Here is a 57,421-nt window from a genome sequence, read left to right as displayed (position 1 = left end):
GGCATGGAAAGGACAGGGAGGTGCGGCGGTACCCTGGCCGCAGGGCTCGCCTACAATTGGCGAGGTAACCGCCCAGGCGAACACCGACCTGCGGCGCACGCATCGACTAGTGGTGCAGCGCCGCGACGGGTATCTGCAGCTAGCGACTGTCCCCAGGTAGTAGCTGCGCGCTAGAATGCCAGGCAGGCATAAACGGCGGAGAAAACCGACGGAAACCACAGCGAAACAACACGACGAGACGAGGTCGATGATGCACAGCGAAAAGAACTTCAATGTCCCGGAAAACCCCTACGGCGACGACTTGGAAAGTGTCCTCATCGACGAGGAAACCCTGCACGCCCGTATTAAGGAGCTAGCGCAGGCGACCGCCGATCGTTTCCGTGACGAAGAAGACGACCTCATCCTGATCTGCGTGCTGAAGGGCGCGGTGTTCTTCATCACCGACTTCGCGCGAGCGCTGGACATTCCTACGCAACTCGAGTTCATGGCAGTGAGCTCCTACGGCAACTCCACCAGCTCTTCCGGTGTGGTGCGCATCCTGAAGGACCTGGACCGCGACATCGAGGGGCGCAACGTTGTGATTGTCGAGGACATCATCGACTCTGGCCTGACCCTGTCCTGGCTGCTGAAGAACTTGCGCAACCGCAACCCGAAGTCGCTGTCCGTCGTCACGCTGCTGCGCAAGCCCGACGCACAGAAGGTGCAGATCGACCTGGCCGACGTTGGTTTCGATATTCCCAACGAGTTCGTCGTCGGCTATGGTTTGGACTTTGCGGAGCGCTACCGCGACCTGCCCTACGTCGGCACCCTGCACCCGAGCGTCTACCAGTAAAAACCCAGCCCACAAGCCTCTGCCCATAGGTACGAGCCCATAGGCACGAACCGCTCGGCATTTGAGACCAACAACACTCTAGGAAATATGGACAAGAAGAAGGTACTGAGGATCGCGGGTATTGTCGCCGTGATCCTCATCGCGATCTATGCGTTCGGTGTTTTAACTGATGACGCCCGCGGCTACGACGAGGTCGAGACCTCGGTAGCCATGAAGCAGCTGGATGACAAGAACGTCAAGGAAGCTCAGATCAACGATCGTGAGCAACAAGTGCAGCTGAAGCTGAAGCGCTCGATCGAGGTCGATGGCAAGAAGGACATCGAGCAGGTCATCGCGAAGTACCCCGGCCGGGCGGCACCCGAGATCTTCGACGCGGTAAAGAAGTCCGAGGCGGAGAAGTTCAACACAAAGGTCACCGAGGATAGCTTCCTGGGCAGCCTGCTGGTGATGCTGCTGCCGATGCTGCTGATCTTCGGCCTGCTGATGTTCATGTTGTCCCGCATGCAGGGTGGCAGTGGCATGGGCGCCTTCGGCTTTGGCAAGTCCACCGCCAAGCAGCTGAACAAGGACAATCCGGATACCACCTTCGACGATGTCGCCGGTGCGGATGAGGCAGTGGAGGAGCTGGATGAGATCCGCGACTTCCTGACCGACCCCACCCGCTACGAGGCCCTGGGTGCGAAAATTCCGCGTGGCGTGCTGCTGTACGGTCCGCCCGGTACCGGTAAGACTCTGCTGGCTCGCGCCGTGGCGGGCGAGGCCGGAGTGCCGTTCTTCACGATCTCCGGTTCCGACTTCGTGGAGATGTTCGTCGGCGTGGGTGCCTCCCGTGTGCGCGACCTGTTCAAGCAGGCGAAGGAGAACTCGCCGTGCATCATCTTCGTGGACGAGATTGACGCGGTCGGCCGCCAGCGTGGCGCCGGCATGGGCGGCGGCCACGACGAGCGCGAGCAGACCCTGAACCAGTTGTTGGTGGAGATGGACGGTTTCGGTGACCGTGACGGTGTGATCCTCATGGCCGCCACCAACCGCCCGGACATTCTGGATCCGGCGCTGCTGCGCCCGGGTCGTTTCGACCGTCAGATCCCGGTGACTAACCCGGATCTGGCAGGCCGCGAGCAGATCCTGAACGTACACGCCAAGAACAAGCCACTGGCCAAGGATGTGGACCTGAAGTCACTGGCCAAGCGCACCGCGGGCATGTCCGGTGCGGACCTGGAGAACGTACTGAACGAGGCCGCACTGCTGACTGCCCGCGTGGAAGGCAACGTGATTACCGCCGACGCGCTGGAAGAGGCCACCGACCGCGTAGTGGGTGGTCCGCGCCGCAGCTCGAAGATCATCTCGGAGCACGAGAAGAAGGTCACCGCCTACCACGAGGGTGGCCACACGCTGGCTGCCTGGGCGATGAAGGACATCGACCGTGTGTACAAGGTGACGATCCTGGCGCGCGGCCGCACCGGCGGCCACGCCATGACCGCGCCCGAGGACGACAAGGGCATGTACAACCGCTCCGAGCTGTTCGCCCGACTGGTGTTCGCCATGGGTGGCCGTGCCGCCGAGGAGCTAGTGTTCGGCAATCCGACCACGGGTGCTTCGGCTGACATCGAGATGGCCACGAACATCGCGCGCGCGATGGTGGTGGAGTACGGCATGAGCCCCGTCGTGGGCGCCGTGAAGTACGGCCAAGACGAAGGCGACCCGTTCGTCGGCCGAGGTGGCCAGGGCGGAAACCAGCCTTCCCAGAACGTTGCGAACCAGATCGACGATCAGGTGCGCATGCTGATGAACAAGGCCCAGCAGGTGGCGTACGAGGTATTGCGTGAGAACCGCGATTACCTGGACACCCTGGCCTCGAAGCTGCTGGAGAAGGAGACTCTGCGGCGCCCGGATCTGGAGGCCATCTTCGAGGGCATCGAGACCCGCGAGGTATCGGATATCTTCCCGATGCAGGATCTGGATCGCCCATGTGATCACCGCGAGCCCGTGAAGACTCCCGTGGAGCTGGCCCGCGAGCGCGGCGAGGAGCCGCCGGAGAGGACCAACTTCTTTTCCGCCGCCCGCTGTGCGCGCATGGAAAAGCGCAAGGCACAGAACGAGCAGCGCCAGGCCGAGCGCCTGCAGCAGGGACAGCAGCAGTTCCCGCAGACCGGTCGACACAGCCAGCCGGATCCGCAGGCACAGCCGGGTCGCCCGGTGCCTCCGGGGGAGGAGCGTGGCTTCCAGCTGCCCGATCATGAGAAGCCGGATAACCAGCAGACCAAGCAGCAGGGGCCGGAGCCACAGGGGCAGCAGGAGCGGCGGGATCAGCAGGAGCAGCAGGCGCCGCAGGAGCAGGCACCGGTCCGCTACGAGCGTGGCGAGATGCCGAAGCAGTCCTTCCCCTGGGAGCAGGACTGGCAGCAAGATAAGGGCGGTCGTTCCGACAACGAGTCGGGCGGCCAGCACAGGCAGGAAGACTTTTAGTGAACAACCCGCAACAGCCGCTCGACCCCGGTTCCTTCGACCAGAAGCGGGCAGAGGCGGCCATTCGTGAACTGCTTCTCGCCATCGGGGAGGATCCCGACCGCGAGGGTCTGAAGGAAACTCCGGCTCGAGTAGCGCGTGCTTACCGCGAGACCTGCTCCGGGCTGTACGAGGATCCCACAGAAGTGCTGAACAAGACGTTTAGCGAGGATCACCGGGAGCTGGTGCTCGTCCGCGACATCACCTTCTACTCCATGTGCGAGCACCACCTGGTGCCCTTCTTCGGCAAGGCGCACATCGGCTACATCCCAGGCGAGTCCGGCAAGGTAACCGGCCTGTCCAAGCTGGCGCGCCTGATCGACGGGCTGGCGAAGCGCCCACAGGTTCAGGAGCGCCTGACCTCCCAGGTCGCCGACGCGCTGGTGGAGAAGCTGGATCCCTCTGCCGTGATTGTCGTGTTGGAAGCCGAGCACCTGTGCATGGCCATGCGGGGCATTCGCAAGCCCGGCGCCAACACGGTGACCTCAGCGGTACGCGGTGGCTTCCAGAAGAACTCGGCCTCTCGCGCAGAAGCGATGGCGCTGATCCGGCCGTGACGGACTCACAGCTCACCGGGCCGCAGCGGACGCTGGTCATGGGCATCCTCAACGTCACCGAGGATTCCTTCTCTGACGGCGGAGCCTACCCCAGCACCGAAGCCGCACTGGCCCACGCGGAGGCCATGATCGCCGACGGTGCGGACATCATCGACGTTGGCGGGGAATCCACCCGCCCGGGTGCGACCCGCGTGGATCCGGCCGTGGAAGCCGCCCGCGTTACCCCCGTCATCGAGGAGCTTTCCCGGCGGGGAATCTCCACCAGCATCGACACAATGCGGGCATCAACGGCACGGGCGGCCTGGAAAGCGGGCGTCACTTATATCAACGACGTCTCCGGCGGCCTGGCGGATCCAGGGATGCTGCCGTTGGCCGCGGAATCCGGTCTGCCGATCATCCTCATGCACTGGAACAAGGGAAACGCAGCCGATTTCGCCGGTGCCGAGGGCTATCACGACCACGGCGAGGATATCGTCGGCCACGTCATACGCTGGCTAGAGCAGCGGATCGAGGCGGCGGAGGCGGTAGGCGTCCAGAAGAAACAGATCTACCTAGACCCCGGCATCGGTTTTGCGAAGACCCCGCAGGAAAACTGGCAGCTACTTGGTGCGACCGAACGGCTGGTGCAGATGGGGTATCCGGTGCTGATCGGCACGTCGCGCAAACGCTTTCTGACTGCGCTGCGTCCGGCCAGCGACGGCCAGCCCGGAACCCCGGAATCGGCGGACGATGCGACGGCCGCTACCTCCGCGCTGGCAGCGGCAGTTGGCGCCTGGGCGGTGCGGGTGCATAAGGTAGCTCCGACACGGGTTGCCGTCGACGTGGCATACGCAATGGCCACCGGACGAGGCCCCGACATCGACGAGCATTGGAGGGCACGACGTGGCTGACCGCATCGAGCTCATCGGCGTGGAGGCATTCGGCCACCACGGCGTGTTTTCGCAGGAGAAAGACGCAGGCCAGAAGTTCATCGTAGACATGGTGGTGTGGACGGATTTCCGGGCCGCCGCCGATTCCGATGCGCTGGAAGACACGATTAACTACGTGCAGTTGGCCGACATTGCGGTCAACGCCGTCGAAGGCAAGGGTGCACAGGGCACACAGGGTGCGCAGAGCCTGCAGAGCCAGCCACAGAGCCACGACCTGATCGAAACGCTGGCCTCCCGCATCGCCGACGAGATCGCAGAGCTCGGCGGGGTCTACGCCGTCGAGGTGACAGTGCACAAGCCGGAAGCGCCGATCGCCCACCCGTTCGCCGACGTGCGCGTGGTGGCTAGGAGGTCCAAGCGATGATCACCGTATTCCTCGGGATTGGATCGAACATGCCGGGCGACGTCGGCAGCCCCACCGCGCAGATCGAGCGCGCCTACGAGCTGCTGGCCATGCACCCGGCCATCGAGATCGTGGAGAAGTCGCGGATCTTCGCGACCCCGCCGTGGGGTGGGGTCGAGCAGCAGGAGTTCCGCAATTCCGTCGTGGCTGTGCGCACGTCGCTGGACCCACTGGCGCTGCTGCACCACTGCCAATTTGCCGAGGCCGTGGCTGGTCGGGTGCGCGAGGTCCGGTGGGGCCCGCGGACGGTCGATGTCGATATTCTTTTTGGTTTTGACGCCCAGTCCCAGCCCCTCCAATCCCAGGGCAAGTGGGGGTTTGAGCTGGTCATTCCGCATCCCTACGCCCACGAGCGGGCATTTGTGTTGGTGCCCCTGAGCGACCTGCAGTTGGCTCGCGAACCCTGGTGTACCTTGGGCGGGCGAGGCATCATGGAATGGCTGGACGAGGTCGATCCGGCGGAGCGGAAAGCCATCGTCCCGGCTGGCGAAGGATAGGGACGAAGGATAGGAAGGCAACCAATGGGCCCGCTGAAGCGCACGAAGATTTCGGCGATCGCTGCGGTAGCGGTTGTGTGCGCCCTCATCGGGTGGGTGAGTGTGCTGAGTTTCTACGGCAGCATGCCCCCGATCAAGACCACCGGTTCCGTCCTGCTGTGGCTGTTCGCCATCGTGTGCGCGGTAGCCGGATGGGTGATTCGCAAGCGGATTGGCGACAACGGGGTAGGGATGGATCGCTCGCAGATTCAACCGACGACGGTAACCCAGTGGCTGGCGTTGGGGCAGGCCACTGCGTGGGCTGGTGCGGTGTTTCTCGGGCTGTTCGCCGGGGCGGGGTTGTACATCGTGCCGAACGCGGGGCGCCTTATGGCCGCAGAGGCTGATCTGCCGGGCGTGATCTCTGGCGTTTTAGGGTCTTTGGCCGCCGTGGTGGCGGGAATCTGGCTGGAGCGCAGTTGCGAAGCGCCACCGCCGGATGCGCCATTCACAGCTAATGGCCTTGACGTTGGGTAGTGTGTTGATCATGAGCTTCCAGCAGTCTCCTAAGCCACAGCAGTCTCACCAGCCGCAGTCGCAGCCTTTCGATGGGCATCAGGACATGGATGCCCAGGGTTATGAGGATCGATACGAAGGCCAGGGGGCGGACTTTAACGGCTCGCCGGTTGCTGCGAACGAACCCTCCGGTTTCTCCCGCTTCCTGATGTTTGGCCTGGTGGTGCTGGCCCTTTCGGCTAGCGTGCTGATGCTTTTCATGGATTCCGATGGCTGGCTGAAGGTCGCGCTGATCGCTGCACTGTGGGCGGCGTTCTTCGGCGTAGTGCTGGTTCTGCGTTACTCGGGTGCGCTGAAGCTCGCACGCGAGCAGGCGGAGAACCAGGAGAGCTACTACCAGTCCCAACTGGAGCACGAGCGCGCACAGCTGGACAAGCGCGAGGCAGATGCAAAGGCGAAGTACGCTGCCGAGGCGAAGCAGGCGCAGGATCAGCGTGATAAGCACCTGGACGAGCTACGTGCGGAGTTGGCGCACATGCGCCAGCAGCTGGCGGCGCTGACCGGCCAGAGCTTCGACGAAGGCGAGCAGCGCGCCGTGCGCGCAACCGCCGAGCGCGTGCACGAGTTGGGGCAGGGCAGTGGCCACGGTAGCCAGCAGGGTGTGCGCACTCAGGAGGCAGCGCGCGCCGGGCAGAACGCTCGCGCGCAGCAGGCTCAACAGGCTCAGCAGGCGCAGTCGCGCCAGGGGCAGCACCGCAGCAAGCCGAAGTTCAACACCGGCACTTTCGCCGCGGTGAAGTGGGGTGGCCAGGATTCCGAGGAAACCTCCCAGCTGCCGCTGGTTGTGGATACCACGGCCATGAACGAGGCTAAACACTCTGGAACTAAGCACGCTGAAACCAAGGGCGCAGAAGCTCAGAGCCCCCAGCCTGCCCCCGCCCAGAAGCGCCGCGCGCAGATGCCCAGCGCCGAGGCTGTGCGCTCCGGCCGCACCCACACCGCCAACCCGGCTTCCCAAGCGGCGGGCCAGGATCCGCAGGCCGGGGAGCCGGAGGCGCCCCACGGTCGCCGTCGCGCCGATGAAAAGGAAGACGGCCTCACCGTCGCCGAGCTGATGAAGCGTTTCCAGAAGTAACTCTCCTCCTAGATAACTCTTTTAACGCGACTACCCAGAGGCACCTACGCATGATGGGAATGGATATCCAACAACCGCGCCTGTCCGTCGGCATTATCTCTGCCGGGGCAGTGGGGGTGGCCCTTGCAGAGGCCTTCGGACGCGCCGGCCATCACGTACATGGCGTGTACGTGCATTCGGCACGTTCGGAAAAGTTGGCGTCAAGAAGAATCCCGAACATCCCACAGACCAGCCTGAGCAGCACCGCACAGGCCGCGCTGGTGGTGCTGGCGGTGCCGGATCCGAAGCTGCCCGATGTGATCGAGAAGGTGGCGCAGCACACGCGCGACGGGCAGATCGTCGCGCACGTGTCCGGTGCGTTCGGCTGCGATATTCTGCAGCCGATTACCGATACCGGTGCGCTACCACTGGCGCTGCACCCGGCGATGACCTTCACAGGAACGCCGGCCGACAGCGAACGGCTGGATGGATGCGCATGGGGTGTGACCAGCGATTCCGAGGTCGGTGATGTGGTGGCACAGACGCTGGTGGCCAGCCTGGGCGGAGTGCCCGTGGCCATCCCGGAACACCACCGGGCGGCCTATCACGCAGCCATGGCGCATGCGGCGAACCACCTGGTGACTTTGCTGACGGATGCGCAGGAGATCCTGGACCGCGTGGTCGACGCGCCGGGGGAAAGCCCCGACAGTGCCCTGCTGTTGCGCCGCATCGCCCACGCCGCGGTGGATAATGCGCTGGACAAGCGTATGGATGGGCTCACCGGACCCGTAGCTCGGGACGATGCGCCCGCAGTGATGCGCCACCTGGCCGCGCTGCGGGAGCTAGGAGACTCGGCCGAAGAAGCAACTGGCCACGGCCAGTCCAGCGAGGCCGCCTACACGGCGATGGCCCGCCGCACCGCGCTAAAGGCAGGGGCTATTGAGGTCGAAAGGCTGCTAGATCTAGAGTAAGAACCATGACGTTCACACCTGGCCAGGCAGAGGTTTTCACCGAAATCAAGGCGATCGGGCAGCTGACCCGCGCGATGCGTAAAGCGGGTCGTCCCGTGGTGCTGGTGCCCACGATGGGCGCGCTGCACGAAGGTCACCTGTCGCTGGTGCAGGCTGCGCAGCAGATCCCGGGCGCGCTGGTCGTGGTCAGTATCTTCGTGAACCCTCTGCAGTTCGCGGAAGGCGAGGATCTGGATGCCTACCCGCGCACTCTGGATGAGGACGTGGCAAAGCTGAAGGCTGCGGGCGTGGACGCGGTATTTGCTCCCAGCCCCCGCGAGATGTACCCCAACGGTCCGCGCACGACGATCCACCCGGGCGAGGCCGGCCGTATCCTGGAAGGCGCCCACCGCCCGACCCACTTCGCGGGCGTACTGACGGTCGTGAACAAGCTTTTCACCATCACTCATTGCGACCATGCCTTCTTCGGCGAAAAGGATTACCAGCAGCTGTTGCTGATCCAGCAGATGGTTACGGACTTGAATATGGAGGTGCAGGTCCACGGTGTGCCGATCGTGCGCGAGGCCGACGGCCTGGCGAAGTCCTCCCGCAACGTTTACCTGTCCGAGGAGGAGCGCGAGCTCGCCCTCACCCTGTCCGCTGCCCTGACCGCCGGCGCCTTCGTCGCCGAGCAGGGCCCTGCGGCGGTTCTGCAGACCGCCGGATCTATTCTGGACGCCGCCTCCGGCGTGGACGTCGATTATCTTGAGCTGCGCGGTACGGATCTTTCCGACTGCCCGGAAGACGGCGAGGCGCGTCTGCTGGTGGCGGCGCGCGTGGGGACCACGCGCCTGATCGACAACGTGGGCGTGCCGCTGGGCACCGGCTTCAAGGGCCTGGACGACGGCGGCGAAGGCGCCAACGGTGCCAACGGCGGTGAGGGCGGTGCAGCCCCCGAAAACTCAGGTGAGTAGAACAATGAGCGACGAACTAGACACCTTGAAGCGCCATTCCCACCCCTTCGTGGAGATCTCCGCGGGGGAGTATCGCGCCAGCATCTCCACCTTCGGCGGTGGACTGCGCAGTCTGGAATACTCCGGCAAACCCCTGGTGGTTTCCTACCCAGAGGGTGCCTACCCGCCATTGTCCTCCGGCATCATCCTGGCACCGTGGCCGAACCGCACCGCCGACGGGGTCTTCGCCCACGACGGCGTGCTGCACCGGTTGGACATTACGGAGCCGGCTCGTGCTACGGCGATCCACGGATTCGTGGGCCAGATGGCCTGGCACGTCGCCGACCGGGGTGAGGACTTCGTGGCTCTGGAGCTGTCCACTGGCCTGCGCCCGGGGTGGCCGTGGCCGCTGTACATGCGGGTGACGTGGTCCCTCGACGCGAATGAGGGGCTGCGCGCCGCCTTCGCCGTCCGCAACTCGGGAGATGCTTCCTGCCCCTTCGGACTGGGATGGCACCCATATCTGAGCGCCCTGGGAGCTCCGCTTGACGATTGTGTGCTACACCTTTCCGTCGATGCAAACCTGCCGCTGGACTCGGTGCGTAACCTGCCCGCCGGCCCGGAGATTCCGGCTTGCTGGGTGCTCCCGGATCTGGAAACCGGCCAACGGATGGCCGGGGTGTGGCTGGACCACTGCTTCGGCCCGATGCCGGAGGGCCATAGGTCGTTCGGCTGCCTTGGCTCGGCAATTAAGGCTTCTGACGCTGCCGACGGTTATGCCGACGCACGCCTGCTCAACCCGGACGGCGAGGGCGTGCACCTATGGGTGGGAGAGGGCTTTGAGTGGTTCCAGGTGTTCACCGCCGACCCGGCTCGCCGTGAGGGCTACCCCGGTGTGGGCCGAGCCCTAGCCGTCGAGCCGATGACGTGCCCGCCGGACGCTCTACGCTCCGGTAAAGACCTCATTCGCCTGCAGGCGGGGGAGGAGCGCAGGTTCGAATGTGGGATTTCTTTTGCGCCGCGTGAAAAAGATTTCCTTTAGCACCCCTATCGGCGTTAGAATCGGAAATGTATAAAATATCCAATAGTTCTCGTCGCTGGTAGTTGAGAATAACGACGATTGGTGCCTGGGACGGGGACGCGACGTTCCTGGAGGTTCGCAGCTATGACAGCTGAAGGACTACGTTTGGACGCGAGCTGGGTAGACTACGCGCTGGTCGCGCTATACTTCGCTTTCGTCCTAGGTATCGGTTGGGCAGCTAAGTCCAAGGTGTCCAGCTCAATTGACTTCTTCCTCTCCGGCCGCTCCCTACCCGCGTGGGTGACGGGCCTGGCCTTCATCTCCGCCAACCTGGGCGCCGTAGAAATCGTGGGCCACTCGGCCAACGGCGTGCAGTACGGATTCGAGACCATGCACTACTTCTGGATCGGCGCGATCCCGGCTATGGTCTTCCTCGGCATCGTGATGATGCCCTTCTACTACGGCTCCAAGGTGCGTTCCGTGCCGGAGTTCATGCAGCGCCGCTTCGGCAACGGTGCGCACCTGGTCAACGGCATTTCCTTCGCCGTCGCCCAGCTGCTGATCGCCGGCGTGAACCTGCTGCTGCTGGCCAAGGTCGTTAACTCCCTGCTGGGCTGGCCGCTGTGGGTCACCCTGGTTGTCGCCGCAGCGATCGTGCTGTCCTACATCACCTTGGGTGGCCTGTCCGCCGCCATCTACAACGAGGTGCTGCAGTTCTTCGTGATTATTGCTGCCCTGCTGCCGCTGACCATGATCGGCCTGCACCAGGTCGGCGGTTGGTCTGGCCTGCAGGAAAAGGTTGCGGATTCCTCGCACTTCCACACGTGGCCGGGCACCGAGATCTCGGGCTTCGAAAACCCGATCGTCTCGGCGATTGGCCTGGTCTTCGGCCTGGGCTTCGTGCTGTCCTTCGGCTACTGGACCACCAACTTCGTGGAGGTGCAGCGCTCCATGGCAGCCGACTCGCTGTCCGCCGCGCGTAAGACCCCGATCATCGGTGCATTCCCGAAGATGTTCATCCCCTTCCTGGTGGTCATCCCCGGCATGGTCGCCGGTGCGACGGTCACCCCGATCATGGATGGTTCGGCGGAACCGAATGATGCGATCCTGTACCTGATGCGCGATCTGCTGCCGAACGGCCTGTTGGGCGTGGCAATTGCGGGTCTGCTGGCTGCGTTCATGGCCGGTATGGCGGCGAACATCTCGGCGTTCAACACCGTGTTCTCCTTCGACATCTGGCAGTCCTACATCGTTAAGGATCGAGACGACGAGTACTACCTGAAGGTCGGCCGCGTGGCCACCGTCGGCGCCACCGTCATTGCCGTGTTCACCGCCCTGTTGGCCTCCAACTTCGGCAATGTCATGGACTACCTGCAGACGCTGTTCGGCTTCTTCAACGCGCCGCTGTTCGCCACCTTCATCTTGGGTATGTTCTGGAAGCGTATGACGCCCACCGCAGGTTGGGTCGGCCTGGTTTCCGGTACGGGTGTCGCGATTGCCTACTGGGTTGTAGCGACCTTCGGCAGCACCGACATTGGCTTCTTCAACCTGCCGGGACAGGGCACGGCCTTCGTCGCAGCCTCCCTGGCCTTCGTTACGGACATTGTGGTCTCCGTCCTGGTTTCCTTGGTCACTAAGCCAAAGCCGGACGAGGAGCTGGTGGGCTTCGTCAAGTCCGTCACCCCGAAGGAGAACCTCACGGACGCCGCAGAGGCCACCCTGCCGTGGTACCGCCGCACCGTCCCGCTGGGCATTCTGTGCCTGGTTCTGGTGACTGTCCTCAACATCGTGTTCGCCTAAGCGCAGTTAAGATTCCAGAAAGGAGTGAACGGACACAATGGCTAACAACACCGAAGCAAAGGTCTCTAAGACCTCCAAGCGTTCCCACATGGCCGGCGCTTTCGACATCCGCAACGTCATCGGTTCCCTCATGGGCCTGTACGGACTAGTGCTCTTGATCAGCTACTTCCTGCTTGATCCGGGTATGGATGTGACCACCGGCGAGCCGAAGAATGAAACGTATAACCTGGTGTGCGGGCTTGCCATGATCGCCGTGGCGGCGGTCTTCTTGCTGTGGACCAAACTGGATCCCATCAAGATCGACGAATCTGCCGCACAAGACGTTCAAGCTGAGTAACACACGCTCGAGAACTACATGCTAGAGCCCGCCCCTTTCCCTTAAAGGAGGCGGGCGCTTTACTTCACGCGTCCTTGGGCGCCCTACTTAAGGAAGTGATTTACGCCGTGCAGCACGATGTCAAAGTAACCCGAACCACGCTGGCCGACGGCCGCGAGCTGCTGTACTTCGACGACGAGCCGGCTTATGTCCGTGGCGAGAAGCAGCGCGAGCTGCACGATCCCCGCGACCTGCCGCAGGCCACCACGGAATCCGAGATGCGGCAGGACCCTCTGACCGGCCAGTGGTATGTCTACGCCGCGCACCGCATGAACCGCACGTTTATGCCTCCGGCCAACGAAAATCCGCTGGCTCCCACCAGGCCTGGCGAGCTGCCCACCGAGGTACCCGCCGACGATTACGACGTCGTGGTCTTCGAAAACCGCTTCCCGTCCTTGTCGGTCCACATGGAGGTGCCGGAGGATTTCGCCGCCCACGTCGACGGCCAGGAACTGTTCCCCCGCAGGCCTGCCATCGGCCGCTGCGAGGTCGTCTGCTTCACTCCGGACGTGAGCTCTTCGTTTAGGGATCTGCCCTACGAGCGCGCCCGCACCGTCGTCGAGGCCTGGGCCCACCGCACCGCTGAACTTTCCGCCATCGAAGGCATCCGCTATGTGTTCCCCTTCGAAAACCGCGGCAAGGAGATCGGCGTGACCTTGCAGCACCCGCACGGCCAGATTTACTCCTATCCCTTCCTCCCGCCGCGTGCCGCTGAGGTAGCCGCGCGCGCTCGGGCGTTTAGGGAAAGCACTGGTAAGGATCTTTTTGACGCCACTTTGTCCGCCGAAAAAGAATCCGGCACCCGCATACTCTTGGCCGGCGAGCACTTCACGGCCTATGTGCCGGCTGCAGCCAAGTGGCCGGTGGAGGTCATCCTCATGGCCAACCGAGCGGTGCCGGACTTCGCGGCGCTATCCGACGAAGAGAAGGATGAGCTGACCCGCTTCTACCTGGATCTGCTGGGCCGAATGGACCGCTTTTTCGAAGGTGTGGAACGCACCCCCTATATTGCGGCCTGGAACCAGGCGCCGGTGGGGGAGGGGCGCGAGGACGGTCGCTTGTACTTGCAGCTGTATTCGATGATGCGTTCTCCGGGGCGCATGAAGTTCCTGGCCGGTAGCGAGTCGGGCCAGGAGGCCTGGATCTCCGACACCACTCCGGAGAGGATCGCCGAACGTTTCCGGGAGGTCGCCGACAATGCCAACTAGCCAAACCAACGCAGCACAGAACGCTGGTGCTCCGCGCTGGCTGCAGACCCGCTCCGAGGAGCAGGGTGCTGCCGATGCGCGCTCCCTATTCCAGCAGGTCTACGGCTATGAACCCGCAGGCGTGTGGTCCGCGCCGGGGCGCGTGAACCTCATCGGCGAGCACGTCGACTATGCCGATGGCATTAGCCTGCCCTTCGCACTGTCCCAGCGCACCTACGTGGCTGCTGCCAAGAACGACGACGGTGTGTACCGCGTGGCCTCCCGCTTCGGCGACCCCGCGGAGATCGTCCACTTCGAGATCCCCGTCGCCGAGGTTGGTCCCGGCAACCCCGCCAACTGGGCGGGCTACGCCGTCGGCGCGATTTGGGCGGCCACCGAGGCAGGGCTGATGCCCGCCGGTGGCCTGAACCTCGCCATCGAATCCGACGTTCCCGTCGGCGCGGGGTTGTCCAGCTCCGCGGCTCTGGAATGCTCGGCGGCTCTGGCGGCCTTCGACCTATACGGCGGCGCGACCCTTGATGATGCGGTCCGCAACGGGCTCATGGGGGCGTCCATAAGAGCAGAGAACGAGGTCGTCGGCGCCTCAACGGGCGGCCTCGACCAGCGTATTTCGCTGTTTGGCCAGGCCGGCCACGCGCTGGCCATCGACTTCGCCGAAGACAGCGCCACCCAGGTGCCCTTCGACATCGCGGCGCGGGGGCTGGCGATTCTCATTATGAATACGAACGCCCCGCACAAGCTAAACGACGGGCAATACGCGGCACGGCGAGCCGTGATCGACGGAGTGACCGCCGACCTTGGGGTGAGCAGCCTGCGCTTCGCCGAGGAAGCCGAGGATGCCTCCGTGGGCTGGGCCAAGGCTAACGACGTGGATCCGGTGGAGGTGGCCGCCCGCGTGCGCCACGTGGTAAGCGAGATCGCCCGCACGGCCGAGGCGATTAAGCAGGTCAGCGCCGGTGACATGGAGGCTTTCGGGCGCTCGATGCAGGGCAGCCACGCCTCCCTGCGCGACGACTACGAGGTCACCGTCCCGGAGCTGGATACCGCGGTGGATGTTGCGATGGCTCAGGGCGCGCTAGGTGCGCGCATGACCGGTGGTGGGTTCGGCGGCTCCGCGATTGCGCTGCTGCGTGAGGATCAGGTGGAGGCGACGGCCACAGCGGTGGCTGAGGCTTTCGCGGAGAAGGGCTTCAACGAGCCCGAGTTCGTGGTGGCACTGCCGAGCGACGGCGCGCACCGGAACGCTTAAAAGTTGCACACCGGAACGCCGAAGAGACGCGCACCATATCGGTGCGCGGTGAACGGGCGCAAAAGAACAGCTAAATAGCATATTCGGTTAGCCCCGAGTAAGGTGTTCACCCGTGTTGCGAACCATGCTGAAATCAAAGATCCACCGTGCGACGGTCACCCAGGCCGACCTGCACTACGTCGGCTCGTGCACCATCGACGCTGATCTGATGGAAGCTGCCGACATCCTCGAGGGCGAGCAGATCGATATCGTCGATATCGATAACGGCAACCGCCTGACGACCTACGCCATCACCGGTGACCGGGGTACCGGCGTGATCGGCATCAACGGCGCTGCCGCGCGCCTGATTAGCCCCGGCGACCTGGTGATCATCATCGGCTACGCCCAGTACAGCGAGGAAGACCTGAAGAGCTACACCTCGCGTGTCGTCTTTGTGGACGAGAACAACAAGCAGGTGGAGCTCGGCGGCGATCCGGCGCACGTGCCGGACGGCTCGGGGCTCAAGAACCCGCGCCACCCGGAAGGCTAGTTGAACTCGAATTCTCCCTCGTCGTTGCGCTTCACGTGGAAGCGCCACAGCGGCATTCCCTCTTCCTCAAGGGACGTTTCCGTTGCCGTGAGTGTGTCCGATCCGATAATCACGAAGTCGCTGTTGCTATAACGCAACCCAACCTCCGAGCAGAAACGCTGGCTGCCCTTGCCATCAGACAAAGGAGTCACCGTATTACCAGCAACCTTCATCAGCTGGTATTCGCCGTCAGGGGACTGTAGACCTATCTCGGTCGGAGGGAACGGTGGCGACTCGTCTTCGTAGGCATACTCCACTTCGGCACAAACCTTGCCGTAATCCTGCGGATTGTCGGTAGGAATCTCAAGGCTCATCAGCTTCATTTTTGTCTTACCGACGCCCACCTTTTCAGTGACCGACTCTTCCTTAGGCTTGGCCTTGTCGCGGGACTCGAGGTAGCCGCCATCAACGAGGTCGATCTCTACGCGATCGCCGATTTCCAGTGGGCCGTTAGAGCCACCAATGTTCGCTTCCTTGCCCTCGAGTTCCTGATAACGGTTTGCCAAGTTAGTCAGCGAGCGCAACAGCGGCTTGACCGGGTCACAGCCGGACATGGAGATAACCTCTGCATATTCCAACGGTGTTCCCTCCGGGCCGGAAAGCATGCACGCATTTACTACCTCGGCAGATTTCCATCCTTGAAGACCATCGTCGGATAGCTCCTTTCGTTCAGCATCCCCATTGGGAAGATCGTCGAGATTGGAGCCATTCTTGGTGGCGGACAGTGCAGTGTAGATCGAAGTTTCTTTGAGCTCATCGGGCTGATCGCCACTGATTTGCGGCTTTATATAGCCGGAGCAGGTTTCTGAATTGACGTACACGTCAGCAGAGTCCAGCGGCTGCATCTTCGCGCCATCCACGTACGCGCTGTCAAAGAAAGCTTGGTCGAGTTTGCAGTCGCTGAACTTGCCGTCCGCGAAGATTTCCCGCAGCTTGTCGTCGCTGATCTCTGGGGAGACGTCGGAGAAACTGTTATTGGAGCCGGAGTTTTCCTTCTTGCCCCCGTAGGAAACCTCTTCGCTGGCGCCTTCCGGGCGCTGAAAAGCGGAGCAGCTGGATGCGAAAACCAAAGAGCCCGCTGCCAAGCAGGCAGCTGTGGCGCGGGCGTACTTATGGGTGAAAGTAGCGGGGCGTGAACTAAACATGTTTGAGTGCTTCCGTAGTCTTCGTGTCTTCGTCCGGTGTACTTCGTGCATTGGTCGTCGTGCAACGATCCGTCATATGTTCCCTAAAGCTAACACCCTCGAGCGTCTCGCACGCCTCAATCGATTACCTGTCCGCCCCATGCGCTAGGCTTTGTAAGCGTGACTGACGCAGCAAATACCCCCGCACAAGACCTGCCCGAACAGCTACGCATCCGCCGCGAAAAGCGGCAGCGCATCCTCGAATCCGGCAAGGACGCCTACCCGGTAGAGGTGCCACGCACCCACTCCCTGGCCGAGGTACGCGCACAGTGGGCCGTGAAGAAGGATGACGGTGAAGCTGAGGCGCAGCCGGTTGAAACAGAGGGCGTCACTTACCTCGCCGCAGGCGAAGAAACCCAGGACGTCGTCAGCATTACCGGTCGCCTGATCTTCATGCGTAACACCGGAAAACTGTGCTTCGCCACGCTGCAGGACGGCGACGGCACGCAGCTGCAGGCCATGCTTTCCCTGGCGGAGGTAGGGGAGGACGCGCTGGCTGCGTGGAAGGCCGACGTGGACCTCGGCGACTTTATCGGCGTGACGGGTCGCGTGATCGCCTCCCGTCGCGGCGAGCTGTCCGTGATGGCCAGCGAGTGGGTCATGGCAGCAAAGTCTCTGCGTCCGCTGCCGGTGGCTTTCGCTGAGATGAACGAAGAGACCCGCGTACGCCAGCGCTACAACGACCTGATCGTGCGCGAGGAAGCCCGCAAGAACGCAATGACCCGCGTGAAGGTCATCCGCGCGCTGCGTGACTACATGGAGGGCGAGGGCTTCGTAGAGATCGAGACCCCGATGCTGCAGACCCTGCACGGTGGCGCGGCGGCCCGTCCGTTCGTGACCCACTCCAACGCCCTGGATATCGACCTGTACCTGCGCATTGCGCCGGAGCTGTTCCTGAAGCGCGCTGTGGTCGGTGGCATCGACCGCGTCTTCGAGATCAACCGCAACTTCCGCAACGAGGGCGTGGACAAGTCCCACTCCCCGGAGTTTGCGATGCTGGAGACCTATGCAGCATGGGGCGACTACGACGACTGCGCGCGTACCACCCGCGAGTCCATCCAGTACATCGTGGACCAGCTGACCAAGGGCACCGACCTGGAGGGTACCGGCAAGGTGCGCCTGGCCGACGGCACCGAGTTCGACTTCGGCGGGGAGTGGAAGGAAATCGAGATGTACCCCTCGCTGAACGAGGCACTTGCGCGCAAGTACCCCGGCCAGCCGGAGGTGACGATCGACTCCACCGTTGAGGAACTGAAGGAGATCGCCAAGGTCATTGGCCTGGACGTTCCCGTCAAGGGGGGCTGGGGCCACGGCAAGCTGGTGGAGGAAATCTGGGAGGTCCTGTGCGAGGACCAGCTGGAAGGCCCCATCTTCGTGCGTAACTTCCCGGTCGAGACCTCCCCGCTGACCCGCCAGCACCGCAGCAAGCCAGGTGTGACGGAGAAGTGGGACCTGTACGTCCGCGGCTTCGAGCTGGCCACCGGCTACTCCGAGCTGGTGGATCCGGTTATTCAGCGCGAGCGTTTCGAGGATCAGGCACGCCTGGCCGCCAATGGTGACGACGAGGCAATGCGTCTGGACGAAGATTTCCTGGCCGCCATGGAGCAAGGCATGCCGCCGACGGCAGGTACCGGCATGGGAATCGATCGACTGCTGATGGCTCTGACCGGCCTGGGCATCCGCGAGACCGTGCTGTTCCCGATCGTGAAGCCGGAGCGTGACAACTAGTTCGCAATCTCAGGAGGCGGAGGCGGCAGCCGCGCCGGGGCGTAGCCTTCGGGGGCGCCGCCGGTTGGGGGAGGCGGTGGGGGACCGCCGGTGGGGGAGGTGCTGCTGCGGGGAAGCGTAGCCTTCGGGGCGCCGCCGCTGGAGGAGCGTAGGGCAGCGTGGGTGCAGCTCGCCCGTGTGGGTGTAATTTCCCCAATGTTTTGTCTCAAAATGTGATGCGCGCCATTATCCTGGTTTATGCTACGTACATAATTATCCGCACATGCAGATATGTAATTTGCGCTGACAACCAGTGAAAGGTGGCCGCACGAAATGAGCGACCGAAGCAAGCGTGCCGATTCGACTCCTGGCCTGAACAACATCAAGCGAGACGCAATCGGTACCGTCATGGGAGTCTTGACGAAGTTCACCGGCTCCGACCTGGCAGAGAAGTACGGTCTGAGCAAGAAGGTGGACCGCGTTGCCTACCAGTCCACCAAGACCGGCATGCGCACCCTGGGTGCCGTGAACCGCCAGTTCAAGAAGATCAAGGGCTCCGGCAAGCCGGTACGTCTGGCAAACCAGACCACCGACGAGAACAACCAGCCGATCCCGACCGAAACCCCGGCACCGGGCAAGGCGCCGTTCGACCTGACCCCGACCGAGGATCAGGAGATGATCGTCGCTGCTGTGCGCGAGTTCGCAGAAGAGCGCCTGCGCCCCACCGGCCACGACCAGAACGAAGCATCCGAGCCGGCCGAAGGCCTGCTGGAGGCTGCCGCTGAGCTGGGCGTTGCCCTGATCAACCTGCCGGAAGAGTACGAAGGCATTGCCTCCGCCTCCGGCGCCACCACCAACGCTCTGATCGCCGAGGCTCTGGCATACGGCGACATGGGCCAGGCCGTCGCCATCCTGGCACCGGCCGGCGTGGCCAACGTCATCACGAACTACGGTGACGACTCCCAGCAGAAGACCTACCTGCCGGAGTTCGCAGGCGAGTCCGTCCCGGCCGCCGCCGTGGTCGTCTCTGAGTCCCGCCCGCTGTTCGACCCCTTCACCCTGCAGACCACCGCCGTCCGCGAGGGAGACGACATCGTGATCAACGGTGTGAAGACCATGGTTCCGAACGCCGGCAAGGCCGAGCTGTTCGTCATCGCCGTGAACCTGGACGGCGAGAACACCTTCGTCATCGTCGAGTCCGACACCGAGGGCCTGGTTGTCGAGGCTGACCCGTCCATGGGTCTGCGCGGCGCAGCCCTGGGTCGAGTCCTGCTGAAGGACGTCCGCGTTCCGGCCAGCCAGCTGCTGGGCGGCAAGGATCTGCCGGCCGACGAGCGCAAGGAAAACTACGCAGAGATCATCCGCCGCTCCCGCCTGGGCTGGGCTGCACTGGCAGCCGGCACCGGCGAGGCCATCCTGGAGTACACCAAGAAGTACGTCAACGAGCGCGAAGCTTTCGGCGAGCCGATCTCCCACCGCCAGGCAGTGGCCTTCATGGTCGCCAACCTGCGCATTGAGCTCGACGGCCTGCGCCTGATCCTGCTGCGCGGCGTATCCCGCCTGGACCAGGGCCTGTCCTTCAATCGCGAGGCTGGCCTTGCCCGCCGCTACGCATCCGACAAGGGCATGGTCATGGGTCTCGACGGCGTGCAGCTGCTCGGTGGCCACGGCTTCACCAAGGAGCACCCGGTCGAGCGCTGGTACCGCGACATGCGCGCCATCGGCATCGCCGAGGGCGTAGTCGTCGTCTAACCCGCCACAATTCGAATCCATATCGAATAAGCACAAGGAACTTGAAGGAACCACATCATGATTAATCTGGAACTCCCCAAGCGTTTGAAGGCGGGCCAGAACCAAGCGCACCAGGCCGCCGCCGAAATCTTCCGCCCCATCTCCCGCAAGTACGACCTCGCGGAGCACGAGCGCCCCGTTGAGCTGGACACCATGGCCAGCCTGGTCGAGGGTATGGCAGACGCCGGCCAGGCAATGGCTGGCGCCTCCGGTGGCCGCGGCGATGAAAAGAAGAAGACTGAGGGCGTCAAGAATGGCGGCAACATGGCCTCCATCCTCAACGTCATCGAGACCTGCTGGGGCGACGTTGGACTCACCCTGTCCATCCCCTACCAGGGTCTGGGCAACGCAGCCGTAGCTGCCGTCGCCGACGACGAGCAGCTCGAGCGCTTCGGCAAGATCTGGGCCGCCATGGCCATTACCGAGCCGCAGTTCGGCTCTGACTCTGCAGCAGTTGCCGCCACCGCCAAGCTGGATGGCGACGAGTACGTCCTGAACGGTGAGAAGATCTTCGTCACCGCCGGCGAGCGCTGCACCCACGTTGTCGTCTGGGCATCCGTCGACAAGTCCGCAGGCCGCGCGGCCATCAAGTCCTTCGTCGTTCCGCGCGACACCCCGGGCTTCGAGCTGGTCCGCCTGGAGCACAAGCTGGGCATCCGCTCCTCCGACACCGCGCACTTCATCCTGGACAACGTCCGCATCCCGAAGGAGAACCTGCTGGGCTCCCCGGAGGTGGACACCAAGAAGGGCTTCGGCGGCGTGATGGCCACCTTCGACAACACCCGCCCGATGGTTGCCGCCATGGCCGTCGGTGTTGCCCGCGCTTCCCTGGAGAAGCTGCGCGAGATCCTCACCGACGCAGGTGTAGAGATCGATTATGACGCCCCCGCGTGGAACCAGCCCGCAGCCGCCAGCGAGTACATTCGCCTGGAGAGCGACTGGGAAGCTGCATACCTGATGACGATGCGCGCAGGCTGGATGGCTGACAACAAGCAGCCGAACAGCAAGGAAGCCTCCGAGTGCAAGGCGAAGGCAGGCCGCATGGCCACCGACCTGACCCTGCGTGCAGTCGAGATGGCCGGTGCCTACGGCTACTCCGAGCGCGACCTGCTGGAGAAGTGGGCTCGCGACTCCAAGATCCTGGACATCTTTGAGGGCACCCAGCAGATCCAGCAGCTGGTCGTCGCCCGCCGTGAGCTGGGACTTTCCTCCAAGGAGCTCAAGTAAGAGCCGGCCGCTGGTGCGCGAGGCGGCGGCTACGGTGCGAGCCGCGCGCCCGCGCCCGCGCCCAGCTGCCTGCGCCCGCGCTCGCGCCCAGCTGCCTAGCTGGCGCCTGCCTAGAACAGGCGCACTGAGTGATCAACGGGGCCATGGCCTTGACCGACTAGCAACTTGTCGGCATTGGCGATGGCCTCGTTGAGCCATTTTGTGGACCATTCCAACGCATCCTCTAGCGAATCTCCCGCGCCCAGTCTGGTGGCCAGTGCGGAAGACAAAGAACACCCCGTGCCGTGGGTGTTTTTTGTTTCCACGCGCGGGGAGCTGACCTTGTGCGTCTGCCCGTTCGGGGCCACGGCAATGTTTCCGGCCTCCGGCCCAGCCAGGTGCCCCAGCTTCACGATCACGGTGGTGTCGGTTTCCCGCGCCCACTTCGCGGCGATGTCCACGGCATCTTGCTCGCTGCTGGCAATGTCAGTCTTAGTCAGGAGTGCGAGCTCGGGGAGGTTCGGCGTCACTACCGAAGAAGCGGCAGCGAAGTCCCGCAGTGCGTCCTCGGCGTCCGCGGTGAGCAGCCGATCGCCCGAGGAAGCCACCGCCACCGGGTCCAGCACCGTCGTGACCTGGTGGTTCTGCAGGTAATCGCGGACGGTCTGGATGGTTTGGGTGTCGCCGAGCATGCCGATCTTCACAGCATCAACGGTGACGTCGTCGAAGACGGAATCGAGCTGCGCGCGGAGGAAATCCAGCGGGGGAGTGTGGATCTCGCGCACACCCTGCGTATTCTGCGCGACCAGCGCGGTGATCACGGACATGCCGTAGCCGCCCGCCGCCATGATGGACTTCAGGTCCGCCTGTGCGCCCGCCCCGCCCGTCGGATCCGTACCGGCGATGGACAGCACGCGCGGACGGAGGGGTTGGTTGGGGTTGCTGGTGGGGTTGCTATTGGTGCTGCTGATCTGGCTCATGCCAATCATTATTGCGCACGCCGTGGGGCACTGGCTGCGGTCAGCCACCCTTGCTGTTGTTTGAGGAGGTTGTTTCGGTTGTGTTCTGGTGATTCATGTTTTATGACGCCCACAGCCCTTGCCGGCTTTACGTATTGCTAAATGTCGGAAAAGTTGCAAAACTGCAGACTTGCTATTCCTGACCCTTGGTCTGCGATTCGCTGACCAGGGCTTTTGTTTTAGTAACGATCATCCCCAATAACGTTCTGCAACTTTTCCGACATTTACAGTCTTTGGGAGAGTGCAGGGTGAAACGGGAGGGGGTGGTTAGTGTCGTCTGGCGCTTGTAAGTGGTGCGGGTGTGCAAGTGGTGTGGGTGTGCAAGTGGGGGACTGATGGGGCGAGCGCTCTAGATCTAAGGGGGGTGGTGTAAGGCAAATGTCGCTAGATCGGGAATTCTGCACATGTGCTACCTCGTCCACCTTTTACGCGAAGCTCTGACCTGCGGTTTTACTTAGTCGAAAATTGAGTTCAGTAACAGATTCCCGTTCTAACGACATGTGGGGCTTAGTGAGAGCTGGGCTCAGCCTCTCAGGCCGCCGAAGCTCCAGCCCCTCAGCCCGCCGAGGCGCCAGCCTCATTCACCCCAACTAGGGCTGCGGAAGCTCGCGCGGAACCACCTTGCCCACCGCGTTGCGGGGCAGCTTGTCCAGGTATACGAAGTAACGCGGTACACTGTGGCGAGCCAAGTGAGCCTTGACCTGCAGCTTCGCCTGCTCCTCGAATTCCGCCTTCTCGGCGTCGGTCAGTTCGGCTGCGCTCTTGCCCTCCGGCACGACCCATGTGCACAGTGCCTGGCCGAACTCCGGATCCTCCACGCCTCGCACAGCGGACTCGGCAACGAAGTCCATGGAGTTGATCACGTCCTCGGTCTCCTGTGGGAAGACGTTCTCGCCACCGGAAACGATCATGTCGTCGCTGCGGCCAGAGATGAACAGCAGCCCGTCCTCGTTGTAGTATCCCAGGTCGCCGGTAGCGACCATGCCATCGATGATTTCCTTGTCAGAGCCGGGGCGTGTGTAGCCCTCGAACAGCATGTCGTTCTTCACGAAGATGCGTCCAATCTCGCCGTCCGGCAGCTCCTTGCCATCCTCGTCCAGAATCTTCAGCGTCGTCGCCATTGGCGGCTTACCTGCAGTGTTGATGTGCTTGCGCAGCTCCTCCGGGGTGGCAATGGAAGCCCAGCTGACCTCCGTCGACCCGTACAGGTTGTACAGCACGTCGCCGAACTTCTCCTGCGTCTCGCGCACGACCTTCGGTGGCAGCGCCTCGCCGGAGGTGGCAATGATCTTCGTGCCGGGGTTGAATCCTTCCGGGACGACCTCCAGCATGCGGCGCAGCATCGTCGGCACCATGGCGATGGTGTACGGGCGGTTCTTCTCGATCAGCTTCACGGCCCCTTCAGGGGAGAATCGCCGCTGCATAATCATGGTGTTGCGCAGCGCGAGCGCCAGCTGAATCTGCGCGAATCCCCAGGTGTGGAACATCGGCGCGGAGAGGAAGGAGGGGCGGTGGTGGCGCATCGGGATGCGGCTCATGATCGACGACGCCGGCATGTACGTCTTCGGTTCCGGTCGGCGCGCGCCCTTCGGTGTGCCGGTGGTGCCGGAGGTGAGGATGATGGTGCGGCCTTGGCGTGGGCGGCTGGGAATGGACAGGTTCTCCGGGGTAGTCCGCACTACCTCGTGCAGGGTGCTCCAGTCTTCGTTGCGGGTGGCGTAGTCGCCGCTATCGATTGCGTCCTGAATATTGGAAGGCTTCTTCAGTGCAGCCTCGGCCTCGCGGGAAAGCCCCAGCGTGTCGCCGTCTTCCCAGGCGATGATCACGGGGCAGGCGTCGAAGTCCTTCGGTAGTAGCGGGAGGAACTCTTCGTCGATAAACAGGATGTCGATCTTTTGTTCCTGTAGCACGGCTTGGGTCTGTTTTGCGGACGCCCCAGTGTTCAGCAGCACAATGTCTGTACCCAACCGACCGTGTGCGCAGAGGGTAAGGATGAAGCCGCGGTGGTTGCGGCACAGCACGCCAATACGATCGCGTTCGCGGACGCCGGTGCGGAACAGGGCTTGCGCCAAGGTGGAGGACTGTTCGTGCAGCTCTTGGTAGGTCATCGACCCAGCGTCATCGATGATGGCGGTGTGGTAGGGGTCGCGTGCAGCGCCGATGGCTAGCAGGCCGGCGGGGAGGAAGCTCCACTGGATAACGCCCTTCAATGCCTTGGACGCGGCGATCGGACTCATTGAACCCAGAACGCCGGACTTGAACAGTGGCAGAGTGCCCTTTAGGAGCGTGCCTGCGGTTCCGATCTGTTCAGTGAGGGAGGGCTTCGTTAGCTGGGCGGCTGCAGCTGCGTTCATTTCTGGGTAACTCTCCTTGGGTCGGCGTTTGGGTTGGGTTGGCGTTTGGGGCTGCGCCTATCGGTAGTGCCCCGGGGAACTAACCCGGAGTGGCGCCTCGACTTGAGCGGTTTATATCTTTTTAGTGGTGTACATCACTGTAATGTTCGCAAAGCAAAAAGTTCTCGGTTTGAAAAAATAACTATGCAAAGATGGCCGGTCTATATGCGTGCCAGAAAGGGCGTTCGCTGACGGCGTACAGCGTCGAAAATTCTGCCATGAATAGTTGTTGACCTGCTGATATGGGGGTATTTGGGGTCGAAGGGGCGTCGGAATAAGGCGGCGACAACGCAGTGTTGTGTGGAAGGCGATATGAGTTGCCCGCACTCACGGCTAAGGTGGGCAGCATTGGCGAATACACAAGCTAAGTCTTTGGAAACTAGCCACATCTTTTGTAAAGGGAGCACACCATGTTCGAGAGGTTCACGGATCGCGCGCGTCGCGTCGTTGTGTTGGCGCAGGAAGAAGCCCGCGCGCTGAATCACAACTACATCGGCACAGAGCACATCCTGCTCGGCCTGATTCAGGAGGGCGAAGGCGTAGCAGCGAAGGCCCTGGAATCCATGGGTATCTCCCTGGACGCCGTGCGTACCGAAGTCAAGGACATCATCGGCACCGGCGGTCACCCGCCGAGCGGCTACATTCCCTTCACCCCGCGGGCCAAGAAGGTCCTGGAGCTCGCATTGCGCGAGGCGCTGCAGCTAGGCCACAAGTACATCGGCACCGAGCACATCCTGCTGGGCCTCATCCGCGAGGGTGAGGGCGTGGCAGCGCAAGTGCTGGTCAAGCTCGGCGCTGACCTGTCCCGCGTGCGCCAGCAGGTGATCCAGCTGCTCAGCGGCTACGAGGGTAACGAGGAAGAAGGCGGCGGCGAGCCCGCTGCTGCTGGCGTGGGCAGCACCGGTGAAGGTGTACCGAGCCGCCCTGGCCAGAAGTCCAACTCCCTGGTGCTAGATCAGTTCGGCCGTAACCTCACCCAGGCCGCTAAGGATGGCAAGCTGGATCCGGTTGTGGGGCGCGAGAATGAAATCGAGCGCGTCATGCAGGTCCTGTCCCGCCGCACTAAGAACAACCCGGTGCTTATCGGCGAGCCCGGTGTGGGTAAAACCGCTGTGGTGGAAGGCCTGGCGCTGGACATTGTCAACGGAAAGGTGCCGGAGACGCTGAAGGATAAGCAGCTGTACTCCCTGGACCTGGGTTCCCTGGTGGCGGGCTCCCGCTACCGCGGTGACTTCGAGGAGCGCCTGAAGAAGGTGCTGAAGGAGATCAACCAGCGCGGTGACATCATCCTGTTCATCGACGAGATCCACACGCTGGTCGGTGCGGGTGCCGCCGAGGGCGCGATCGACGCTGCCAGCATCCTGAAGCCGAAGCTGGCTCGCGGCGAGCTGCAGACCATCGGTGCGACCACCCTGGACGAGTACCGCAAGCACATCGAGAAGGATGCCGCGCTGGAGCGTCGCTTCCAGCCGGTTCAGGTCCCGGAACCTTCTGTCGAGCTGACCGTGGAGATCCTGAAGGGGCTGCGCGACCGCTACGAGGCGCACCACCGCGTATCCATCACTGACGGTGCGCTGAAGGCCGCAGCCCAGTTGGCGGACCGCTACATCAACGACCGCTTCCTGCCGGATAAGGCCGTGGACCTGATCGACGAGGCCGGCGCCCGCATGCGTATCAAGCGCATGACCGCCCCGAAGTCCATCCAGGATGTCGACGACAAGATCGCCGAGGTGCGCCGCAAGAAGGAAGCCGCCATCGACGACCAGGACTTCGAGAAGGCAGCAGCCCTGCGCGACGACGAGCGCAAGCTGGGCGAAGAGCGCGCGGAGAAGGAAAAGGCCTGGCGCGCAGGTGAGCTGGACGAGGTCGCCGAGGTCGGCGAGGAGCAGATCGCCGAGGTCATGGGCACCTGGACCGGCATCCCCGTGTTCAAGCTCACCGAGGAAGAGTCCACCCGCCTGCTGCACATGGAAGACGAGCTGCACAAGCGCATCATCGGCCAGGACGATGCCGTCAAGGCTGTCTCCCGCGCCATCCGCCGCACCCGCGCTGGGCTGAAGGACCCGAAGCGCCCGTCCGGTTCGTTCATCTTCGCCGGCCCGTCCGGTGTGGGTAAGACCGAGCTGTCGAAGGCTCTGGCCGAGTTCCTGTTCGGCGACGACGATGCGCTGATCCAGATCGACATGGGCGAGTTCCACGACAAGTTCACGGCATCCCGCCTGTTCGGTGCCCCTCCGGGATACGTCGGCTACGACGAGGGCGGCCAGCTGACCGAGAAGGTCCGCCGCAAGCCGTTCTCTGTGGTGCTGTTCGACGAGATCGAGAAGGCGCACACCGAGATCTACAACACCCTGCTGCAGGTGCTGGAAGACGGTCGCCTGACCGACGGCCAGGGCCGCATGGTGGACTTCAAGAACACTGTCCTGATCTTCACCTCGAACCTGGGCACCAGGGACATCTCGAAGGCTGTGGGCATGGGCTTCAGCAGCTCCGGCGAGGCCGACGAGGAAACCCAGTACGAGCGGATGAAGCAGAAGGTCGACGACGAGCTGAAGAAGCACTTCCGTCCGGAGTTCCTGAACCGTATCGACGACATTGTGGTCTTCCACCAGCTGACCCGCGAGCAGATCGTGCAGATGGTGGACCTGCTGTTGGGACGCGTGCGCGCCGCGCTGAAGGCAAAGGACATGGATCTGGAGCTCACCGAGCAGGCGAAGTCCCTGCTGGCCAAGCGCGGATTCGACCCAGTGCTGGGTGCTCGTCCGCTACGCCGAACGATCCAGCGCGAGATCGAGGATCACCTGTCCGAGAAGATCCTGTTCGGCGAGATCGGCGCCGGCGAAATCGTCACCGTCGACGTCGAGAACTGGGACGGCGAGTCCAAGGGCGAGGATGCGAAGTTCGTCTTCGGCACCAAGCCCAAGCCACTGCCGGAGGTCGGCATTGACGGTGCGGCCGCCGACGAGGCCCAGGAGGCTGTGTCTGTCGCCGCCGAGGCCAACGTGCCGGAGGATAAGGATTTTGACGCCGCAGACTCCAGCAACGATTGGAATCAGAAAGGCTAACTAAGCCTTGTTGAACGGCACTGGGCGGCCGTGGAGCACATTATCCAGCCAGTCCAGCGCCGGCAGTAGGTGCGTAAACATCGGCAGCATGTGATCGCCCAGCGGAACGGTGCGGGGGATGTTGTGCTCCACGTAGTTCACCTTCGTGCCACCCTCTGCCCACTGGCGGGCCATGCGGCGGCTCTGCTCCACGGGGATCGTGTCATCATTCGTGCCATGCCCCACGTACACAGGGACCTGGGGTGGGCGGTTGCCGATGCGTTGGGCGTCAACAAGCTTCTTAAAAGGCTCCTGCCGCAACAGTTCCGTAAGCGATTCGCCGGACTTTGTCAGGGTGCGTGTGTCGGTGTAGGCGTGGCGCGCCAGTGATTCGGGGAGGCACTCGCTGGCGGTCTTGCGTACATATTCCTTGCCCTTGGCATTCATGCGCGACTCGACGGCATCGCGGATCTCTGGGTTAGAGATCAGGAAGCCATTCAGTGTGTAGCCCAAAGCAGCGGCCAGTGGGCCGTTGTCGATGGCGGTGGAAGTCATGGCCAGATCGGCCGGCACGCCGCCGGCGTAGCCGGCCTTCAGGTTGATCTCGGGGGCGTAGGTTGCGGCCAGCTCGAGTGCTGCGGCGGAAGATCCACCGCCCTGCGAGTAACCCCACAGCGCTACCGGTGCGGACTTCGGCACCCGCTGCATGTTCTTGGCTGCGCGAGCCATGTCCAGGGTGGCGTTGCCCTGATCTACGCGATTCATGTAGGTGTGCTGGGCTGGGCTGCCCAAACCGTTCAGGTCCGTCAGCGCCACCGCCCAACCGCGGGAGAGCGCGGCGGCGACAGGGGTGGCCTCGTATTCCAGCCCCAGTGGCAGCAGCTTGCCCGGGGCGCACGCATCACCGCTGCCCTGGGTGCCCGGCGCAACGACCAGCAAAGGACGCTCGCCGCCGCCGGTGTAGGGGGCTCGGGGCACCAGGACGGTGCCGGTGACGGGGACGGTTTCACCGCGAGAGTTGGTGGAAACATAAGCCACGCGCTGGGCTTCGCTGTTGGTCCAGTCGACGAAGGGGATGCCAAGTGCGAAGTTGCTGGGGGCGGTCTTCAAGATTTCCCCTGGCTTACCCTTCACCTGCAGCGGCAGGGAGGAGTAGAACCCGTCCGGATCGTGGTTAGGCAGGGAGCCGACGGCGGACTTGCCACTGCCCGTGGCTGCGGCCCTGGATAGCGAACCTTCCACGGAACCATAAAAGCCGCCCTGGGAGGGGGCGGCTACAGCCACAGGCGTGGCCGATACGGCGGCCGCGGGCAGAAGAACTGCACAGGCCGCGGCTAGGGAACGGGTGAAACGAAGGCGGTGGAAACTCTTACGGGGAAACGTCATAGGAAAATCCTAAACGTATTCCCCCGGGAAAGTGTTAGATATTGCTAGTTAGGACTGAGAAACCGGGGCTTCTTCGTCCACATTGGCTGTGAACGGGTCCAGAGCTTCGAGATCTACTTCCTCGTCCTCGTCGTTGGGCACCTTGCGGCTCAGGTCGATGGCCAGGCCAATGATGGTGAAGACGGTGGTCGGTAGCAGCCATCCCATGCCGGCGTCCATCAGCGGAATCCAGCTCAGCGCATTCTGTACCGACTCGACCGGAACGTTCAGCGAAGCCAGGAAGTCGACGAAGGAGAACACGAAGGCAACGGCCACGCCGATGCGGTAGGAGAACACGAGCTTGTGCTGGCGGAACAGCAGGTGCACGTAGGACAGCGTGATCAGTATGATCGCCGGCGGGTAGATAAGACCGATGACCGGGCCGGATACGCTCAGGATTTTCTCCAGGCCCAGGTTGGCGATCGCCAGGCCGACGAGCGTCAGGATCGTCGCCCACCAGCGGTAGCTGATCTGCGGAACCAGCTCATGGAAGAACGTGGACGTCGCCGCGGTTAGACCAACGACGGTGGTGATGCAGGCCAGCAGCACGATCAGCGAGAACACGATCTCACCGGTGTTGCCCATGGTCAGGTGTGCAGCCGAGCTTAGGAGTGCAGCGCCGTCGCTGTAACTTTCCTTATCCGGCATGCGGGCGCCGACCAGCCCCAGGCCCAAGTAAACCAGCATCAGGAAGAAGCCGGCGGTGAAGGCGGCAATGCCGGAGAGCTTGACGATCCGCTTGTGATCGGTTTCGCCCTTCTGGCTAAAGGCGCTCACGACGATCAGCGCGAACGCCAGCGCGCCGATGGAGTCCATCGTGAAGTAGCCCTGAGAGATGCCGCTGACCAGCGGGTTGGAGGAGTACTCCTCCGTCGCCGGGATGCTGGGATCGTTCAGCTTCTGCAGGCCGACGATGGCCAGCACGGCCAGCAAGATCAACAGCAGCGGGGTCAGAGCCTTGCCCAGGGTGTCCACGACCTTGCCGGGCCAGAGCGTGAGCAAGTAGCACACTAGGAAGAAGGCGAACGTGCCTGCCAGGCGCCACCAGCCGCCGGTCAGGTTGAAGGTGGACTCGATGCCCAGTTCGTAGCCGATGGCTGCGGCGCGGGGCACGGCGTACAGTGCGCCGATGGACAGGTAGGCGACGATGGCGAAGATGAGACCGAAAAGCGCACCAGCGCGGGAAGCTAGGTCGCGCACGCCGGTACCGGAGATTGCGATGGCGATGACCGTCAGCACCGGCATGAGCACTCCGGTTAGGAGGAAGCCGATCATGGCGGGGGAGAAGTTGTCACCGGATTCCACACCGAGCATGGGCGGGAAGATGAGGTTGCCGGCGCCGAAGAACATGGAGAAGAGCATCAGGCCTACGGCCGCCACGGTGGTTGTCGTGTTCGGACGCTTGCCAGTCGAGGAGGTAGGAGTCGACATAAAACATTCCTATTGTGATTTGGGTAACTCACATCACTCTAATGCACATCTACCCGTGAAACCTAAGCCGTACAAAACCGCTTGCGTAATGCTGCTTAGTGCGGCAGATGGTATTTTCCCTCGTCACGGGCCACAAGCCCGTCGTTAAGCAGCGATTGCAGGGCTCGCTCGCGCTGTTCCTGCCCGGGCCACAGCAGGTCTATTTCTTTTTTTGTGACGCCACCGTCCCCCGTTTTTCGCAATAGTTCCATAATCTTTCCGCGTACCTGGCGATCGGTTCCCTCGAATTTCTGCACGCGCCGGGCAGCGGCTGCCGCTTCCTCCTCGGTGGGCTGCGGCTTGCCCGCTTTCACCCACGCGCAGTCGTCCACCACGGGGCAGCGGTCGCACGCCGGGCTCTTCGCGGTGCACACCAGGGCGCCGAGTTCCATCAGCGCCGCGCACATCAGATTCGCGGCATCTGCGGCATCTGCGGCATCAGCGGCATCTGCGGTGGCGGTCGAGTCGGTGGGCTGGCCGGTGGGCTGGTCAGTGGGCTGAGAGTGCGGCGGGCGGGGGAGGTGGCGTCGAACCAAACGAGGGTCCGGATCCACGTGGGGCAGCAACGATGCCACATCCGCCAAGTCGCGCGCACGGGCGGGACCTTGCAGGTAGCGGCCGTCGACAAGGCGCCGGTAGACGCGGCGGACGTTCGTATCCACGACCGGCACGGCCTGGCCGAATGCGAAAGCGGCGACGGCGCGGGCGGTGTAGTGGCCGATCCCTGGCAGGGCTTCGAGGTCGGTGATGTCGCTGGGAACCTGACCTCCGTGGCGCTCCACACAGGCGATTGCGCACTCCTTGAGTCGCAGAGCGCGTCGGGGATAGCCCAGGTTGGCCCACATTCTTAGGATCTCGGATTTCGGGGCCTGCGCCAGGTCTGCCGGGGTGGGCCAGCGTTCCAACCAGGCAGTCCAGAGAGGGATCACGCGGGCGACTGGGGTCTGCTGGCTCATCACTTCGCTGAGCAGGATCGCCCACGGGCTCGTATCCGGGTGGCGCCACGGCAGGTCGCGGGCGTGCCGGGCGTACCAGTTGTTCAGCTTGGCGGGCAGCTCGGCTGCCGAGTCCGAGGAGTCAGCGTGTGGGGAGTTCATTGCACGAATCACTGTATCGCGGTGCACAATGGATGCATGACTTCGAGCCATCACAAAACCCCGCTGGAGGCATGGGACAGCCTGCGCGAGGGCAACGCCAGATTCATGCGCGGTGAATCTGACCACCCACACCAGGACCTCAGCCGTCGCATCACCCTGCAGGAAGGGCAGAAGCCACAAGCAGTGGTGCTGGCGTGCTCCGATTCTCGAGCGCCGGTGGAGATCCTCTTCGACCAGGGGTTGGGCGATGTGTTCGTGATCCGCACTGCCGGGGAGATTACCGACCTGTCCGTGCTGGCCTCCCTGGAGTTCGCGGTGGATTCCCTGGAGGTGCCGCTGGTGGTTGTGCTGGGGCACGAGAAGTGCGGCGCGGTCGCTGCGGCCTCCCGGGCGCTGCACGGCGGGGACATGCCGTCCGGCTTCCAGCGCGTGTTGGTGGAGAAGGTTACGCCCTCGTTGCTGTCGGCGAAGAAGCGCGGGATGGAAAGTAGTGACGCCTTCGAACGCAACCACGTTGCAGAGATTGCCGACCACATCGTGGATCGTTCGCCGGAGATCCAGGCGCGCCTGGCGGACAAGCGTTGCGCCGTGGTTGGACTGCGCTACCGCCTGTCCGATGGGCTGGCCGAGCCACTGGTCAGTTACGGGCTAGATATTGAGGGCGCGCAGCGCATCTACTAGCCATTTCGTGGGCTATTTTGGGCGGTCAACCCGTGTCTATCCGCCGTGTGCGGGTGGGCAGCATTTAGCATTGGTTGTGTGACTGAGGAAGACAACAGGCGCCCGTTGCCACGCGAAGTGTATATCCGCCGCCGTATTGCCGCGGTGGTGATTCTGGTCGCTGTGATCGGCGTGATCTGGGGTTTGATCAGCCTGGTCAGCGGAGGAGGGGAATCCGAGAACACGGCCGCTACCGAATCTGCCACGACTACTTCCGAACAGCAGGACATGTCTAGCCCGCCGGAGCCGCCGAAGGGTGCGGATCCTAGTGAATCGGAGGCGAAGGCATCCGAAAGTAAGGAGTCGGAGGCGAAGGCGTCAGAGGACAAGAAGAAGGATTCTTGCTCCCTGGCCGACTTGAAGGTCACCGCTCGGCCAGGGGCGACGACGTTCAACGCGGATCAGCAGCCGAACTTCTACGCCAGGATTGAGAACCCGACTGGCGCGGATTGCGACATCAACCTTGATGATGCTCCGCTGAAATTCGAAGTGTTCACGATGGGCAACTACCAGCGCGTGTGGGGCGATATCGACTGCAATGCGCCGGAGGTGACCGGGGACGTAAAGATCAAGGCTGGCGAGGCAGTAAACTACGAACTGGCCGGTTGGTCCCGCACTACCTCCGCGCCGGGCCAGTGTGAGGCTCGCCAGCCCGTCGATCCGGGCAGCTACCTGCTGTACACCCACGTGGGCGACAACACGTCCCAGCCAGCCTCGTTCAACTTGCAGTAGCTCTCGTTTAACCCGCAGTAGCTCTCGTTCAACCCACAGTGGCTAGGCGGAGGCCAGGCAGTAATTGACAGCCTGGCAGAGCGTGGAAACCTCCTTCACCTTCATCCCCTTCGGTGCCTCGTAGTGACAGTTCTTCGGCACCAGCGCGGTGTGGAAGCCCAGACGGTTGGCCTCTGCCAGCCTTTGGGTGAGCTGCGGGATGCGGCGCACCTCGCCACCCAAACCGACTTCACCCAAAGCCACCAGCCCGAGGGGTAGCGGCGTGCGCTTAGCAGTGGAAGCTAGAGCGAGCCCCGTGGCTAGATCCGCCGAGGGCTCCAGGATCTTCATCCCACCCACCGTTGCAGCGTAGACCTCCTTATCCGCTAGGGGTAGGCCGCAGCGTTCCGAAAGCACCGCCAGTACCATCGATACGCGCGAGGCATCCATGCCCGTCATGTATCGCTTCGGGTTCTTAAATTCGCTGTTGAGAGCCAGGGTTTGTAGCTCTCCAACCATCGCGCGACGGCCGTCCATCACCACAGTCACCGCGGTACCAGTTACGGATTCGGTCCGGTGGTGCAGGAAGAGCCCGCTAGGATCAGCAACCTCCTGGATTCCGTGGGCGGTTTGTTCGAAGCAGCCGACCTCATCCGTCGCGCCGAAGCGATTCTTGATGCCCCGCAGGAAACGCATGGAGGAGTGCTTGTCGCCCTCGAAGTTCAGAACCACATCCACCAGGTGTTCGATGGTGCGAGGGCCTGCGACGGTACCCTCCTTTGTCACGTGGCCCACGGCGATGACGGGCGTGCCGGACATTTTGGCCAGAGTTGTTAGCGTGCTGGTGACCGCACGAGTTTGGGCCACGCCACCGGCCACGCCCTCCACCCCGGTGGCCTGCATGGTCTGCAGAGAGTCCACAATGATCAGCTCCGGGTTGAGGGCATCCACCTGTGCCAGGCCGTTTTCCAGGTCGTTTTCGCTGGCCAGGTAGAGGTTGTCGTGCAGCGCGCCGGTGCGTTCCGCGCGATGGCGTACTTGTCCGACGGATTCCTCCGCCGTGAGGATCAGTACCGTGTGGCCCTTCTTTGCCCACGCGGCGGCGACCTCCAGCAGCAGGGTGGATTTACCCACACCCGGTTCGCCCGCAAGCAGCACAGCGCTGCCTGGCACGATGCCGCCGCCCAGCACCCGATCCAGTTCCCCGATACCCGTCGGTCGGTGCTTGGCGATGGTCGGGTCCACCTTGGTCACCGGCTGGGCGCTGGCCCCCGGCACCAATCCTCCGCCCCTGCGCCCGCGGCGCCCAGAACCACCCGTTCCACCAGCTACACCTGCGATCCCCAGCGCCCCGAGAGCGCGGGTGTCTCGTTCCTCCAGAGATCCCCACTCGCCACATTGTGGGCAGCGCCCCATCCACTTGGATAGCTGGTGATCGCAGGAGGCGCATACGAAAACCCGGCTTGCTTTGCTCGACTTACTTGCCATGTGCACAACAATAAACGCCGCCCCGGACGACCAATGTCCGGCGACGGCGTTTGTTCGATTTTGTGGCGGGTTCTGGCTTGGGCGACCCGCCTAGGTGACCTACTTGGTGGTCAGGTTGCCATCCTCGTCGCGGTGCAGCTGGCCAGATTCCGGAACGTACGCGGTTACCGGAGCGTTTAGCTCAACGGTGCCGACGTTCAGCTTGAAGGTGACCTTCTTGCGGCCGCCAACGTACACGTCCTTCAGACCCTTGACGGAGGTTTCAGCGTACTGCAGTTGGCTCTGGCCCTTGGTCTCTACGTCCTTCAGAGCAAACTTGCCGTCAGCAACCAGGGAGCCACCCGCCGGGATCTCCTTCTTATCCAGGCCGGAGACCTCCTTGCCATCAACCTTCACGGACTCAACCTTGACGGCCTTGCCCTTTTCGTCCTCGTTGGTGACAGTGAACTTCAGTGCCAGGGTGTTATCCGGGCCAACGACCACGGACACGTCCTGGACGTCAGCGTGGCCAGCGTTGCCGTGCGCACCGTTGACGGCGGCCACCTGGCTGGAAGTCTGAGAAATCTGACCTGCGCCACACGCGGACAGTGCGAGCGCGGAACCTGCGGCGACCAGCGCCAGCGCACCACGGGCAAAGGTCGTCTTCAGCGGCTGGGCCTTGAGGGTCTTCACGATGCGTTCCTCCATCTGAGGCATGTCTTAAAGCAGTTGAATAAAAACGTCTGTGTCCAGCCTAGCCTGTAGCCCCCTAGTACACCTAGCCAAGGAGGCCTTTAGTAGTAATTAGTGCCCCCTAGTGCGTGCTTGCTGGGGATTTTATGCCCCAAATGCGGGTAGTGCGGGCGATTGCGGTAGAATCTATCGGGTATTTGCGCACTTGTTTTTCCCAGTGCCTATCACATCCCGCCCCAGCCTTTCGGAAGGACGTTAGAGGAACACTTATGGAGTTCGCAGTCGGAGATACCGTCGTTTACCCGCACCACGGCGCCGCTGTCATCGAGGGCATCGAGCAACGGGAATTCAAGGGGGAAACCGTCGATTACCTGGTGCTGCGCATCAACCAGGGCGACCTTTCCGTCCGTGTGCCGGCCGCAAACGCCGAGAAGGTCGGCGTGCGTGACGTGGTGGGTGAAGAAGGCCTGCGCAAGGTCTTCTCCGTGCTGCGGGAGACCGATGTGGAAGAGGCTGGCAACTGGTCCCGCCGCTACAAGGCGAACCAGGAGCGCCTGACCAGTGGCGACGTGAATAAGGTTGCCGAGGTTGTGCGCGACCTGTGGCGCCGCGACCAGGACCGTGGCCTGTCCGCGGGTGAGAAGCGCATGCTGGCCAAGGCCCGCCAGATCCTCGTGGGCGAGCTCGCCCTGGCTGAAGGCGTGGACGATAACAAGACCGACGCGCTGCTGGCCGACATGCAGGCCGCCATCGAGCGCCACCGCGAGGCTGCCGCCGCGGCTCGTGCCGCAGGTGTGGATGAGGATTCTAAGTCCGGTGGCTCCATCGACCTGGACGACGAGCTGGACGGCGAGGACTAATCCAGGCCAGCGCCGTGACAGCGAACGTCTACGCACTCGTCGCCGCCGCCGGTAGTGGTACCCGTCTGGGCTTTGATACCCCGAAGGCTTTCGTCGAGCTCAACGGTCGGTCGTTGCTGGAACGGTCGCTGGACGGCCTGGCGGCGTCCCAAAGCATCGATCAAGCGATTGTGCTGGTCAGTGAGAACATGCGCGACCACGCCGAGCGCATCGTCGGCGATCCCATCAACGCCGCGGAATGGGCACCCATGACCGTCAGCGTGGAGCTTGGCGGCGGCGAGCGATTCGACTCCGTGTACGCGGGCCTGGTTGCGATCCAGCGACGGCTAAGCGCTGCGGGCGAGGCCACCGAGGGGCGCTTCGTCGCCGTCCACGACGCCGCCCGCTGCCTTACCCCACCCGCCATGATCGCCGAGGTCGTCGACCGCGCCCGCCGTGGTGTCGCAGATGGTTCCTGGTACGGGGCGATCCCGGTGTTGCCGGTAGTGGACACTATTAAAGTTATTGACGCCCCCACCTCCGGCTCGCGCGCAGGGCAGACGGTCGTGGAGCAGACACCAGACCGCGCTAGCTTGCGGGCGGCAGCTACACCACAGGTATTCGACCTGGAGAAGCTGATCGAGGCTAACGAGCAGTACCTGCGCACCACGGAAATCAGTTCCGCGCACGCGGTGGATCGGGTAGGTGCTTCGCCGTTGCCGCTGGTGACGGACGATGCCTCGCTGATGGAGATGGCTGGCTTCCCGGTGGTGGCGGTGGATGCGGACCCGCTGGCTATGAAGATCACCACGCCCCAGGATTACCGCGTGGCACAGATGATCCTGAACGGCAGCGAAAGTTAGAAAGCCCGCAGCAGACAAGTAGAACGTAACCAGAGGCGAGAGGCAGACCGCAATTGAACACCCCACACATCATTCCCCGCGTCGGCATTGCGACGGATGCTCACCAGGTGCAGCCAGGCAAGGACTGCTGGATGGCTTGCCTGCTGTGGGAGGGGCAGGACGGCTGCGAAGGCCACTCCGATGGCGACGTGGTGGCGCACGCGGTAGTGGATGCGCTGCTCTCCGCCGCCGGGCTCGGTGACCTGGGCAGTTTCGTCGGGGTGGGGCGTAAGGAATACGACAACGTCTCCGGCGAACGCCTACTGCGCGAGTGCCGCGAGCTGCTGGAATCTAAGGGCTTCGTGATCGGCAACGCGGCGGTGCAGATGGTGGGGAACCGCCCGAAGATGGGCACCCGGCGTGAGGAGGCCGAGAAGGTGATGGGAGAGCTGATCGGCGCGCCGGTCTCCGTCTCTGCGACCACGACCGATCACATGGGCTTCACCGGCCGCGGCGAGGGTGTGGCGGCCGTGGCGACGGCGGTTGTGTGGCAGGCGCAGAACTAGTTATTGACAATCCTTTCGCACCCTCGTAGGTTTGTTCCATCAAACAGAACCCCTGCGCATTAAAGGTTTGGAACTTTCTTGTCGAATAGCTACTCGTTTTCTTTTAGCTACCCGCGCTCTGATGAAGGTGTCGAGGTCCACTCGCTTGAGGTTCCCACTAGCCCGACGGTGATTTTGGGTGTCAACGGTGCCGGTAAGACTACGCTTATGAAGTTGCTCGCCGGCCAGCTAAAGCCGTCTGAAGGCGTTGTGCCGAAGTTGGGCAGAGCGGTGTACGTCCCGCAGCATTTCGAAAACATCAATGGTGCGTGCGTTGTCGACTATGTTTCCTACGTCGCCTGGCTTAATGGTGCCGGTTGGGCGGAGAGCAAGAAGACCGCGGCCTATTGGATTGAATTCGTAGGTTTGAAGGAACACGCACATAAGCAATGCAGCAAGCTGTCCGGTGGGCAGCAGGCTCGCGTGCAAATAGCTACAGCCCTGAACTCTAACGCGGAGCACATACTGCTGGACGAACCCAGCGCCGCACTCGACCCACTGGCGAAGCGGGATCTGCAAGGACTCTATCGATCCATTGCGGAAGCGGGCGTTGGCCTTTGGGTTTCTAGTCATCAGCCCTTGGAAGTGGAGAAGCCGTTCGAGCATGTACTCGTGTTGCATGAAGGAAAGGTTGAGTTCCAGGGGCCAATGAGCGATTTTCTGCGAGTTGGGCGCGGTTCGCTAGAGCCGGGGGAGTCACATCGCTATTCCGACACTGTGAGAAACCTTGCGGAGGCATTTTCCAGGACCGGTGGCCATGTCGAGGATTAATGCGATCAACGTTGCTTTGGTGCTCGCAGCTGCAGCACTTGGTTTGCTGAGCATTGCACTCAACGCCAACCCGGTGCCTACGCAGGACAACGCAGTCTCCAACAGCTTGGCCATCTACTATTCGCTGGGGCCAATCCTGGGCTTTATCGGTGCTAAAGAGATGGCACGCTTCCGTTCCTTTTTTAAGTCCCGCGGCTCTGTGCAGGATGTTTTTAGGGTCTGGCTCAGATCCTTGGCGCTTCCGCTATTGCTCGCGGTGGTAGTGGTGTTGGCGTACCACGCAGTGCAGCTGGCGGATATCGGATACGTAGAGTCCGCACAGTCCCTTGCAACGGGGCTGGTCTTTATTGTTCTTCACGGCGTGGCATGGCTGAGCTTGGGGGCAACTTTAGGGCTGTACCTACCAGCAACTGTGGCGATCGCTGTCGGCTTGCTTCTTCCTTTTATCCTGGTCGCTTACCCGGTGTCGCTCTCAAACGTGGCGTGGCGACAAATGTTCGGGCAACCGTTCAGTTCTTGTTGCCAAGTATCACAGAGCGTGGACCCGATTCTGTGGAAGGCTTCGGCGCTGGTGCTGGGGGCTATATGCGTTTGCTCGTTGCTGTTGACCGCGGCTTTTCACGGAAACCGGCTTCCGGGGCTGTCCGCGTGGCCACTTCGCGTGGCAGTCATTGCTCTGTTCGGCGTGAGCTGTGGATTAGGCTACGGAATCGCCCAAGACGGAAACTATAGTTCCGCGGTGCCCCGCCCCCAAGAGCATATGATCTGCGAGGGAGCATTGTGTTACTGGCGCGAAACCCCACCTGAGCAGATAGACGCAAACCGCAAGGTGTGGGAATCTTTGGGCGTCACTACCTATAGGCTGATCGACGCCGAACCGCAACGGGACGGCGACATCTGGCTCGCCCACTCGAATCAGCAACAGGAAGTAAAGCACGCGCTCCTGGTCGAACTCCTCAGCAACGAACCTGCACTTAAGGGGGCACCATCGTGTTGGGGAAGTCCGCAGGAACCCGTATCCGTAGCGGAGTCTCTTCCCGATCTGACGGAAGAAGAACTGGAACGAGCGACCCTGACGCCTTCCGGACAATGGCGCGGGGTGCATGGCACGAATGAGGGAGTGGACGTGAAATTCATCCTGGATCGGGCGAACTCCGAGTGCTGGGAGGGATAGTGTCTGCCCAGCATCGAGCACAAATCTATTGGCGCGGTCATTCCGCGACCTACGCGGTGATACTTCAGGTGTTCGCCCTCGTGGGCGCCGTCCTGTTCGGCACGACCACGATCCCCATTCCCTGGGCTTCGTGGAGTTCGTCCGGAGTCGTTCCGTTTAACTTCGTGTTCTCCATCGCCATCGTTAGCTCTGCGGTGATGTTCTGGGATAACCGGCTTTCCCAGCTGGAAGAACTAACTGGCCGCACGTGGGCGGCCTGCGACTGGCTTTTCCTTGGGATTTGCTTGGGTGAATGCGGCGTTGTCGCGGTCCTGGGCAACCCAGGGATGTTGCAGTACACGCTTATTGCACTGTCGGTGATTTTCGGCGCATGCTTGGTGGCAGACCTGCGAAAGAGCTTCTATGGACTGCTTCTGCTAACCGCAGCCCAGTGCCTGCTCATATCGGTATTGCCAAGCAAATACCTGCCATTGTTCTGGTCGCCCAGGATCGATGTGATTGTGATTGCGCTTCCCATCTGCCTGCTACTTTTCGCGGCAGTGCGGAGCGCTATCAAGAAGGCCGAGCCCCGGTTGGCTCAGCTCAGCAGTTAATGCGGTTGCAGATTTCCCCGATGCCGTCTACAGCGATGCGCACCTCGTCGCCATCGGCCAGGTACTGCGGTGGGGTCATGCCATGGCCGACGCCCTCTGGTGTGCCCGTCACGATGACGTCACCAGGTGCCAACGAGGCGAAATTGCTGATGTAATCCACCAGATCCTGTGGCTTAAACACCAGGTCGGCAACGCTGTGTTCCTGGCGGAGTTCGCCGTTGACCCAGGTGCGTAAGACAGCCCCTTCCGCAATCGGATCGAAGTGTTCGGCGGGAACCATCCATGGGCCGAATCCGCTGGAGCGGTCCAGGTTCTTGCCCTGCAGCCACTGCTGGGTGCGGTACTGCCAGTCGCGCTGAGAGAAATCATTCATCACGGCGTAGCCCGCGATCTGGCCGGCCTCTCCCATAATGACAGCAAGCTCGCCCTCGTAGTCTGCCTGCGCAGAGAGCTCCGGAGGCACCACTACCTCGTCGAACGGGCCTGCCAAGGCGGAGGCGTACTTCACGAACAGAGTGGGGTGGTCTGGGATCGGGTGCCCCATCTCTGCGATGTGTTCCCTGTAGTTCAGGCCGACACAGAAAATTTTCCCGGGGTTCGGTACGACCGGCCCCAGCTGGTCGGCGGTGAAGGTAACGGTAGGGAGGGAATCCAGCTCCGTGCTGCTGATCGGCGCCTTGTACGGGAACTCGGCAAGGAGTTTGCCCTCGCCGCCTTCGGCGGAATAGGAGGTGACGGCGATGGGCTGCCACGCATCCCGGTTGTTGAGGCGGATGGTGGCGAATCTCGTGATGCTTTGAGTGTGCATGCCTTCCACGATACTGACACGCAGGGGAAAGAGGCCGGATGCGCATGCCTATACTGTGTGGTGTGACTTTGCGAATCTACGACACTGCCGCCCGCCAGCTCCGCGACTTTGAGCCTATCCGTGAAGGCCATGCCTCGATCTATCTGTGTGGAGCGACCGTGCAGTCGATCCCGCACATCGGACATGTGCGTAGCGGAGTTGCTTTTGACATTCTGCGCAACTGGCTAGAGGCCAAGGGGTTGGACGTCGCTTTCGTAAGGAACGTCACCGACATTGACGACAAGATCCTGACCAAGGCCGCGGAGAACAACCGCCCGTGGTGGGAGTGGGCTGCCACGCACGAGCGCGCGTTTAACTGGGCTTATGACCAGTTGGGCGTCACCCCACCTTCCATCGAGCCCCGCGCCACAGGGCACGTGCCGCAGATGATCGAGTACATGCAGCGCATCATCGACAACGGCCACGGCTACGCCGCAGACGGCAACGTGTACGCGCAACCCGCGACGATCGATAACTACGGTTTCCTGTCCGGCCAGAAGCTGGATGAGATGGATCAGGGTGAATCCGCGGGTACCGGCAAGCGCGACCCGCGCGACTTCACCATGTGGAAGGCAGCCAAGCCGGGCGAGCCGGCCTGGGATACTCCGTGGGGCCGTGGCCGCCCGGGTTGGCACATCGAGTGCTCCGCGATGGCCACGACCTACCTGGGCAGTGAGTTCGACATTCACTGCGGTGGGTTGGACCTGCAGTTCCCGCACCACGAGAACGAGGCCGCGCAGGCGACGGCAGCGGGGGATGGGTTCGCGCGCTACTGGATGCACAACGGCTGGGTGACGATGTCCGGTGAGAAGATGTCGAAGTCCCTGGGCAACGTGCTTTCTATCCCGAATGTGCTGAAGCTGGTGCGTCCGGTTGAGCTGCGCTACTACCTGGGCAGCGCGCACTACCGTTCGATGCTGGAGTACTCCGAGGCTGCGCTGGGCGAGGCCGCTGCGGGCTACCGCCGCATCGAGAAGTTCCTGGTGCGCGCCATCGAGTTCGTCACCGGAGAGACCGCCGTGGACCCGCAGGCGCTGCCGGTCGGCGAAGTGCCGGCGCGGTTCGCGGAGAAGATGGATGACGACCTGGCCGTACCGCAGTCGTTGGCCGTGATCCACGATATTGTTCGCGAGGGCAACAAGCTACTGGAGGCTAAGCCCACGGACGTGGTAGAGCAGCAGGTCAAGCAGATCGCTGGACAGGTTCGTGCGATGGCTGCCGTGCTGGGTGTGGATCCGCTCAGCGAGACGTGGTTGGAATCCACTAAGGCCGCTGCGGGCGGATCCAACGTGGCGATGGGTGCCCTGGATGTGCTGGTCAAGGCTGAGCTGGAGCGCCGCGCCGAAGCCCGCGCGGCCAAGGACTGGGCCACCGCCGACGAGGTACGCGACCGCCTGGCCGAGGCCGGCATTGAGGTTACGGATACAGCCGATGGCGCGAAGTGGTCGCTGAAGGGGTAGTTCCATAGACGTACTCGTCGGGCTGTAACTCTGATCCTGGAAGCTCGACCTCGTCGTCATATATTTCTTCGGGTACGAAGTATTCTTCGTCTTTCGACCACATGGGGTTCAGGCCTGGCAAGAACCAAATGGTGGCGGCAGAAACGATGGCAATGATGATGCCGCCCAGTGTTGCGTGCTCCGGCGGGATGTACCAAAAACCGGCCACGATCAGGGCGCCGATGGAGCCGATACATAGGGGGAGGAAGAGGTTCAGATTCAACCTGTTTGCGGTTCTGTATTCGACCCAGTCCTCGCTGGGGAAGCGGCCGCGGGCTTGGGAGCGGATTCGGCGCTGCGTTTTCTGAGAACATACGACGCATGCGATGGCGACTAGTGCCAGCCCGACTCCGGCGATAATAAAGTCGCCGACTACTGCGCCGTATGCCATCACGCCGATCGATACGGTTAGGGCAAAGCGTTCGGTCGCGGAAAGCGGAATTGCCTGGTGGGGGTCTACTTCAGGGTAGAGGTTGGCCAGAGGGGCCGGGGTGTATGCGGTCATCCTTCGTGTCCTTTCTCGGGGGTGAGAGGTGGGGGTGGGAGACGAAGCTAAACACAAGATGCTTCTGTCTCTTAGGCTGACGTCATGATACTTTCAGTTAAGTTGAGCCTTACCTAATTAAGGTAACACTATTCTAAGTTAGTGGTAAATCCTGGGTAGAAGGTAAGGCTGCGTAAGTCTTTTGATGTTTCAGTTCTGAGTAGGATCAGCATGCACCTTTCACTGTTTGGATCACGTCGAGGCTCGGTGCGACGGTCGTTCGGTCGTACATCCACGGCCGTGGCCGCCACCTCCGTACTTGCCTTCGCTCCCGTAGCATTTACCACGGTCGCTACTCCCGTTGCCTCAGCGGCGGGAACCTGTGAATTCAATTGGGGTATCAAGCAGAGCTACCGTGCCTATATCCAAGGCCCTGTTGCTAAAGGCGGATGGGGTGGCGACGGTATCGGCTTTACCGGCGATAAGACCGGCCCGAATGGCACCTTCCAGTTCAGTCCCCAAAAGCCCCAGGTAAACGGCGATACGGTGACCGTTCCGCTAAACGGAGTTCTCCGTTTCAACGGTCACAACTATGGCGGCGATGACCTGCTAGATATGACGCTCTCCGATTGGAAGGTACGCGCAAAAGGAAAAACCGCCGAGATCCTGGTGGACTATGTCTCCTATGAGTCGGACATGGTCGATAAGAGCAAACGGGGAGCCAAAATCACTGGCGACGATGAAGTCATCGCCAAGGTGAACCTGTCTACCCCGGTGAACCCCGGCTCAGGGAGCGTAAACCTTTCTGGTTCTACGACGCTTACTCAAGGTGGCAGTCGGCTGTTTCTCGCTTACAAGGCGGGAACCTCGATGGATCCAACCAGTGGCTCAGTTGCTTTGGACGGCAGCTGTGGATCAGATTCGGGCAGTGGCTCGGGATCGGGCGAAAAGCGCACGCTGACCACGATCGATGGCAACTTCACCGGCTTTAACAAGGAAGCTATGGGAATTCTGTCTGAGACGAACGACACGATGAACGCCCTGACCACTTTCATGGGTAACTCCCAAGCCTTCTTGGACGAGTATGAATCTTTCGTCAATCGCGGGCGCGGTAAGAACGGATCTTCTAGCGGAAGCGACTCCGGAACTAGCTCCACCTCCGGAACGAGCTCCAACTCCAACTCCGGTTCTGGTGGCGGATCGGCCTCTGGTGGAGCATCGCTTGGATCCGGAAACAGTGGTGCGCGAAACGGCGGAACAGGCGGCGGGTCGGCCTCCAGCGGAGGCGGAACAACCCGTGGCGGTGTCGCTGCAGGCGGAGCAGCTGGTGGCGGTGGAGATCTGCACTGCGCGTCGGTCAAGGCAGTCGAAAGCGCCAAGGCATCGTGGGCTCTGAAAGAATCCTTCCAGTCGTACATCACCGGCTCTATCGCTAAGGGCAAGTGGGATTTGAGCGGGGTCGGATACAGCGGTGGCAAGTATCAGTTCACCGGCAACGGTGGCAACGTCGATACATCTTCGCAGCAGGGAACGATTTCCTATGGTGGTGCGATGCAATTCACCGGTCACAACGGAATTCTCGACCTGAACATTGCTAATCCGGAGATCCAGTTCAACGGTGGAACAGGAAGGCTTGTTGCCGATGTTCGTTCTTCAAACATGGAAGGCGAGAAACGAGACTTCGGGCGCACAGTGCTGGGAGACCTGAGCTTTAGTTCCCTTGATGTCTCGGAAAACTCAGTAAGCGGAGAGGCGAGTGTATCGCTGACCCAGGATGGTTCCGTAGCTTTCGCTGAATTCTACGATCCGGGAACCCAGCTAGCGCCGATATCTTTCAGCGCCCAGCTAGGTGGCCAGGGTGACTGCGACGCAGTGGGCGGTACTTCAGCATCTGGATCGAATGCGGGTGGATCGGGCGGTGGTTCTTCTGCCGCGCACAATGCTGCCGCCGCGAAGCTCGCCGGCAATAAGGACGGTTTCGGCAATGGCGTCGACGGCGATTCTTCATCGGCTGGGTACGAAAACGGATCGAGCAAATTCAAGGTTAAGCCTGTTGCGGCTGAGGGCCAGGATGAGAATCCGACTTCTTACCTTCTCGGATTGATCGTAGGAGTCATCGTCGCAGGTGGAAGTATCGGTCGACTGGTTGTAAGTAATCCGTCTTAATCCGCCTACTAGGTGGCAAAACACTGTTCAGTTAGAAAGCACGTTTTAATGTCCATTGTTCCTAATCGAACTGTGCGGTTAGCGTTCCGCACCTGTGTGTTGTTTATCTGCACGGCCAGCCTCGCTGCGTGTGGCGTTAAGGGCGCCTATGAATCCGAAGCTGATGCTGCTCTGCGAAACGACATCAAGAATGCCGCTGATCTGCAGGACCCCCGTAGCTTTGAGGGAGTTTCGGAGGTCAAGGACTTCACGGATGTGGAGCCTGTGACCAAGAATCCATCCCCGAAGCTGCCGGTGGAGCTGACCGACGCAGACGGCCACGATGTCAAAGTTAATAAGCTAGATCGGATTCTGGCTCTAGACCTGTATGGCACTTACACTAAAACCCTTACTGGCCTGGGGCTTGCCGACCGGATTGTAGGCCGCACGGTCTCTTCTACTGAAAACATCTTGGCCGACAGGCCAGTGGTCACTCAGGGTGGGCACAACATCAACGTGGAAGCCGTGTTGTCGTTGGAGCCGGATATCGTCATCGTGGACCACTCCATCGGTCCACGGGACGCTATCGATCAGATTCGTCAGGCGGGCGTGACCACCGTGGTCATGGAACCGACCCGCACGATCGATTCGGTGGCCGAGGACATCACCACGCTCGGTGCTGTCGTGGGGCTCCCGGAGGATGCGGAAAAGCTTGCAGATCGCACAGTCGAGGAAATAGATCTGGATAAAGAGGCCATCAAGAAGATGGTGCCCTCTACACCGATGCGGGTGGCATTCCTTTATGCTCGTGGAAATGGTGGAGTGTTCTTTATTATGGGCGAAGGGACCGGAGCCAAAGACCTGATCGAGGGCGTTGGTGCGGTTGACGTGGGGACGGAGAACAACCTTTCCTACATCGAACCAGCCAATGCGGAGTCGCTAGCTAGGTTAAACCCAGATGCGTTCATCATGATGACCGGCGGGTTGGAATCCACCGGAGGGATCGAAGGTCTGCTCAAACGCCCCGGCATAGCCCAAACCACAGCAGGGCAGAAGCGGCGCGTAATCACGATTCCAGATGGTCAATCGCTGGCGTTCGGTCCTATGACTGGGCAAACACTTTTGCGGACAGCGAAGGCGTTATATGACCCACACGGTTAACACGAACGAGTTTCTCCGGGCGCGAACGCGCCGACGGGTAGGGATTTTCGGTGCACTTGTGGTGCTTATGCTTGTTGCTGCGGTGCTATCGATCGTGCTTGGACAGTACTACGTGCCACTGCAGGATTTAGGTTCAATCTTGCTGGGGAAAGACCATCATTCAGGTCTGGCCTCCAGCGTAGTGTGGGATATTCGCTTGCCGCGCATCCTGCTGGGGTTCCTAGTCGGTGCATGCTTGGGTGTGGCTGGAACATTGATGCAGGCGGTGTTTGCCAACCCACTGGCCGAGCCATCGATTATCGGCGTGACCTCGGGAGCCGGGGTTGGTGCGGCGTTGGCAATCGTCTTTAACCTTGCTTTCTTCGGCACGTTCACCGTTCCATTCTTCGCCTTTCTTTCCGCATTGGTTGCCGCTGGCCTGATTTACCAGCTAGCTCGAAGCCAAGGCCGAGTTGTGGTTATCAATCTGGTTCTCACAGGTATCGCGGTTAATGCCGTGTGTGGAGCAATTATCTCCTTCATGGTCTATTTGGCTCCGACCGCCAGTCGGGAAGAGATCATCTTTTGGCAGATGGGATCCCTAAATGGTGCCCAGTGGAAGCACGTTTGGGTGGTTTTGCCGATCACGATGGTTGGAATTGCCGTAGCCCTACGGATGGGTGGGGCACTAGACGTACTTGCTTTGGGTGAGAAAGCCGCTGGTCACACAGGGATCAATGTAAGTCAATTGCGAGTGATTGCGATCATCGCTGCGACCGTACTCACTGCAGGCGCAGTTGCCTTTGCCGGGCTCATCGGCTTCGTAGGGCTGATTATCCCGCACCTGTTGCGAACGGTCATGGGGCCGGAGAATTATCTCCTCATCCCTGCTTCTGCGCTTGGCGGGGCGGTCTTGATTGGTCTGGCCGATGTGGCTGCCCGCACATTGATTGAATTCGCAGATTTGCCTATTGGCATCTTCACTGCCCTTGTCGGCGGCCCGACTTTCTTCGTTCTGCTGCGCCGAATGATGCGAAAGGGGATTCATGCATGAGTGCTCACTGTAGCGATGCGACTACAAACAGTATGGCTATCGGCGATAGGGCCATTGAGGTATCTGGCCTTACCGTCGACGTTGGCGCCAAGCGGTTGCTCAGTGACATTAGTTTTGTCGCTCGTGCCGGCGAGGTCACAGGGCTCATTGGGCCGAATGGTGCTGGTAAGTCGACGCTGCTTGCCGCGCTGTCTGGGGATATTAAACCTACTCAGGGTGTGGTTTCCGTCGCCGGATTAGACCCCTCTCGGGCTGATGCAAGGACGATGGCGCGGCGCCGTGCGGTGTTGCTTCAGGATGTCCAAGTCGCGTTTGAGTTTCTTGTTCGAGATGTTGTGGCGATGGGACGGCGACCGTGGCGAGGGACAGTCGATAGCAGTGTGGATGAGCTCATTGTTGACGCTGCTCTGGACGCCACCGGTTCCACTACGTTGGCAGTTCGTGACATCGTCACTCTTTCCGGTGGCGAACGTGCTCGGGTTGCATTGTCCCGGGTATTGGCCCAGCAAACACCGGTGGTGTTGTTAGACGAGCCGACCGCGGCGATGGATATCCGTCATCAGGAACAAGTCTTGAGCTTGATGCAGCAGATCGCTCACAGAGTTGGAACTGCGGTGGTGATTGTGTTGCATGACCTCGATGCAGCTGCGGCGTATTGCGATCACATCGTCTGTCTATCCAATGGGCGAATTGCCGCCGATGGATCGGTTGATTCGGTCTATACCGACGAGATCCTCTCCAGCGTTTATGACTGGCCCATCGAAGTTGTCCGCAGTGCGGATAATGACATCTCTGTCCGTCCGCGGCGAAGGGATCCGCCTGCTGCAGTAGCTCAACTGCTTTCCGCATATCAATCCACCCTCCCATTCACTAGGGCTAAGTCCCTAGGATCCATTCATCAGGAGTAATTCTCATGTCTATTAAGTCAACTCGAAATGCCATGCTCGGCACTGTGATGTCCTTCGCCCTGGGCACTGCTGCACTTTCCGTACCCGTTGCATCGGCACAGGAGGGCGCATCTCAGGCTAAACCTGAATGCAAAACTGTTATCACTGGCGGTACCTTCAACTGGGGATTGAAGGAGAGCTTCCGCAGCTACATCCTGGGGAGAATCGCTCAGGGAAGCTGGGAAACGAAGGGTGAGGTTAAGGAATCTGATCCTGCCAACAAGAAGTCCAAGGACTTCCAATTCCAATTCCAGGTAGACCCAAGTGTATCTAGCATTGAGGTCGATTCCGAGGGCAACGTAACCAAGGCAGAGATCGGCACCAAGCCGTCCGATGTCGTTTTTGAAGGCCATCATGGTGCTTTGTACTCGAACTTCAAGTCCCCTTACATCACGGCCGAGGGGGCTAGTATTCAGGGCGGCGCCAGCTACGAGGGATACTACGTGCCTGGCAAGCACATGACTGAGTATACGCCTGAGGACCGTATCGAAGAGAACAAGGTTTCCGGCAGGGACGTGTTCTCGAAGGGGCACGGAAACTGGAAGGTTGACGGGGACACTGTCACGCTTGATGCAAGCAGCATGACCTACGTTCCTAAGCCAGGAACGGATGGGGACAAGAACATTGTGGAGGGTGTAGACGTCCTATTCATGGGCATTTACTCGGCGGACTACAAGCCAGAGCTGGATGACATCAATGTTTCTCTGACCACCGAGAAGAAATGTGCAACGCCAGGGGAGCCGAATCCGGATGATGAAGGTGGTTCCGGCCCGGACAACCCGAGCAACCCAGACAACCCGGACAACCCGAGCAACCCGAGCAACCCAGACAACCCGGACAACCCCAGCAACCCGGACAACCCGGACAACCCAGACAACCCGGATGACCAGGGGCAAGGCCAAGGTTCGCTGGGCAAGTTCGGAAAGGTGTGGAACTACATTCTTGGCACGGTCGGAATCCTAGGCATGCTGGCGATCATTGGCCACGCGATCAACGTGTCTGGCGCTCTCGATGGCATTCACAAGAAGATTGATGAATTCCTACGCCACCACAACTTGCGCTAATAACGAGTTCCCTTTTCTCGTTCAGCGACAGATTCCAGATTCCACGCGGATCTTGAAACTCTTTCGAAAGGAATAACGTGATGGCTTCGACCTCCACACTTTCAAACACAAGCTTTAACACAGCCGAGCCGATCTCTCAGGCACTGCGCAATGCCACTGCGGAGGCGCACGGGCGCGCAGAAGGATCCGAGTTCATGAGCACCCTTTTCAAAGGCGAGCTTGACGCTCAAGCGGTGTATGCGCTTTCGGGACAACTCTGGTTTGTCTACAGCGCTCTAGAGAACGCTGTAGAAAGAGTCTCCGGCACTCCCATCGGGTCGGCTATTGCCGATCCGCGCCTACAACGTTGCGCTGCGTTGGAACACGATCTGACGTATTGCCTCGGCTCCGATTGGCGCGAACAACTTGAACTACTGCCCGCCACCCGGCGGTATGTAGATCGCCTCGACTCTTTCGGAGAACAAGACGTTGTACGAGTGATCGCTCATCACTATGTCCGCTACCTCGGGGATATTTCCGGCGGTCAGGTCATCGCTGTACGTGTAGCAGACCTCTACAATGTCGCTCCTGAGGCATTGAAGTTCTATGACTTCTCCGCCATCGGCAAGATCCCTCCTTACCGAACCAATTATCGCCAGCGCCTCGATAACCTGCCTCTCACCGCAAGGCAGCGCACTGAACTGATCGGGGAAGCTAACACCGCTTTTGGTATGAACTCCGCGTTGTTCGCAGATCTATACAGAGTCTGCGCGTGAACCTATCTTTTTGTTTTCCATCCCTCGAAAGGAGACACTTATGTCCCGATTCACATCCCGCCATTGTGCGGCCAGTGTCCTGGTGAGTTCTGTCGTTTTAAGCGGCATGGCGATTCCTGCGGCGCAGGCAGAGGAAGCATCCACCCCAGTGTTGGAAGCTGGTGCTTTTGCCTGGCCGATCAAAACCTCTTTCCTTAAGCATGTGCAGGGGCCGATCGCCAGGGGAACCGTCATCGGCGATGGAGGCGCGGAGTTTAAGGGAAACCAGTTTGTGTTCCCAGTAAATACCCAAGAAACAAAGCTGGACCCGCAGGGGAATGGCACGATTGCCCTGGACGGCAGCGCACATGTGACCGCATACAAAGGTCTTGGTAAGAACGGCGGGCCAGCTTTGGATGTCTCTTACTTCGACTTGAAGTTGAATGTCACAGGTCAAGCGGTATCGCTTATTGGGGACTACTCCCTTTCCGGTAACACGGCGAACGATCCTACACAGCTAGACAAGCGCGGCGACGATGAAGTAATCGTGACCTTCACCCTGGAAGCCCCGATTGATCCGGGTAAGGATCTCGTTGCCCAGAACCGTCCCACAACGGCCGGTATCGGATTGCAGAGATCTCTACTCCGCTACAACGAGGGCGAGCAGCTGGAGGGCGCGGACGTTGACCTGCTGCTGGACTATGACGATGGCAAGCAGATAGAAGATGTAACCCCGCAGGAACTGCAGGGAAGTGCAAGCGGATTCTCCGGTTCTTCTAGCGGCAGTTCCAAAAACTCGTCCCTTGGCATCGCGGCCGGTGTGATCGCCGCCATTGTGGCAGTGATTGGGGTGGGGGCACTGGCCTTCGGGCCCGTGGATTGGCGAGGAGTTTTGAAGAACTTCGGCATCACTGCCTAGAAGGAAAGCATCGTACCACCCCATCTGCGAAGAACTATTGCTCGTTTCAGCTGCTACCGGCAAGATTGGTAATGGAAGCAACAAATTCACAGCAGGTGGGGTGCTTTGCTGTCCACGTTCTCGTGAGCCTGGTTCCAGTTTTGCGTGCCGGGAAGTAACATACACAAACGCACGTAGTCGACCAGGTAAGAGGGGCAATCACAGTGGCGGGCAACACCCAGCGCAGCGGAGGCGTGCGCAAGAAGAACAAGAAGGGCGCAACCAAGGGCTCCGGCGGTCAGGGGCGCCGCAGCCTGCGGGGCAAGGGGGCCACGCCGAAGGCGGAGGATCGCGTCTACCACGCTGCCTACAAGCGCAAGCAGGCCGCCAAGCGCCGGGCATCTGGTGCGCACGACCGCTTCGCAAAGGACGAGAACCAGGTGGAATTGGTGGTCGGCCGCAACCCTGTGATCGAGTGCCTGCACGCCAAGGTTCCCGCCACAGCACTGTACGTCGCGGAGGGCACCAAGAACGACGAGCGCCTGGCCGAGGCTGTCCACACCTGCGCCGACCGTGGCATCTCTGTACTGGAGGTGTCCCGCGCCGAGCTGGATCGCATGACCGGCAACGGAATGCACCAGGGCATTGGCCTGCAGATCCCGCCGTTCCAGTACACGCAGGTTGAGGACCTGATCGAGCGGACCGCCTCCGCACCCCAGCCCGGCCTAGTCGTCGCGCTGGATAACATCACTGACCCGCGTAACCTCGGTGCGGTCATCCGCTCCGTCGCGGCATTCGGCGGCCACGGCGTGATCATCCCGGAGCGCCGCAGCGCCTCCGTTACCGCCGTCGCTTGGCGCACCTCCGCGGGCACGGCCGCGCGCCTGCCGGTGGCGAAGGCCACCAACATGGTGCGGTCCCTGAAGCAGTTCCAGCAGGCTGGTTACCAGGTCGTGGGGCTGGATGCTGGTGGCGACCACACCCTCGACACCTACGACGGCACCACCCGGACCGTCATCGTCGTCGGCTCCGAGGGCAAGGGTCTGTCCCGCCTGGTGGCGGACACCTGCGACACGATCATGTCGATCCCGATGGCCAAGTGGGTCGAGTCCCTCAATGCGTCGGTCGCTGCGGGCGTGGTGCTCAGCGAGTTCGCCCGCCAGCGTCGCGCTGCTAAGTGACGCCCCTTCGTTTTCGCCCCTCTGGGTACATCCGCGGGGACTGCTAGCTTCTAAGGCTTAAGTCCCCGGATGTATGTCTCCACGAGCCAAGGCTGATAATCGGGGACAAGTTTTCGTGCAGCGTCAGGGAGGGGGCGGGTGATCGCCGCCAGGCCGAGATGGAAATGTAGTGCGTCCACGTCTTCTCTGAGGAGCGACCAGTGGCGTGCCCGGTGAAGCACTCTTTCTAACTGCTCCATCAGCTCGTTCATTCGAGGGACGAGGTCTGCCTCGAAGTCCAGGTTTTCCACAATGGTGGGCACTACCTGCGTGGCGATGGCTCCTAGTTGCAGCCCCGCTACGCTGTGGACGAAGCTGTTCCACGTTTCGGTGGCTTGTCGAACGTTCTCCCATCCCGCCGTGTGGCGGTCGATGATGTCGATGAGCCGCTCGCGCCCGTAGTCGAAAAGTCCCGTTAGCAAGTCTTGCTTGGTGGGGAAGTGGCGGTAGAGGGTGCCGATGCCCACGCCAGCTTCGCTGGCTATGGTGCGCATGGAGACGTCGATTCCAATGGTGGAAAACAGTCTCCAAGCTGCGGTGAGTATTGCTTGCCTGTTCTCATGTGCATCCGCGCGCATTACTAACCTTCCGAAACTTTTTTGCTCTATCGCTTGCATTCTATCTAAGCGGAACGTTATAATCCATTTTGTTCAAACGGAACAAAATGTTCCGGTTTATGGGATACAGAAAGGGGAAACCCATGTCCAACGCTGTTGATACGCAGAAGAATCCACCAACCCAAGCACGTCCAGCCCCCGAGCGCAGTGATAACCGTCGCCTCGCCGCAATCGTCGTAGCCCTCACGGGAATCATCACGCTCATGCTGTTGGCATTCCTCACCCCCAGCATGAACTCCGGCCCGAAGGATCTCCCTCTCGCGGTCTCCGGCCCGGCGCCTGCCGTTCAGAAAATCGAGGGAATGCTCGAGCAGAAGCAACCCGGGGCCTTCGACGTCAATACCTACGACAACCCCGATGAGGTAAAAACGAAGGTCCTGGAGCGCGAAGCGATCGGCGGGATCTCCCTCGGCAAGGACGGCACCGTTGTCACCATTGCCAGCGGAGCAGGCTCTACCTTCAAGCAGATCATGACCGGCCTTGCCGATGGCATGAAGCAGCAGGGCCAGAAGGTTTCCGTGGAGGATGTAGCCCCGCTGCCCGAAGGCGATCCGAACGGAATTGGTCTGAACACCCTTGCCCTGCCGCTGGCCTTCGGAGGCATGGCCTCGGCCGCCCTGCTGACCTTCGGACTCAAGGGGCGCCGTTGGGGCCGGGTGGTCGGCGCAGCCGTGTTCTCCATCTTGGCTGGTCTGGCGCTCGGCGCAATCATGCAGTTTGGGTATGACCTGTTCGACGGAAACTATCTTGAGCTGGCGGGAATCCTTGCACTGGGCATCGCCGGCACGTCGATGTTCGTCCTCGGCATGGAATCTCTGCTCGGCGGCGCAGGTCTAGGCATCGGCGCGATCATCACGCTATTTGTTTCCAACCCGCTGTCCGGCATCGCGACGGGCTGGCAGTGGCTACCGAGCCCCTGGGGCTGGTTTGGCCAGCACCTGCCGATCGGAGCAGCTGGCACGGCCGTGCGTTCTGTCGCCTACTTCGATGACCACGGCATCACCCACGCGGTTGTTGTTCTGTGCTGTTGGGTTGCGCTCGGTGTGGGCATGGTCGCTCTAGCGTCGTGGCGGAAGCGTCGCGCAGCTAAGTGACGCCCCCTTCGTCCCAGCCGTAGCCGGCTCCAGCGCTAGCTGATCATTAGCGCTAGTCGAACATTTCCTCCTGCTTATCCCACTGCACCTGCGCCCATGCTTCCCGCAGCTCGGGTTGTGGGTCGTAGATGGTTTCCTCGCCGGTGGGGAAGTGGGCGTCGAAAACCTGGGTGGCGAAGCCCAGCGAATAGGGATCAAAACCTGGGTCGTGAGAGTGCACGAACTGCCTCCACCGCGACTGCATGGCAACGGTGGTGGCGCGCATCTCGTCGCGACCGCCGAGTAGCACGGCAATGCGGCCCTTGTCCTGGTCATAGCGCTGGAAAAGGATTGGCAGGTCCAGGGCGTGCATCGCGCCCATGCCGGAATAGCGCAGGAACGGGGTGGTGGTATCCAGGCGGTAGACCCACGCCCGGTCGCTCGGGTGATTCTGTGCTAGGTACCAGGAAGGGCCGGTGAACAGCGCGTCGCCGAAGAAACGCCCCTTCAGCTTGCGGGACTTCGGGCCGCCGTAGTGCTGCTCCAGGATGTTCGTGGCGTGGGCGGCGGCGCCGGAAATCGCGTGGGCGAACGTGCGCGTGCGCGTGTACTGCATGGAGCTACGCTTCGGCTCCAGGTGCATCATGTCGTACTCGTTGCGGTTCGTGCCGATCAGCAGTGGCACATCCATCATCGCACCGGGGGAAAGGGGGTGCTCCGGCAGCAGGTCCTCGTCGATAACCGGAGCAAACGGGCCGGCCTTGGAGATCGGATTGTCCGCGTGGAAGCGCACGATCTCGTCCGAGAGGCGGCCGAGGATTGCATGCTCGGCGGTCAGCAGGTCTTCGGTGGCGGCTTTCAGCTCCTCGTCGCTGAGTTCCGGCGGTGCCTGGCGAACCGGGGTGCGCTGATCCAGCGGCAGGGACTCTTCCGCGCGCATGCGATGCAGCCAGCGGGCGGCGAAGTCCGTCCAATACTTCGCATTCGCGCGGGTGTGGACGATCATCGGGGCGGGGGACTGTGCGATGGCCGCGCTGAACAGCCCCGCTGCGGACGGGGTGGCCAGCAGGCCGGTGACCATGGAGCCACCGCTGGATTCGCCCATGATGGTTATGCGGTCCGGGTCGCCGCCGAAGGCGCGGGCGTTGTCGTGGATCCAACGCAGGGCCGTCAGTAGGTCGGAGTGGCCTGGGTTGGTATCCATGTCGTCTGGCGTGTGAGTGCCCTCGCCCAGGGCCAGCTGGCCGAAGATGCCCACGCGGTAGTTCACCGCCACGTACACACAGTCGATGGCCTGGGCGAAGTACTCGCCGGACAGCAGAGGCTTGTTCGCAGAGCCGTGGATGTTTGACCCGCCGTGGAAGTAGACCACGACTGGGCGGTTGGCCTCCGGGTCGATGGCTGGCGCATTGGTGCCAGCGGAGTGCGCGGGGCGCGGAACCACCACATTGAGCCACAGGCAGTCCTCGGTGCCTTCCCAGTTGCCCGCTGACTTACGCGCCGGGCGGTACTGGGAGCACGCGTCGCCGGAGGTAGCGGCGCTGAGCACACCCTCCCAGGGCGCGATGGGTTCAGCGCGGCGGAAGCGGCGGGCGCCGATGGGTTTTTCGGCGTAGGGGATTCCGCGGAAGGCAGTTACCCCGGTTTCCGCATGGCCTTTGACTAGGCCGGTGGTGGTGCGGACGATCCAGGGGTTGGTGGGTTGTGGATTGGCTGTCGTCTCGGTAATCACAAGTGCTACCTTAACGAGCCAACCGACGGCTGTCCCTCTTCCGGGGGAGGTGGCTATATTTCTATGCGTTTTAGGCGCCCGGTCGCTCTATGCGTGGTGGGCGTGCCCAGCTGCCTCGTTGCTGGTCTGCTTGGACACTGACTCGCCGGTCGCGGAGTACTCCCGTGCCCGCACCGCATCCGCCTGGACGTGCCGGGAACGCATCCAGGCGATCCCGCGGCAGACCAGGTAGATCACGAAGCTCAAGGTGGTCACGAACACCGACACCGGCAGCCCCGGCGCCAGCGATGCGACCAGTCCGCCGACCGCCGACACCACGGAGAATGTCCCCGACAGCACTACGGCCAGCACCGGGTTGCTGGTCACCTTCACTGCCGCCGCGCCCGGCGTAATCAGCAGTGCGATCAGCAGCAGGGCGCCGACGATCTGCACTCCCTGGCTGGCCACCACGCCGATCAGCGCGGCGAATACCAGGGCCAACACACGAACTTTCACGCCCGACGCCGCGGCCAGCACCGGATCCACCGTGGCGAACAGCAGTGGCCGCCATAGCAGCGCCATCGTCGCAACTACCAGCGCAGCCAGCACCGCCAGGATGCCCAGCGAGGCAGAGCTCACGCCCACGATCTGGCCGGTCAGCAGGCTAAACGCCGCCGACGACCTACCGGGGTACAGGTAGATAAACAGTACGGAAAGGCCCATGCCGAAGCTCAAGACCACCGCCACGATGGCGTCCTGCTCCCTTTGCCCCAGCGCCGTCAGCGCCACGGCGGCCAGCACTGCGCCGATCAGCGCGCCCCAGCTCACACTAAAGCCGAACAGCAACGCGGCCGCAGCGCCCATCAGAGCCAGTTCGCCGGTGGAGTGCGCGGCGAAGCTCATCTTCCGCATCACGATCAGTGGCGCAATCGCGCCGGAGACAATGCCCAGCAGCAGCGCCGCCAGCAGTGCGTTCTGCACGAAGTCCACCGAGAGTAGCGCGAGGGTGTCCTCCCACCAGTCGCCGGTGTGGAATTGGCTGCTCATACGACCACCAGCTTTCCGTCTACGTTCACAACCTGCACGTCCGTCCGGTATAGGCGGGAGAGTGTCTCGCTGTTCATGACCTCCGCGACCGTGCCGATCGTGTGGCCGTGCGGCGCGAGGTACAGCACCCGGTCGGTCACGTTAAGGATCGGGTTGATGCCGTGGGTGACGAACACGATCGCAGTGTTGTGTTCCCGCCGCCTGCGATCCAGCAGCTCCACGGTCTGCTTCTGTGCGCGCAGGTCCAGGGAAAGCAGCGGCTCATCACACAGCAGCAGCTCCGGGTCCTGCGCCATCGCCTGCGCTTGCCGGATCAGCTGTTGCTGTCCACCGGACAGCTCGCCGACCCGCCGATTGGCTAGACCGGTCGCGCCTACCTCTTCCAGCGCCGCGTCGACCTGTGCTTTCTTTGGTCGCCTGTTCTTTATGACGCCCGCTGCGAGCGCAAGGCCAACCAGATCTCTTGCGCGCAACGGGATGGATTGTTCGAACATCCTTTGCTGGGGGATGTAGCCCAGCTTGTCCGTCACGTCGATGCTGCCGCGGCTGAGCTTGCGGGTGCCGAGGGCAGCATTCAGAAGGGTGGACTTGCCCACCCCGTTGGGACCCAAAATAGCCAAAAACTCCCCCGGCGCGACCTCGAGGTCGAGGTCGCGCCGGATTCCCTGCGATTTCAGCTCCTGCAAGGCCTTTGACATGGCCGCGCCATCAGAGATGGAATACCAGTCCACCA

Annotated in this window: 53 protein-coding genes (1 of these 53 cut by a window edge); 39 read left to right on the top strand and 14 right to left on the bottom strand. The window is 61.9% G+C overall.

All coding sequences use genetic code 11. The annotated features are described in order from the left end of the window. The 17 genes from tilS to panD form a co-directional block, all read left to right on the top strand. A protein-coding gene (gene tilS, locus CRD15_RS02550) for a tRNA lysidine(34) synthetase TilS (protein ID WP_187401822.1) crosses the window boundary here: on the top strand, window positions 1-160 show its 3' portion. Its footprint begins 899 nt before the window's first position; the window shows 160 of its 1,059 coding nt (coding positions 900-1,059); its start codon lies off the left edge, out of view; it ends in the stop codon at window positions 158-160. 90 nt (window positions 161-250) lie between these two features. Then, window positions 251-832 (top strand): hypoxanthine phosphoribosyltransferase, encoded by a 582-nt coding sequence (gene hpt / locus CRD15_RS02545; RefSeq protein ID WP_034969460.1) that lies wholly within the window; start codon window positions 251-253, stop codon window positions 830-832. A gap of 87 nt (window positions 833-919) precedes the next feature. Next, window positions 920-3,298, top strand: a complete 2,379-nt coding sequence (ftsH, locus tag CRD15_RS02540; protein ID WP_187401821.1) for an ATP-dependent zinc metalloprotease FtsH — start codon at window positions 920-922, stop codon at window positions 3,296-3,298. Then, complete coding sequence (folE, locus tag CRD15_RS02535; protein ID WP_034992471.1) at window positions 3,298-3,894, top strand: GTP cyclohydrolase I FolE; 597 nt, start codon at window positions 3,298-3,300, stop codon at window positions 3,892-3,894. The genes ftsH and folE overlap by 1 nt, the downstream gene beginning before the upstream one ends. A 38-nt stretch (window positions 3,895-3,932) precedes the next feature. Next, window positions 3,933-4,784, top strand: a complete 852-nt coding sequence (folP, locus tag CRD15_RS02530; RefSeq protein WP_187401905.1) for a dihydropteroate synthase — start codon at window positions 3,933-3,935, stop codon at window positions 4,782-4,784. Then, window positions 4,777-5,187, top strand: a complete 411-nt coding sequence (locus CRD15_RS02525; protein ID WP_187401820.1) for a dihydroneopterin aldolase — start codon at window positions 4,777-4,779, stop codon at window positions 5,185-5,187. Before folP ends, CRD15_RS02525 begins: the two co-directional genes overlap by 8 nt. Beyond that, window positions 5,184-5,723: a 2-amino-4-hydroxy-6-hydroxymethyldihydropteridine diphosphokinase gene (gene folK / locus CRD15_RS02520; RefSeq protein WP_034969137.1), complete on the top strand. Its 540-nt coding sequence runs from the start codon at window positions 5,184-5,186 to the stop codon at window positions 5,721-5,723. The genes CRD15_RS02525 and folK overlap by 4 nt, the downstream gene beginning before the upstream one ends. A 24-nt stretch (window positions 5,724-5,747) precedes the next feature. Then, on the top strand, window positions 5,748-6,239 hold the full coding sequence (locus CRD15_RS02515; RefSeq protein WP_034992465.1) for a DUF3180 domain-containing protein: 492 nt from the start codon (window positions 5,748-5,750) through the stop codon (window positions 6,237-6,239). Between the two features lie 10 nt (window positions 6,240-6,249). Continuing rightward, on the top strand, window positions 6,250-7,353 hold the full coding sequence (locus CRD15_RS02510) for a DUF6779 domain-containing protein (RefSeq protein ID WP_187401819.1): 1,104 nt from the start codon (window positions 6,250-6,252) through the stop codon (window positions 7,351-7,353). Window positions 7,354-7,403: 50 nt separating this feature from the next. After that, window positions 7,404-8,303 carry a Rossmann-like and DUF2520 domain-containing protein gene (locus tag CRD15_RS02505; RefSeq protein ID WP_370546766.1) on the top strand — a complete coding sequence of 300 codons (900 nt, stop codon included), beginning with the start codon at window positions 7,404-7,406 and terminating at the stop codon, window positions 8,301-8,303. Window positions 8,304-8,308: 5 nt separating this feature from the next. Further along, on the top strand, window positions 8,309-9,256 hold the full coding sequence (panC, locus tag CRD15_RS02500; RefSeq protein WP_187401818.1) for a pantoate--beta-alanine ligase: 948 nt from the start codon (window positions 8,309-8,311) through the stop codon (window positions 9,254-9,256). 4 nt (window positions 9,257-9,260) lie between these two features. After that, window positions 9,261-10,277, top strand: coding sequence for an aldose 1-epimerase family protein (locus CRD15_RS02495; RefSeq protein WP_187401817.1), 1,017 nt, complete (start codon window positions 9,261-9,263; stop codon window positions 10,275-10,277). Between the two features lie 123 nt (window positions 10,278-10,400). Continuing rightward, window positions 10,401-12,056 carry a sodium:solute symporter family protein gene (locus tag CRD15_RS02490; RefSeq protein ID WP_043012606.1) on the top strand — a complete coding sequence of 552 codons (1,656 nt, stop codon included), beginning with the start codon at window positions 10,401-10,403 and terminating at the stop codon, window positions 12,054-12,056. Between the two features lie 37 nt (window positions 12,057-12,093). Beyond that, a complete protein-coding gene (locus CRD15_RS02485) occupies window positions 12,094-12,393 on the top strand; it encodes a hypothetical protein (RefSeq protein ID WP_034969127.1) in 300 nt (99 codons plus the stop codon). A 95-nt stretch (window positions 12,394-12,488) separates the two neighbouring features. Next, window positions 12,489-13,640 (top strand): galactose-1-phosphate uridylyltransferase, encoded by a 1,152-nt coding sequence (galT, locus tag CRD15_RS02480; protein WP_187401816.1) that lies wholly within the window; start codon window positions 12,489-12,491, stop codon window positions 13,638-13,640. Further along, window positions 13,630-14,889, top strand: coding sequence for a galactokinase (galK, locus tag CRD15_RS02475; protein ID WP_187401815.1), 1,260 nt, complete (start codon window positions 13,630-13,632; stop codon window positions 14,887-14,889). The genes galT and galK overlap by 11 nt, the downstream gene beginning before the upstream one ends. A gap of 112 nt (window positions 14,890-15,001) precedes the next feature. Further along, the gene (panD, locus tag CRD15_RS02470; protein ID WP_187401814.1) at window positions 15,002-15,418 is read left to right on the top strand and encodes an aspartate 1-decarboxylase; all 417 of its coding nucleotides are present in this window, start codon (window positions 15,002-15,004) and stop codon (window positions 15,416-15,418) included. Here the strand turns inward: panD and CRD15_RS02465 are convergent. Continuing rightward, a complete protein-coding gene (locus tag CRD15_RS02465) occupies window positions 15,415-16,602 on the bottom strand; it encodes a hypothetical protein (protein WP_187401813.1) in 1,188 nt (395 codons plus the stop codon). The genes panD and CRD15_RS02465 overlap by 4 nt on opposite strands. A 159-nt stretch (window positions 16,603-16,761) precedes the next feature. On the opposite strand from CRD15_RS02465, the gene lysS reads away from it, so the two are divergent. From lysS to CRD15_RS02450, 3 genes are all read left to right on the top strand, one after another. Continuing rightward, a complete protein-coding gene (gene lysS, locus CRD15_RS02460; RefSeq protein ID WP_187401812.1) occupies window positions 16,762-18,369 on the top strand; it encodes a lysine--tRNA ligase in 1,608 nt (535 codons plus the stop codon). Window positions 18,370-18,681: 312 nt separating this feature from the next. Next, complete coding sequence (locus CRD15_RS02455) at window positions 18,682-20,100, top strand: acyl-CoA dehydrogenase family protein (RefSeq protein WP_034992452.1); 1,419 nt, start codon at window positions 18,682-18,684, stop codon at window positions 20,098-20,100. Window positions 20,101-20,157: 57 nt separating this feature from the next. Next, on the top strand, window positions 20,158-21,366 hold the full coding sequence (locus CRD15_RS02450) for an acyl-CoA dehydrogenase family protein (RefSeq protein ID WP_034969112.1): 1,209 nt from the start codon (window positions 20,158-20,160) through the stop codon (window positions 21,364-21,366). Between the two features lie 110 nt (window positions 21,367-21,476). Here CRD15_RS02450 and thiD read toward each other — a convergent pair whose 3' ends face one another. After that, on the bottom strand, window positions 21,477-22,325 hold the full coding sequence (gene thiD, locus CRD15_RS02445) for a bifunctional hydroxymethylpyrimidine kinase/phosphomethylpyrimidine kinase (RefSeq protein WP_230580661.1): 849 nt from the start codon (window positions 22,323-22,325) through the stop codon (window positions 21,477-21,479). A 629-nt stretch (window positions 22,326-22,954) separates the two neighbouring features. Beyond that, the gene (locus CRD15_RS02440) at window positions 22,955-24,718 is read right to left on the bottom strand and encodes an AMP-binding protein (RefSeq protein ID WP_043012599.1); all 1,764 of its coding nucleotides are present in this window, start codon (window positions 24,716-24,718) and stop codon (window positions 22,955-22,957) included. A gap of 449 nt (window positions 24,719-25,167) precedes the next feature. On the opposite strand from CRD15_RS02440, the gene CRD15_RS02435 reads away from it, so the two are divergent. Beyond that, window positions 25,168-27,822, top strand: a complete 2,655-nt coding sequence (locus tag CRD15_RS02435; RefSeq protein WP_043012598.1) for an ATP-dependent Clp protease ATP-binding subunit — start codon at window positions 25,168-25,170, stop codon at window positions 27,820-27,822. Here CRD15_RS02435 and CRD15_RS02430 read toward each other — a convergent pair whose 3' ends face one another. The 3 genes from CRD15_RS02430 to CRD15_RS02420 form a co-directional block, all read right to left on the bottom strand. Then, window positions 27,823-29,187 (bottom strand): lipase family protein, encoded by a 1,365-nt coding sequence (locus CRD15_RS02430; RefSeq protein WP_043012597.1) that lies wholly within the window; start codon window positions 29,185-29,187, stop codon window positions 27,823-27,825. 48 nt (window positions 29,188-29,235) lie between these two features. Beyond that, complete coding sequence (brnQ, locus tag CRD15_RS02425) at window positions 29,236-30,657, bottom strand: branched-chain amino acid transport system II carrier protein (protein ID WP_187401811.1); 1,422 nt, start codon at window positions 30,655-30,657, stop codon at window positions 29,236-29,238. A 95-nt stretch (window positions 30,658-30,752) separates the two neighbouring features. Further along, window positions 30,753-31,793, bottom strand: coding sequence for an A/G-specific adenine glycosylase (locus CRD15_RS02420; protein ID WP_187401810.1), 1,041 nt, complete (start codon window positions 31,791-31,793; stop codon window positions 30,753-30,755). A gap of 36 nt (window positions 31,794-31,829) precedes the next feature. Here CRD15_RS02420 and CRD15_RS02415 point away from each other — a divergent pair, with 36 nt between their 5' ends. Together CRD15_RS02415 and CRD15_RS02410 are read left to right on the top strand one after the other, a co-directional pair. Next, window positions 31,830-32,474 carry a carbonic anhydrase gene (locus CRD15_RS02415; RefSeq protein ID WP_034969790.1) on the top strand — a complete coding sequence of 215 codons (645 nt, stop codon included), beginning with the start codon at window positions 31,830-31,832 and terminating at the stop codon, window positions 32,472-32,474. A 78-nt stretch (window positions 32,475-32,552) separates the two neighbouring features. Further along, the gene (locus CRD15_RS02410; protein WP_034974918.1) at window positions 32,553-33,245 is read left to right on the top strand and encodes a hypothetical protein; all 693 of its coding nucleotides are present in this window, start codon (window positions 32,553-32,555) and stop codon (window positions 33,243-33,245) included. A 42-nt stretch (window positions 33,246-33,287) separates the two neighbouring features. On the opposite strand, the gene radA is transcribed toward CRD15_RS02410, so the two are convergent. Next, window positions 33,288-34,712, bottom strand: coding sequence for a DNA repair protein RadA (radA, locus tag CRD15_RS02405; protein ID WP_187401809.1), 1,425 nt, complete (start codon window positions 34,710-34,712; stop codon window positions 33,288-33,290). 99 nt (window positions 34,713-34,811) lie between these two features. Then, window positions 34,812-35,384: a hypothetical protein gene (locus tag CRD15_RS02400; RefSeq protein WP_230580660.1), complete on the bottom strand. Its 573-nt coding sequence runs from the start codon at window positions 35,382-35,384 to the stop codon at window positions 34,812-34,814. 269 nt (window positions 35,385-35,653) lie between these two features. On the opposite strand from CRD15_RS02400, the gene CRD15_RS02395 reads away from it, so the two are divergent. The 6 genes from CRD15_RS02395 to CRD15_RS02370 all read left to right on the top strand — a co-directional run bounded on the left by CRD15_RS02395 (window position 35,654) and on the right by CRD15_RS02370 (window position 40,208). Further along, window positions 35,654-36,244: a CarD family transcriptional regulator gene (locus tag CRD15_RS02395; protein ID WP_035007515.1), complete on the top strand. Its 591-nt coding sequence runs from the start codon at window positions 35,654-35,656 to the stop codon at window positions 36,242-36,244. A 14-nt stretch (window positions 36,245-36,258) separates the two neighbouring features. Next, window positions 36,259-37,086 (top strand): 2-C-methyl-D-erythritol 4-phosphate cytidylyltransferase, encoded by an 828-nt coding sequence (locus CRD15_RS02390; RefSeq protein WP_187401808.1) that lies wholly within the window; start codon window positions 36,259-36,261, stop codon window positions 37,084-37,086. A 53-nt stretch (window positions 37,087-37,139) separates the two neighbouring features. Further along, window positions 37,140-37,631 (top strand): 2-C-methyl-D-erythritol 2,4-cyclodiphosphate synthase, encoded by a 492-nt coding sequence (gene ispF, locus CRD15_RS02385; protein WP_034965389.1) that lies wholly within the window; start codon window positions 37,140-37,142, stop codon window positions 37,629-37,631. Between the two features lie 78 nt (window positions 37,632-37,709). Beyond that, window positions 37,710-38,441 (top strand): ATP-binding cassette domain-containing protein, encoded by a 732-nt coding sequence (locus tag CRD15_RS02380; protein ID WP_034981803.1) that lies wholly within the window; start codon window positions 37,710-37,712, stop codon window positions 38,439-38,441. Then, on the top strand, window positions 38,428-39,615 hold the full coding sequence (locus CRD15_RS02375; protein WP_187401807.1) for an ABC transporter permease: 1,188 nt from the start codon (window positions 38,428-38,430) through the stop codon (window positions 39,613-39,615). Before CRD15_RS02380 ends, CRD15_RS02375 begins: the two co-directional genes overlap by 14 nt. Next, window positions 39,615-40,208, top strand: a complete 594-nt coding sequence (locus tag CRD15_RS02370; RefSeq protein ID WP_034969818.1) for a hypothetical protein — start codon at window positions 39,615-39,617, stop codon at window positions 40,206-40,208. Before CRD15_RS02375 ends, CRD15_RS02370 begins: the two co-directional genes overlap by 1 nt. Here CRD15_RS02370 and CRD15_RS02365 read toward each other — a convergent pair. Then, window positions 40,198-41,016, bottom strand: a complete 819-nt coding sequence (locus tag CRD15_RS02365; protein ID WP_051898378.1) for a fumarylacetoacetate hydrolase family protein — start codon at window positions 41,014-41,016, stop codon at window positions 40,198-40,200. The genes CRD15_RS02370 and CRD15_RS02365 overlap by 11 nt on opposite strands. A 62-nt stretch (window positions 41,017-41,078) precedes the next feature. Here CRD15_RS02365 and cysS point away from each other — a divergent pair, with 62 nt between their 5' ends. Next, on the top strand, window positions 41,079-42,515 hold the full coding sequence (gene cysS, locus CRD15_RS02360; protein ID WP_187401806.1) for a cysteine--tRNA ligase: 1,437 nt from the start codon (window positions 41,079-41,081) through the stop codon (window positions 42,513-42,515). On the opposite strand, the gene CRD15_RS02355 is transcribed toward cysS, so the two are convergent. Continuing rightward, window positions 42,472-43,059 carry a hypothetical protein gene (locus CRD15_RS02355; protein WP_034969824.1) on the bottom strand — a complete coding sequence of 196 codons (588 nt, stop codon included), beginning with the start codon at window positions 43,057-43,059 and terminating at the stop codon, window positions 42,472-42,474. The two genes, cysS and CRD15_RS02355, sit on opposite strands and share 44 nt — an antisense overlap. Window positions 43,060-43,269: 210 nt before the next feature. Here CRD15_RS02355 and CRD15_RS02350 point away from each other — a divergent pair, with 210 nt between their 5' ends. The 8 genes from CRD15_RS02350 to rlmB all read left to right on the top strand — a co-directional run bounded on the left by CRD15_RS02350 (window position 43,270) and on the right by rlmB (window position 52,201). Continuing rightward, window positions 43,270-45,204, top strand: coding sequence for an HtaA domain-containing protein (locus CRD15_RS02350; RefSeq protein WP_080716680.1), 1,935 nt, complete (start codon window positions 43,270-43,272; stop codon window positions 45,202-45,204). A 48-nt stretch (window positions 45,205-45,252) separates the two neighbouring features. Beyond that, window positions 45,253-46,344 (top strand): hemin ABC transporter substrate-binding protein, encoded by a 1,092-nt coding sequence (locus CRD15_RS02345; RefSeq protein ID WP_034981808.1) that lies wholly within the window; start codon window positions 45,253-45,255, stop codon window positions 46,342-46,344. Beyond that, window positions 46,328-47,377 (top strand): iron ABC transporter permease, encoded by a 1,050-nt coding sequence (locus CRD15_RS02340; protein WP_034974928.1) that lies wholly within the window; start codon window positions 46,328-46,330, stop codon window positions 47,375-47,377. The genes CRD15_RS02345 and CRD15_RS02340 overlap by 17 nt, the downstream gene beginning before the upstream one ends. 32 nt (window positions 47,378-47,409) lie before the next feature. Continuing rightward, window positions 47,410-48,285: a heme ABC transporter ATP-binding protein gene (locus CRD15_RS02335; RefSeq protein ID WP_034975006.1), complete on the top strand. Its 876-nt coding sequence runs from the start codon at window positions 47,410-47,412 to the stop codon at window positions 48,283-48,285. 5 nt (window positions 48,286-48,290) lie between these two features. Continuing rightward, window positions 48,291-49,388: an HtaA domain-containing protein gene (locus CRD15_RS02330; RefSeq protein ID WP_051892206.1), complete on the top strand. Its 1,098-nt coding sequence runs from the start codon at window positions 48,291-48,293 to the stop codon at window positions 49,386-49,388. Window positions 49,389-49,468: 80 nt separating this feature from the next. After that, entirely contained in the window at window positions 49,469-50,143 is a 675-nt protein-coding gene (locus CRD15_RS02325) for a heme oxygenase (biliverdin-producing) (protein WP_034974929.1), read from the top strand. Between the two features lie 40 nt (window positions 50,144-50,183). Then, window positions 50,184-51,041 carry an HtaA domain-containing protein gene (locus CRD15_RS02320; protein WP_034974930.1) on the top strand — a complete coding sequence of 286 codons (858 nt, stop codon included), beginning with the start codon at window positions 50,184-50,186 and terminating at the stop codon, window positions 51,039-51,041. A 203-nt stretch (window positions 51,042-51,244) separates the two neighbouring features. Continuing rightward, on the top strand, window positions 51,245-52,201 hold the full coding sequence (gene rlmB / locus CRD15_RS02315; protein ID WP_034981809.1) for a 23S rRNA (guanosine(2251)-2'-O)-methyltransferase RlmB: 957 nt from the start codon (window positions 51,245-51,247) through the stop codon (window positions 52,199-52,201). Between the two features lie 50 nt (window positions 52,202-52,251). Here the strand turns inward: rlmB and CRD15_RS02310 are convergent, their stop codons facing one another. Beyond that, a complete protein-coding gene (locus tag CRD15_RS02310; RefSeq protein ID WP_034981873.1) occupies window positions 52,252-52,818 on the bottom strand; it encodes a TetR/AcrR family transcriptional regulator in 567 nt (188 codons plus the stop codon). Between the two features lie 122 nt (window positions 52,819-52,940). On the opposite strand from CRD15_RS02310, the gene CRD15_RS02305 reads away from it, so the two are divergent. Next, the gene (locus CRD15_RS02305; RefSeq protein WP_034981810.1) at window positions 52,941-53,951 is read left to right on the top strand and encodes a membrane protein; all 1,011 of its coding nucleotides are present in this window, start codon (window positions 52,941-52,943) and stop codon (window positions 53,949-53,951) included. Window positions 53,952-54,003: 52 nt separating this feature from the next. Here the strand turns inward: CRD15_RS02305 and CRD15_RS02300 are convergent, their stop codons facing one another. The 3 genes from CRD15_RS02300 to CRD15_RS02290 all read right to left on the bottom strand — a co-directional run bounded on the left by CRD15_RS02300 (window position 54,004) and on the right by CRD15_RS02290 (window position 57,386). Beyond that, the gene (locus CRD15_RS02300; RefSeq protein ID WP_034981811.1) at window positions 54,004-55,662 is read right to left on the bottom strand and encodes a carboxylesterase family protein; all 1,659 of its coding nucleotides are present in this window, start codon (window positions 55,660-55,662) and stop codon (window positions 54,004-54,006) included. Window positions 55,663-55,749: 87 nt separating this feature from the next. Next, complete coding sequence (locus CRD15_RS02295; RefSeq protein ID WP_034981813.1) at window positions 55,750-56,688, bottom strand: metal ABC transporter permease; 939 nt, start codon at window positions 56,686-56,688, stop codon at window positions 55,750-55,752. Continuing rightward, window positions 56,685-57,386, bottom strand: a complete 702-nt coding sequence (locus CRD15_RS02290; RefSeq protein WP_187401903.1) for a metal ABC transporter ATP-binding protein — start codon at window positions 57,384-57,386, stop codon at window positions 56,685-56,687. Before CRD15_RS02290 ends, CRD15_RS02295 begins: the two co-directional genes overlap by 4 nt. Window positions 57,387-57,421 lie beyond the last annotated feature (35 nt).

Origin of the sequence: Corynebacterium sp. LK28, from assembly GCF_014335105.1 — a bacterium.
Lineage (GTDB): Bacteria > Actinomycetota > Actinomycetes > Mycobacteriales > Mycobacteriaceae > Corynebacterium > Corynebacterium macclintockiae.
The sequence above is the reverse complement of the archived record's forward strand: the minus strand, read 5'-3'. Positions and strand labels throughout refer to the sequence as shown.

Bases quoted from the DNA above. Each gene is read 5' to 3' on its own strand.
- radA (WP_187401809.1), bottom strand. From the start codon at position 34,712: ATGGCAAGTAAGTCGAGCAAAGCAAGCCGGGTTTTCGTATGCGCCTCC.
- CRD15_RS02415 (WP_034969790.1), top strand. From the start codon at position 31,830: ATGACTTCGAGCCATCACAAAACCCCGCTGGAGGCATGGGACAGCCTG.
- CRD15_RS02455 (WP_034992452.1), top strand. From the start codon at position 18,682: ATGAGCGACCGAAGCAAGCGTGCCGATTCGACTCCTGGCCTGAACAAC.
- CRD15_RS02340 (WP_034974928.1), top strand. From the start codon at position 46,328: ATGACCCACACGGTTAACACGAACGAGTTTCTCCGGGCGCGAACGCGC.
- galK (WP_187401815.1), top strand. From the start codon at position 13,630: ATGCCAACTAGCCAAACCAACGCAGCACAGAACGCTGGTGCTCCGCGC.
- CRD15_RS02490 (WP_043012606.1), top strand. From the start codon at position 10,401: ATGACAGCTGAAGGACTACGTTTGGACGCGAGCTGGGTAGACTACGCG.
- CRD15_RS02290 (WP_187401903.1), bottom strand. From the start codon at position 57,386: ATGTCAAAGGCCTTGCAGGAGCTGAAATCGCAGGGAATCCGGCGCGAC.
- panC (WP_187401818.1), top strand. From the start codon at position 8,309: ATGACGTTCACACCTGGCCAGGCAGAGGTTTTCACCGAAATCAAGGCG.
- CRD15_RS02430 (WP_043012597.1), bottom strand. From the start codon at position 29,187: ATGACGTTTCCCCGTAAGAGTTTCCACCGCCTTCGTTTCACCCGTTCC.
- CRD15_RS02485 (WP_034969127.1), top strand. From the start codon at position 12,094: ATGGCTAACAACACCGAAGCAAAGGTCTCTAAGACCTCCAAGCGTTCC.
- CRD15_RS02510 (WP_187401819.1), top strand. From the start codon at position 6,250: ATGAGCTTCCAGCAGTCTCCTAAGCCACAGCAGTCTCACCAGCCGCAG.
- CRD15_RS02335 (WP_034975006.1), top strand. From the start codon at position 47,410: ATGGCTATCGGCGATAGGGCCATTGAGGTATCTGGCCTTACCGTCGAC.
- CRD15_RS02330 (WP_051892206.1), top strand. From the start codon at position 48,291: ATGTCTATTAAGTCAACTCGAAATGCCATGCTCGGCACTGTGATGTCC.
- CRD15_RS02320 (WP_034974930.1), top strand. From the start codon at position 50,184: ATGTCCCGATTCACATCCCGCCATTGTGCGGCCAGTGTCCTGGTGAGT.
- CRD15_RS02310 (WP_034981873.1), bottom strand. From the start codon at position 52,818: ATGCGCGCGGATGCACATGAGAACAGGCAAGCAATACTCACCGCAGCT.
- CRD15_RS02325 (WP_034974929.1), top strand. From the start codon at position 49,469: ATGGCTTCGACCTCCACACTTTCAAACACAAGCTTTAACACAGCCGAG.
- thiD (WP_230580661.1), bottom strand. From the start codon at position 22,325: ATGAGCCAGATCAGCAGCACCAATAGCAACCCCACCAGCAACCCCAAC.
- folK (WP_034969137.1), top strand. From the start codon at position 5,184: ATGATCACCGTATTCCTCGGGATTGGATCGAACATGCCGGGCGACGTC.
- brnQ (WP_187401811.1), bottom strand. From the start codon at position 30,657: ATGTCGACTCCTACCTCCTCGACTGGCAAGCGTCCGAACACGACAACC.
- CRD15_RS02440 (WP_043012599.1), bottom strand. From the start codon at position 24,718: ATGAACGCAGCTGCAGCCGCCCAGCTAACGAAGCCCTCCCTCACTGAA.
- CRD15_RS02495 (WP_187401817.1), top strand. From the start codon at position 9,261: ATGAGCGACGAACTAGACACCTTGAAGCGCCATTCCCACCCCTTCGTG.
- CRD15_RS02305 (WP_034981810.1), top strand. From the start codon at position 52,941: ATGTCCAACGCTGTTGATACGCAGAAGAATCCACCAACCCAAGCACGT.
- hpt (WP_034969460.1), top strand. From the start codon at position 251: ATGCACAGCGAAAAGAACTTCAATGTCCCGGAAAACCCCTACGGCGAC.
- CRD15_RS02375 (WP_187401807.1), top strand. From the start codon at position 38,428: ATGTCGAGGATTAATGCGATCAACGTTGCTTTGGTGCTCGCAGCTGCA.
- folP (WP_187401905.1), top strand. From the start codon at position 3,933: ATGGGCATCCTCAACGTCACCGAGGATTCCTTCTCTGACGGCGGAGCC.
- CRD15_RS02450 (WP_034969112.1), top strand. From the start codon at position 20,158: ATGATTAATCTGGAACTCCCCAAGCGTTTGAAGGCGGGCCAGAACCAA.
- CRD15_RS02420 (WP_187401810.1), bottom strand. From the start codon at position 31,793: ATGAACTCCCCACACGCTGACTCCTCGGACTCGGCAGCCGAGCTGCCC.
- CRD15_RS02505 (WP_370546766.1), top strand. From the start codon at position 7,404: ATGATGGGAATGGATATCCAACAACCGCGCCTGTCCGTCGGCATTATC.
- ftsH (WP_187401821.1), top strand. From the start codon at position 920: ATGGACAAGAAGAAGGTACTGAGGATCGCGGGTATTGTCGCCGTGATC.
- CRD15_RS02355 (WP_034969824.1), bottom strand. From the start codon at position 43,059: ATGACCGCATACACCCCGGCCCCTCTGGCCAACCTCTACCCTGAAGTA.
- CRD15_RS02350 (WP_080716680.1), top strand. From the start codon at position 43,270: ATGCACCTTTCACTGTTTGGATCACGTCGAGGCTCGGTGCGACGGTCG.
- CRD15_RS02365 (WP_051898378.1), bottom strand. From the start codon at position 41,016: ATGCACACTCAAAGCATCACGAGATTCGCCACCATCCGCCTCAACAAC.
- CRD15_RS02295 (WP_034981813.1), bottom strand. From the start codon at position 56,688: ATGAGCAGCCAATTCCACACCGGCGACTGGTGGGAGGACACCCTCGCG.
- CRD15_RS02345 (WP_034981808.1), top strand. From the start codon at position 45,253: ATGTCCATTGTTCCTAATCGAACTGTGCGGTTAGCGTTCCGCACCTGT.
- CRD15_RS02465 (WP_187401813.1), bottom strand. From the start codon at position 16,602: ATGTTTAGTTCACGCCCCGCTACTTTCACCCATAAGTACGCCCGCGCC.
- CRD15_RS02435 (WP_043012598.1), top strand. From the start codon at position 25,168: ATGTTCGAGAGGTTCACGGATCGCGCGCGTCGCGTCGTTGTGTTGGCG.
- CRD15_RS02515 (WP_034992465.1), top strand. From the start codon at position 5,748: ATGGGCCCGCTGAAGCGCACGAAGATTTCGGCGATCGCTGCGGTAGCG.
- CRD15_RS02395 (WP_035007515.1), top strand. From the start codon at position 35,654: ATGGAGTTCGCAGTCGGAGATACCGTCGTTTACCCGCACCACGGCGCC.